Origin of the sequence: Oceanicoccus sp. KOV_DT_Chl, assembly GCF_900120175.1 — a bacterium.
In the GTDB taxonomy this organism is placed as follows: domain Bacteria; phylum Pseudomonadota; class Gammaproteobacteria; order Pseudomonadales; family Dasaniaceae; genus Oceanicoccus.
Window position 1 is genome coordinate 1,786,436 of sequence record NZ_FQLF01000002.1, and the last position, 57,671, is coordinate 1,844,106.

Sequence of the window (57,671 nt, forward strand, 5' to 3'; positions counted from 1 at the left end):
TCAAAACGGAAATCATGATCATTCACATCTTTGTATAAATTAGGATCACCGAAGTTTGCCGCGGCGGTAGGTAAAGCAAAAACAGCATTGAAGTTGATGGCGCCTGCTTCGACTTCTCTATAACCTGCCGTCGCATCAATACTAACCCGATCACTGACATCCCAGATTAAGCGTGCCCGAAAGTTCTGCTCTTCGAGAAAATCCACGCTGCCATCTTTACCGGTGAATTCATTTTTATACTCGCCCTCATCATCGCGGTTGCTAAAGGAGAAGCTACCTTTTAATCCATCAACAATAGGGCCACTGACACTGATTCTGGCTTTCGTTAAATCATTGGAGCCAGCACCTACACTGACCGTGCTTTCAAACTCATCACCCGGCTTTTTAGTAGTAACAATGATTGCACCGGCAACCGCATTGCGACCATAAATGGCTCCTTGTGGCCCTTTCAATACTTCGATTTGTTGAATATCGAATAACTCCTGGTTAAAGCCATTAGGATTAGTCAGCAAGACGCCGTCAACAACATAGGCAAAAGTGCCTTCCGCGTCCCGGGTTGAAGTAATACCGCGAATAGTTACCTGAGTGTCGCCCGCATTAGCGGAATCAACAATCGTGACGTTAGGAGTCAATGCGATAAAGTCCTGGGGCCTCTCAATACCCGCTCGCTCTATCGTTTTTTCAGTGAACGCGGTAATGGCGATCGGCACTTCTTGTAAATTCTCTGCCCGTTTTCGCGCTGTAACGACAACCTCTTCTACCGTTATTTGTTCCGCTGTTGCGACGGAAATGGATGCACTACTTATTAAAGTCGCTCCAATCGCTGAAGCTATTATTGATCGCTTGAACATAGTCTCTCCCTTGCCTTTGATTATTAAGTACTGCTTTTTTATCATGCCCTTCAGCCAATGGCTGGATTACGGCAAGCCTGTTATTTGATCAATATAGAGGAGATTAACTCACTCCACCAGTTGCTAAACGAATCTTTACATCTGGGTAGAGGCTAGTTACTTTTCCTCGCAAAATTGAATTTGTGTGCCCAACGTATCGTTCTGATCAATATCCCAAACCTGCCAATTTTCAAGGCCTTGTCTAGGTATTTCGCTGGTCATTGCACTGCCCTGGGCAACAACATTAGCTGCTGCTTGTTGCAGATCATCCACGGAATAAGAAATCAGGAAGAAGCCTTCTCCATGCTGCTGCAAATGTTTACCTGGAATACCTGTCATATCGACTGGCTGCACCAATACCAACCAACTATCACCAACTTTGGAGCGAGCGGTTTTAACACCTCTGCCTGGCAAGTCATCAATAACAAAATTATCTATACCTAGCAGTTTACGATACCGATCAATCCCGGCACTTAGATCTTCTACGATAAAATTGATGTGGTGGATCTTTGTAACAGACATAAAAAAACCTATAAAAATGAGCGCTGCTCTTTCTATAGGCTTTATTTACAGGTTTGGCAAGACTTACTCTACCGTCACCGACTTAGCCAGATTGCGTGGCTGGTCCACATCAGTACCTTTTAACACAGCCACATGATAAGAAAGTAATTGCAGTGGGATGGTATAGATAATGGGGGCAATAATATCAGCCACGGACGGCACTTTAATTACATTAAGCCCCGAGCTATTTTCAAAGCCTGACGCGGCATCGGCGAACACAAATAACTCACCGCCACGTGCTTGCACTTCTTGCAGATTGGATTTTAATTTTTCCAATAAATCATCATTAGGCGCAACCGCGACTACTGGCATATCTGCATCAACCAGTGCTAACGGTCCATGTTTTAATTCACCTGCAGCATAACTTTCAGCATGGATATACGAAATCTCTTTCAACTTTAATGCGCCCTCCATCGCAATAGGCCACATCGCACCGCGTCCCAAAAACAACGAATGGTGTTTTTCTGCGAAAGATTCTGACATTTGGTGGATAGCTGTATCCAGCGCAAGGGTCTGCTCTAATTTTTCTGGCAGTTGTTTTAGCGCGGCAACTATTTCTGCCTCCTCGTTTGCGGACAATTGATGACGACGTCCCAGTGCCACGGTTAATAAAATTAACGCCACCAACTGTGTGGTAAATGCTTTAGTGGAAGCAACACCAATTTCCGGACCCGCTTCGGTCATTAGTGCCAAATCTGATTCCCGCACCAAAGAGCTCTGTGCGACGTTACAGATTGTCATGGTTGCGGTGTACCCTAAAGTTTTAGCTAAGCGAAGAGCGGCTAATGAATCTGCGGTTTCACCGGATTGGGATATAGTCACTAATAAGGTATTTTCCTGTACTACTAACTTTCGATAGCGAAACTCACTGGCAATTTCCACCCGACAAGGAACACCAGCTATACCTTCTATCCAGTATTTAGCGACCATCGCTGCATGATAACTAGTGCCACAAGCCACGATTTGTACGGCTTTGGTTTTGTCTAATATGGCTTTTGATTCAATACCAAAAGCCTGCTCTAAAATTTGGTTTTTACCTAACCGACCCTGTAGCGTATTTCGTATCACCTTGGGTTGCTCATAAATTTCTTTGAGCATGTAGTGGCGATACTTTCCTTTGTCCGCGGCTTCCGCCGAATCAGTTAACTGTAATTGCTCCCGCTCAACTTCTTGACCGTCTTTATCCCATATCTGATAGCTATCCGGCGTAATTTCAGCAAAATCCCCTTCGTCTAAATATATAAAGCGATCGGTTACCTGGCGCAGCGCTAATTGATCTGAAGCTAAAAAGTTTTCTCCAATACCCAAGCCTAATACTAATGGGCTCCCACTACGGGCACATAAAATTTTCTCTGGTTCGCTCTTATCAATAACGGCTAAACCAAACGCACCTTCCAGTTCTTTTACGGCTATCTTAACCGCTTCTCTCAAATTTAAGCCGGTAATAATTTTTGAGTGGATCAAGTGGACGATAGTTTCGGTATCAGTTTGTGATAAAAACTCATACCCTTGGGCGGTTAATTTTTCACGCAGCTCTTCGTGGTTTTCAATAATACCGTTATGCACTAATGCAATCTGATCTGATGATATATGTGGGTGAGCATTGGCTTCTGAAGGCTGACCGTGCGTTGCCCAACGGGTATGTGCAATACCAGTAGAGCCTGGCAGTGGTGTTTGTTGCAGCGCTTCATCTAATACCGCAACTTTGCCTAAACGTTTATGACAACCTATGGCACCTTTGCTATCAACAATGGCTACACCTGCGGAATCGTAGCCGCGATATTCCAGACGCTTTAACCCTTCTACCAATATAGCTGAAACTTTTCTGCGCGCTGCTGCGCCAACTATGCCACACATAACTTTTCCATTTTCATGCTCTCATTTAGGACGAGCGTATTTATTTTCTTGACAACTATTTTTTACTTGGACGTTTCCAGCCATCAATGTTCCGCTGCTTGCCTCTGGCCACACCTAATTGCTCGTCGGCAACATTGGCTGTAATAATTGATCCTGCAGCTATAGTCGCATTTTTTCCAACACTAACCGGTGCCACCAACGCGGTGTTTGAACCAATAAATGCACCATCGCCAATAGTAGTCACAGATTTATTCACCCCATCATAATTACAAGTAATGGTGCCTGCACCTATGTTGGCACCTTTACCTATATTACTATCACCAATATAGGATAAATGATTCACCTTGCTGCCTTCGCCTATAGTAGCTTTTTTGGTTTCAACAAAATTGCCTATTTTGGCTTTATTACTCAATACTGTGCCAGGACGTAAGCGGGCAAATGGACCAATATCGCACGCTTCTCCAACTATCGCATTTTCTAGCACACTGTTAGCTTTGATCACCGAACCTTGGCCAATGGTTGAATTTTCGATGACACAATTAGGGCCAATAGTCACGTCATCGGCAATACTGACATCACCAACAAACACACAATTTATATCAATAAAAATATCCTGACCTATGGTTAAATTGCCACGAATATCAATGCGCTGTGGATCTGCTAACGTTGCTCCTTCGGACATTAACCGCTGTGCTTGTTGCAGTTGGTAAAAACGCTCTAGTGCTGCCACCTGTTGGCGATTATTCGCGCCCTCAACTTCCATCGTTGTTTCAGGGTGTTGCGCCAACACTTGCATTCCGTCAGCGACAGCTAAAGCAATAATATCTGTTAAATAATACTCACCCTGCGCATTATTCGCTGACAAGGTCGGCAACCATTGTTTTAACTTTTTAGCCGATACCGCCAGAATACCCGTATTCACTTCTGTGATTTCAAGTTGCGCCGCGTTCGCATCTTTTTGTTCAACAATGGCTTTTATCGAGCCCGCTTCACGCACTATGCGCCCATAGCCTGCAGGAATGTCCAAATGTACGGTTAATAAAGATAGGGTGTCATCACTTGCTGCACTGACTAAAGAAGACAATGTTTGATTAGCAACCAGTGGCACATCGCCATAGGCTACTAAAACTACACTATCATCATTGATGGTTGGCAATGCCTGCGCCACAGCATGACCCGTCCCTAACTGTTTCTCTTGTACCACCCAATTAATGTCCGCGTCTTGAATATTGGCCTTAACCTGATCCGCGCCATGCCCGATAACCACATGAATAACATCTGCCCCAATTTGTTTTGCACTTTCAATCACATGTGCAACCATCGGCTTGCCTGCAACTTGATGCAAAACTTTGGGGAGTTTGGAGCGCATGCGAGTGCCCTGTCCCGCAGCGAGAATAACAACCTCTGTTGTCACGTAAGTTCCTTTTGTTGAATTTAAACCGCTATCAATCTGATTATTAGCTAATTAATGAATGCTCAATGCAGTCTTATTATTGTAGAAGCCTAAATAAAAAAGGGTAGCCGAAGCTACCCTTTTATCCGTAAATATTGCCTGCTTAACACTTAGCCAAACTTTTTACGTATTGCCTGTAAAGTCCTTAATTGCGCTGTTGCAGCAGCTAATTGCGCAGAAGCACGGCCATAATCAAAATCGCCGTTTTGATTGGCAATCGCATGCTCAGCTTCTTTCTGTGCTTCCAGTGCTGAAGCCTCATCAATATCGTCTGCACGTAATGCGGTATCCGCCAATACACTAACAGTACCAGGCTGAACTTCTAAATAGCCGCCTGACACATAATAGACTTCTTCTTCGCCATTTTGCTTCTTGATACGAATGGGGCCTGGTTGCAACGAAGTAAGCAATGGTGCGTGACCATAGCCAATACCCAAGTCGCCTAAAGCGCCGCTAGCAACAAGCATTTCAACCAAACCGGAAAAAATTTCCTGCTCAGCACTAACGATGTCACAGTGAATAGTCATAGCCATAAAATAACACGCCTATCAGTTCTTGATAGAAGAGTAAGGAAACGCCAAAGCGCCTACTTACATCTTCTTCGCTTTTTCCAGTACTTCTTCGATACCACCACACATATAGAACGCCTGCTCTGGAATGTGATCGTATTCGCCCGCCAACAGGCCTTTGAAGCTGGCAATAGTTTCTTTCAAAGAAACATACTTACCTGGTGAACCGGTAAATACTTCTGCTACGTGGAATGGTTGTGACAGGAAACGCTCAATTTTACGTGCGCGGTTTACTGTCTGCTTATCTTCTTCAGATAATTCATCCATGCCCAAAATAGCGATGATATCTTTCAATTCTTTATAACGCTGCAGTACCGACTGTACGCCACGAGCAACATTATAGTGCTCCTGACCAATGATCAGCGGATCCAGCTGACGTGAAGTACTGTCCAGTGGATCTACCGCAGGGTAAATACCTTTCGCGGCTATATCACGGCTCAGTACAACGGTTGAATCCAAGTGAGCAAAAGTGGTAGCAGGCGATGGATCGGTCAAGTCATCCGCTGGTACGTATACCGCCTGGATAGAAGTAATCGAACCTGTCTTGGTAGATGTAATACGCTCTTGTAACTCACCCATTTCCTGAGCCAGTGTTGGCTGATAACCAACCGCAGAAGGCATACGGCCTAACAGTGCAGATACCTCGGTACCAGCCAATGTGTAACGGTAGATATTATCAACGAACAACAGTACGTCTTTACCTTCGTCACGGAATTTTTCCGCCATGGTCAAACCGGTCAAGGCTACACGTAGTCTGTTCCCTGGTGGCTCATTCATCTGACCATAAACCATCGCTACTTTGGATTTGTTAAATTCTTTAACGTTAACAACGCCGGCTTCCTGCATCTCGTAGTAGAAATCGTTACCTTCACGAGTACGCTCACCAACACCAGCGAATACGGATAAACCTGAGTGCTCAGTCGCGATGTTATTGATTAACTCCATCATGTTTACAGTTTTACCAACACCGGCACCACCGAACAGACCAACTTTACCACCCTTGGCAAACGGACAAACCAAATCGATAACTTTGATACCCGTTTCCAACAATTCTTCAGAAGCGGCCAACTCGTCATAAGCAGGTGCTTTGCGGTGAATCGCTGAACGTTCTTTTTCGCCGATTGGACCACACTCATCGATTGGGTTACCCAACACATCCATGATCCGGCCCAGTGTTTCAATACCAACTGGTACTGATATGGGCGCCTTGGTATTTTCTACGGATAAACCGCGGCTAATACCTTCTGATGAACCCATTGCAATGGCACGAACAATACCGTCGCCTAATTGCTGTTGCACTTCCAGGGTTAAACCTTTTTCAGTAACCATCAGTGCATCATAAACCTGAGGTACTGCATCGCGTGGAAATTCCACATCGATTACCGCACCAATGATTTGAACGATTTGTCCGCTACTCATTTCCGATTCCTCTTTAGGATTTGGATTTTCCGGATTCACTTCTCTTTTAGAAGCGTCACCATCAAAATTAAATTCTGTTTGCATCTTTGCTCGGGGCCAGGTCTTTAGCGCTGATCCCACTTATCCCATGCAGCATTAATTACTGATTGCTGCTGCACCACTTACAATTTCTGAAAGCTCTTGGGTAATCGCTGCTTGACGCGCTTTGTTGTAAACCAATTGCAGGTTATCGATTAAGTCACCCGCATTATCGGTTGCATTTTTCATCGCCAGCATCCGCGCAGCTTGCTCACAAGCGCCATTTTCAACGACTGCCTGATACACTTGTGACTCAACATAGCGCGTCAATAAGCCTTCCAGCAGCTCCTGCGCATCGGGCTCATAAAGATAATCCCAATGATGCTTTAAACCTTTATCGTCATCTGCTTCCAACGGCAATAACTGTTCTACCGTTGGCGTTTGCGTCATGGTATTAACAAATTGATTACTGACCAGATACAACTTGTCGATTTTACCGTCCGCGTAGGCATCCAACATAACTTTCACGCCGCCAATTAAATCGGCAATCGCTGGGTCTTCACCTAAATCGCGCACTGCAGCAACTACATTACCGCCATAGCTGTTAAAGAATGCCGCTGATTTTGCGCCAACTACACACAAATCAATCTCGGTTTCTTTCGCTGCATAAGCTTGCATGCTTTTAATTGCCGCTTTAAACAAGTTGGTGTTTAAGCCGCCACACAAACCACGGTCGGTTGAAACCACTACAAAGCCAACACGTTTTACTTCGCGCTGCACCATGTACATGTGCTTGTACTCAGGATTAGCGTTAGCAATATGTCCAACTACCGAGCGAATACGCTGTGCATAAGGCTTACCAACCTGCATGCGGTCTTGGGCCTTACGCATTTTACTGGCGGCAACCATTTCCATTGCGCTAGTAATTTTCTGCGTACTTTTAATACTCGATATCTGAGTCCGTATTTCTTTTCCGCTTGCCATTTTCTCTACCTATCAAAGGCTAACTCGGTATTTAGGGGCCAGAGCTAAAGATCTGGCCCCACTATTAATAAGAGGCATTGAACCTCTTATTAATAGGTCTGTGTAGATTTAAATTTCTCTACCAATTCAACAAACTTGGCTTTGTAGTCATCGTTCCAATCACCACTGGCAGCAATAGCACTCATGGTGTCGGCGTATTCGCTTTTGGCAAATGACAATAAAGCCGATTCAAAGTCACCTATTTTTTCTACGGGAACATCAGATAGGTGACCTTCGTTTGCGCAGTAAACCATCAAGCCCATTTCAGCAACACTCTGTGGTGCATACTGCTTTTGCTTCATTAATTCAGTTACACGCTCACCATTATCTAACTGTGCCTTAGTCGCATCATCCAAATCTGAAGCGAACTGGGAGAACGCTGCCAATTCACGATACTGCGCCAAAGAAGTACGAATACCGCCAGACAATTTTTTCATGATTTTGGTTTGAGCCGCACCACCAACACGCGATACCGAAATACCGGCATCCATTGCTGGACGATTACCGGAGTTAAACATGTCAGCTTCAAGGAAGATCTGACCATCGGTAATAGAGATTACGTTAGTTGGTACGAATGCCGATACGTCACCAGCTTGTGTTTCGATAACTGGCAAGGCTGTCAGTGAACCGGTTTTACCTTTCACTTCGCCGTTAGTAAATTTCTCTACGTAATCAGCGTTAACACGAGCTGCACGCTCCAACAAACGCGAGTGCAAATAGAAAACATCACCAGGATATGCTTCACGACCTGGCGGACGACGAAGCAACAAAGAAATCTGACGATAAGCCCACGCTTGCTTGGTCAAATCATCATAAATGATCAAGGCATCTTCACCGCGATCACGGTAATACTCACCCATTGTACAACCAGCAAATGGCGCCAGGAACTGCATCGCAGCTGGATCAGAGGCGGTAGCCGCAACAATAATGGTGTGGTCCATAGCACCGTGTTCTTCTAATTTACGAACAACAGCTGCAATAGATGATGCCTTCTGGCCAATCGCTACGTAGACACACTTAATACCAGAACCTTTCTGGTTAATAATCGCATCAACCGCAATAGCTGTTTTACCAATCTGACGGTCACCGATAATCAACTCACGCTGGCCACGGCCAATTGGCACCATCGCATCAACCGCTTTCAAACCAATTTGCACTGGCTGATCAACCGATTGACGCTCGATAACACCTGGCGCTACTTTTTCGATAAAGTCAGTTTCTTTTGCGTTGATTGGGCCTTTGCCATCTATAGGCATACCCAGTGCATCGACAACACGACCTTGTAATTCAGGACCCACCGGTACTTCAAGTACCCGACCAGTACACTTACAGATCTGGCCTTCCGCAATACCGCGGTAATCACCCAATACAACCGCACCAACAGAATCGCGCTCCAGGTTCAACGCCATACCGTAGACGCCGCCTTCAAACTCAATCATCTCACCATACATAACATTGGTAAGACCGTGGATGCGAATAATACCGTCAGTTACAGAAACGACCGTACCTTCGTTTTGGGCTTCGCTAGACACATCAAGCTGGTCGATGCGGCTTTTGATAATTTCGCTAATCTCAGATGGATTCAGCTGTTGCATTTTCTTTTCCTCGTCTTAGCTTACGCTAGGAATTCATTGCTTCGGCAAGTTTGTTTAAACGACCACGAATACTGCCGTCGATAACCACATCAGCAGCGCGTACAACTACACCACCAATCAGGTCAGAATTTATAACAGTGTGTAAATTTACATCGCGCTCTAACTTACCGCTTAAGGCTTTCGCCAACTTGTCTTGAATAGCTGCGTCCAGCTCGAAGGCTGTCGCGATTTCTACTTCAACAGTTTTTTCACGGTTGGCTTTGAACTCTTCATATAAAGCAGAGATGACTGGTAATAGCGCTAAACGCTTATTATCCGCCAATACTTTAATAAAGTTTTGTGCTTTAGCAGCCAGCTCATCGCCACAAACGGCAATGAATTTTTCGGCCTGTTGCTCTGAGGTCAATGATGGTGAAGTTAATACTTTCACCATATTGTCAGATTGTGCAACAGCAGCGGCTGTCGCTAATTGAGTAGACCATTCAGCTAATTGCTTAACTGATGATGCATGCTCAAACGCTGCTCGCGCATAAGGTCTTGCCAGGGTGCTTAATTCAGCCATGCCAAACTCTCCCTATAGACCCGCTGCCAATTTTTCTACCAGCTCTTTGTGAGCACTTGCATCGATAGTCGCTTCCAGTACCTGTTCCGCACCGGCAAGGGCCAATACCGCAACCTGGCCACGTAAAGCTTCTTTCGCACGATTAACGTCTTGTTCGATCTCAGCCTGTGCTGCTGCTTTGATACGATCGCCTTCTTCGCGAGCGGCCTCTTTCGCTTCTTCCACGATTTGATTAGCACGCTTATTGGCTGCATCAATGATGCTAGCTGCTTGCTCTTTCGATTCGCGTAGATTTTGAGTCGCTTTCTCTTGTGCTAGTTCTAAATCTTTTCCAGCACGATCAGCAGCTTCAAGGCCATCAGCGATCTGCTTTTCACGCTCATCCATTGCAGTGCGAATAGCACCCCATACGAAAGCTTTACAGAACCACACAAAGAACAGGAATGTGATGGACTGGCCAATTAAAGTCAGATTAATGTTCACGCCGACACCTCAGCTTGTTAGTGAATAAGTAAGTGTTATCAGTTAACGCTTAACTTAAGCAGCTAAAGTAGGAACAACAACGAACAATACGTACATGCCGATACCAACACCGATCATTGGAACCGCATCTAACAGACCAGCGATCAGGAACATTTTACCCTGAAGCATAGGAGCCATTTCTGGTTGACGTGCTGAACCTTCCAGCAGTTTTCCGCCCAACAGACCAAAACCAATAGCAGTACCAGCGGCACCCAAACCAATCAAAAGAGAAACGGCGATTAATGCAAGACCCATTTTCTATCTCCACTTATTTAAAAGTTAAAAGTTGAACCGAAGTTCAGTGAGTTAATAAAAAGTAAAACTGTTAAACACTAATTATTAATTAGTGTTCTTCGTCAACATCGTGCGCCATCGCCATATAAACGATAGTTAACACCATGAAAACAAAAGCTTGTAACGCAATAACCAAAATATGGAATATTGCCCAACCCATTTGCAGCACACCAGCAAGCAAACCGAGGAATAAACCGGCGCCAAACATTGCAGCAATCAGGATAAAAATCATTTCGCCAGCATAAAGGTTACCGAACAATCGAAGACCCAAAGAAATCGGCTTGGCAATTAATGATACTGTTTCAAGAATAAAGTTGACTGGTATCAGGAAGATATCCACATACCATTTGCCGGCGTGAAATGGGTGCAGGGTTAATTCTTTAACAAAACCCATAAAGCCTTTTTCTTTCACGCTGTAATAAATCATCATACCAAAAACAGTAAAGGCCATACCGAGTGTGATATTGGGATCAGTAGAGGGGACTACCTTAAAGAAGAAGTGTGGATCACCCGTCACTAACATCATGATTTCCGGAATCCAATCCACTGGGATTAAATCCATCAGGTTCATGAAAAAGATCCAGACAAAAATAGTTAAAGCCAAGGGCGCGACATAGGCATTTTTATAATGAAACGTATCTTTCACTGTGCCATCAATAAACTCGATAGCCATTTCAATAAAATTTTGTAAACCTGTTGGAATGCCAGAGTGAATGCTTTTTGCTACCGAGCGGAAAATCAAAATAAAAATCATGCCCAATGCTATCGACCAAAACATTGAGTCAACATGCACTGCCATAAAACCCATGGCATCAACTTCGTTGTTGCTATGCGCTAACGTCCAGGTACCCGCTTCCAATATTTCGGTAGTACCATCAGTGTGCACCCGCTCAACATTTTCAGTCAACTTACCATAAGTCATATTGGTAAGGTGGTGCTTGATATAGCCTTCAGTGGTAAGAGTGTCACCTGCCATCTGTTAGAAACCTGTAATAGCGATTAAAAGCAATTCCATCAAATTTTTTTGCGCTTACTTTTTGAACGGCTACTAGCGTTTAAAAAAGCGCAGTGCCAATATCCAATTCAGCACCATCATAAATATATAAGCCAGAAAAATAACAACCACATTAATCGGTCTCAACAGAGCAAACGTGCCCGCGAACAATAATGTGGTAAAAACAAACTTTCCTGCTTCGCCCCGATAAAATGACCGGGTTACTTCACTTGCCGCTTTAGCCCCGGAAAAACGAAAGGCCCAGCTGGCAAAATACGCATTAGGCGCTAAACAAATCAACCCACCCACCAATGTTGATAACGCCGCGGTGTGATCTACCAATAATATGCCCGCCGATAACATCAGCAGTACAAACAACTGCAGGGCAAATACTCGCAACAGAGGAGGTTTGTTTAGCTGGGCACCAGTTTGATGGCTGGATGCAGTTATTTTAGGTAACTGCATTGCGACACTCCCACTGATTTTACACCGGCTTAACGCCTATTTAAGCGGGGCGCATTATAGGGATAATAAGGACGGTATTCAACAGAATTGTCCTTATTATCGATTAATATTTGGCTGCTTATTATCTGTAGTTCGTTGCAGAAACCCCGAAATTAACCGCCTTTTTGTTATAAATGGTCTATTTAGTGTCCACGAACTTTTAAACTACTAGATAATGTGTTTCCAATGAGAATAAGGCGGCTGTTATGACCTGATGGTTACTTGATGTGACTAAGGATGCCGTCCAGCTCATTTAAATTGTTATATTTTAAAACCAACTTCCCACTACCTTTAGCGCTGTGCTGGATAGTAATCGGCACCCCGACCTTTTCTGAAAGCTGTTGCTGCAGGTTTTTAATATCAGGATCTATTTGTTTTTGGGCCTTCGCCTTGGGTGAATCCATTTCAGCCAATAACGTTCTGACCAGAGCCTCGGTTTGGCGCACAGAAAAACCCTTGCTAACCACAGTGGATGCCGCTTGAGATTGGTGCTCAGCAGGTAAACCTAGCAAGGCCTTGGCATGCCCCATCTCAAGGTCACCATGCTCCAACATGCGCTGTACATCGTCTCGTAAAGACATTAATCGCAATAAATTAGTCACTGAAGCACGGGATTTACCCACAGCGTCTGCAATTTGCTGATGGGTTAATTCAAATTCTTGCTGCAACCTGGATAGCGCTAACGCTTCTTCCATGGGATTTAAGTCTTCACGCTGGATATTTTCAATCAACGCCATGGCGATTGCAGCTTCGTCAGGCACGTGCCGGATAACCGCCGGAATCATGTCTATACCTGCTAGCTGGGTAGCCCGCCAGCGCCGCTCACCAGCAATAATCTCGTATTTATCGGCACTGATGGGCCGAACTACTATCGGCTGCATAACCCCCTGGGCTTTGATGCTTGCTGCTAATTCTTCCAGGGCTTCAGGGTGCATGTCACGACGTGGTTGATATTTACCCCGCTGAATAATATCGACCGGCAGTTTGCGCAACTCACCATCATTGTTGTCTGCACTCGCCGCTTCAGAAGTATCCTCGGTTGTAGTAGCCGACGCTTTGCCAGCACTTAAAAGTGCATCCAGACCTCGTCCTAAACCGCGTTTTTTTGCCGCCATGGTGATTCCAATCAAATAATTAAATGTTGCTAATTTCGGGTATCTTAACGCTAAGAGACGTTAAAAATATAGTCTGTGGGGAAAGCAGCGATAAATAGAAATAATCTGAGTGAGATAACCTAGTCCGCACGACGCAACATCTCCCCTGCCAATGCCAGGTATGACATAGCTCCTTTGGACTGTTTATCGTAGTGCAACACAGGCAAACCATGACTGGGTGCTTCGGCTAAACGAATATTACGGGGATAACCGTGCGATATACTTTATCGCCAAAATGCTCTGTCAGTTGTTTGGATACATCCATGGTTAAGCTGTTGCGTGGGTCATACATGGTGCGCAGCAAACCTTCTATCTCCAGCTTGGGGTTCAATACCTGCTGTATTTGATTAATGGTATCCAACAGTGCTGACAAACCTTCCAGTGCATAATATTCGCACTGCATTGGAATCATCACCCCGTGGGCTGCTGCCAGTGCATTCACTGTCAACATATTCAGTGAAGGGGGACAATCGATAATAATAAAATCGTATTCAGCCCGCTCTATCGCCAGCGCATCACGTAGACGGAATTCTTTACCTTCAATATTTAATAACTCAACTTCAGCCGCAGTAACATCTGCATTAGAAGGAACAATATCATAACCACAATTTGCAGCATTAACGCTGACTTCCGCAATGGGTACATCATGCACTAAAACATCATATAAGCTGTGTTCAACATTATTTTTATCAATGCCACTTCCCATAGTGGCATTGCCTTGGGGATCCAAATCTATCAATAATACTTTTTTCTTGGTAGCCGCTAATGATGCAGATAAATTGACACAGGTGGTGGTTTTACCCACACCACCTTTTTGATTGGTGACTGCAATGATTCTGCCCAACGATCTAACCCTTTAATGTTATGAAACGTTTGTGATTAGTGGTGATTATGATCTGTTTTGGCTAATCACAAGTAGATGTCGCTCTGCGGTTTCCCCTGGAACGGTTAACGCATGACAAGCCTCGACATTATAGGCTTTTGACAATTCACTCAACTGTTTTAATTCTTGTTCAGGATAAAGGCCCTTCATAGCATAAAACAAACCATCATCGGCTAGTAACTGCTGACTGCCTTGAACCATATCGGCCAATGTGGCAAATGCTCGAGAAATAACCCCATCAAATAACACTTCCGGATGAAACTGTTCTACCCGACAATTATGAATAGTAACATTGGTCAATGATAACTCAGCTTTAACCTGAACTAAAAAACGCGTTTTTTTGCCGTTACTATCCAGTAAATCAAATTCCCTTTGCGGAAAAATAATTGCCAATATAATTCCCGGTAAACCAGCACCGGCACCAACATCTATAAATCGCTGACCATCTAAAAACTTACCAATACTTAAGCTATCTAACAAATGACGTGGAATCATTGCTAATGGATCGCGAACAGCAGTTAAGTTATATGCCTTGTTCCACTTTATTAGTAGTTGATGATAATCTAACAGTTTATCTATGTTGCTATCTGGAATATCCAGTGCTAACTGTTTAATACCATCGACTAATTGCTCGTGATAAGTGTTATCCAAAATATTCTGCTTTAATGTTTCGCTTATTATTAAGCATTAGATACTTTCTTTTCCAATGCGCCGTGCTTTTTTAAAAAAATGAGTAATATCGATATTGCCGCTGGAGTTACCCCTGGTACACGAGCGGCTCTTGCGAGTGTGTCAGGTTTGGCCTCACCTAATTTTTGTTTTACCTCATTAGATAAACCCTCTACCACGCTGTAATTAAAGTCGGTAGGCAAGGTAGTATTTTCATAACGACGCAAGCGCGCTATATCATCTGATTGCCGATCGATATAGCCGGAATATTTAATTTGTATTTCAACCTGATCAGCAACTTGTGGATTATCAGTAGCACTACCTTTTACATTTGCCACGTCACTGTAATTCACACCGGGACGCTTTAATAAATCCAATAAACTGTATTCCCGGGAAATTGGTTTCTCAATCAATGCATCAACAATTTTTGCTTCTGCTGTATTTGGCTGAATCCATGTTGATGAAAGCCGCTGTAATTCTTTTTCTATTCCTTCACGCTTATTAACAAAGCTCTGCCAGCGATCATCATCAACCAAACCAAATTCACGTCCTTTTTCAGTCAGTCGTAAATCAGCGTTATCTTCGCGTAATAATAATCGATACTCTGCCCGGGACGTAAACATACGATAGGGTTCCATCGTTCCCATACTAATTAAATCATCGACCATTACGCCAATATAGGCTTCATCACGGCGGGGACACCAGGATTCTTTTCCTTGCACTTGCAATGCAGCATTGATACCAGCCAACAAGCCCTGTGCTGCTGCCTCTTCATACCCGGTAGTACCATTAATTTGGCCAGCAAAAAATAAACCTTTAATAAATTTTGTTTCCAGCGAGTGTTTTAAATCTCTGGGATCAAAATAATCATATTCAATCGCATAACCAGGGCGGGAAATATGCGCGTTTTCAAATCCCTTTATTGAACGTACTAATGCGAACTGGATATCAAAGGGTAGGCTTGTTGAAATACCGTTGGGGTATAGTTCGTGAGTACGCAAACCTTCGGGCTCAATAAAAACCTGGTGCGAGTTTTTATCGGCAAAGCGATGAATCTTATCCTCAACCGATGGACAGTAACGCGGCCCGGTCCCCTCAATCGTTTTACTCTGTGCATACATAGGTGAACGATCCAAACCACTGCGAATTATATCGTGGGTATGTTCGTTGGTGTGGGTAATCCAGCAACAAACCTGCTCAGGATGTTGTTCAACTGAACCCATAAACGACATCACTGGTTCCGGTTTATCGCCCCACTGTTTTTCCAGCTGACTAAAATCTACCGAGCGGGAATCAATCCGTGGTGGTGTACCCGTTTTTAATCGATCAACTCGAAATGGCAACTCTCGCAAACGATGAGCCAAAGCAATGGATGGCGGATCACCAGCACGTCCACCACTGTGATTATCCATACCGATATGAATTTTTCCGCCTAAAAAGGTCCCGGTTGATAACACCACTGTCGAAGCATAAAACTTCAAACCCATTTGGGTGACAGCACCGATAATTTGATCGTTCTCCACAATCAAATCGTCCACACCTTGCTGAAAAATACTTAGGTTGGGTTGGTTCTCTAAAATATCCCGAATGGCTGCTTTGTAGAGTGCACGATCTGCTTGTGCGCGAGTGGCTCTTACGGCGGGGCCTTTGCGAGCGTTAAGCGTTCGAAATTGGATACCGCCTAAGTCGGTAGCCTTAGCCATAGCACCGCCCAGGGCATCAATTTCTTTAACCAGGTGGCTTTTGCCAATCCCACCAATAGCTGGGTTGCAGGACATCTGTCCCAGAGTTTCAATATTGTGACTCAGCAATAATGTTTTGCAGCCCATACGGGCTGCAGCTAAACAAGCCTCGGTACCGGCATGGCCACCACCAATCACAATGACATCAAAACGCTCTGGATAATCCACAACAACCTCAAATACGGGTAAATACGAAAAGGGCGGCGATTATAAAGCAGTGATGGGCAGGTAGAAAGCGAATGGTGAAAATATAATCAGGAGAGGTAATAGATATTTAATCGAAATTTTCTCTTATTTTTATTTAAATAGATAATTAAGTTATTAAATAATATATATGTATATAGATTAGTTATTGTTATAACTATTGGCATCTTAATTTCTGTGGTTAACTTAAATAAATTCTTATTTATCAACAGTTTAGTTTACTTATAACTACATCGATAACAGCTGTTTTAACTGAGTGGAAGCTTGGGACACACCGTGGATAAATAGCTGCTTTATCCACAAGAAGTTTTGGACGCTGATTAAGGTAGTGTTTTATGCAGGGCCGGCTAAGAGGTTGTCAGGGGCTTATGTTCAGGGTTATCCACAGCTATTTATCGTTCAGGAGCTAGTAGTTATAGTTAATGATCTTTGTGAATAACATGCTGTAAAAGTAGTGGATAAGCTTGTTATAAGGTAGGGGGAATTCGGTATAGCTCGGCTGGAGGTAGAATTGAGTGTGGTTAAGCTTGGTTTTGGGCACTTATTTACCAATACAAAAACTGGAAAAAATTTCTCCTAATAAATCATCAGGGGTGAACTCGCCGGTGATTTCACTTAGTGCATTTTGACATTGACGCAAATCTTCTGCCAATAACTCTCCTGCACCATGAGATTCTAGCTGCTCCTGCCCTGCTGACAGGGCTGACTGAGCTTGTTCCAGTGATACCAAATGCCGACGTCTAGCGGTAAACCCACCTTCGCCTGCGCCGTTAAATCCCATACAATTTTTAAGGTGCTCAGTGAGTATCTCGATACCTTCTCCGGCTTTAGCTGAAAGCTGGATCAATGGGATTTCTGCATTGTGTATCGCAGCTGTCTTGCCAATTAAATCGCATTTATTGTGAATAATAGTAATATTTGAGAGTGTAGAAAGTTGGTTGCTTAGCTCTGAACCTAAATCCAGACTTAATTTAGCAGGGTCTGTTTCCTGACTTTGGCTGCTGTCTACGACAAATAAGATACGATCAGCTTTTTCAATTTCAGTCCAGGCTCGTTTAATTCCCTCCTGTTCAACTATATCCGGGCTCTCGCGTAGACCAGCCGTATCAATAATATGTAAGGGCATACCATCTATTTGTATCTGTTCACGAAGCACGTCGCGGGTAGTACCTTCAACTGCGGTTACTATTGCACTTTCACGCCCTGACAGGGCGTTGAGCAAACTGGATTTACCCGCATTGGGCTTACCGGCAATTACAACCGTCATGCCTTCTTGTAATAATGTACCCTGTTTGGCTTCAACAAAAACCTGCTGCAATTTTTGTATTATAACATTGAGGTCGTTAGCGACTTTGCCATCAGCTAAAAAATCAATTTCTTCTTCTGGAAAATCAATCGCAGCCTCTACATAAACACGCAGTTGAATAACGGCCTCGACTAGACTTGTAATCTTTTTACTGAATTCTCCCTGTAGTGATCTAAATGCATTTCTAGCGGCTTGTTCGGAAACGCTATTAATTAAATCTGATATCGCTTCAGCTTGTGCCAAGTCAATTTTATTATTTAAAAAAGCACGTTCAGAAAATTCACCCGGTCGAGCTAAGCGTGCACCGCACTGAATAACTTCTTTTAAAAGAATATCGAGTAAGACAGGACCACCATGGGCTTGTAGCTCTAAAATATCCTCACCGGTAAACGAGTGTGGGCCAGGAAAAAAGAGACTGATGCCGTTATCAATTGGTGATCTTTCAACAGCGTTAGATGGCGTTTCAATTGGAAGAAAAGAGCCGTATTGAGCGTAGCGAGGTTTTAAATCTTTACCAGTAATAGCTTTAGCAATGGTTTTAACATTGGGCCCTGATACCCGAATAATGCCTACACCGCCCCGTCCTGGCGCGGTAGCTATAGCTGCAATCGTATCGGTATCTAGAACCATTTAGTTTATGACGCCCAACGGCTAGGTTTAGGCAGTTCCCTCAATGCGTTTAGTAATAATATATTGCTGCACAATGGATAAGGTATTGTTTACTACCCAGTACAATACTAAACCTGCAGGGAAGAACAAGAAAAAGAACGTGAACATCACTGGCATCCACTGCATGACTTTTGCCTGCATTGGATCAGGTGGTGGTGGGTTGAGCTTCTGCTGGATAAACATTGAAACCCCCATAATTAACGGCAAGATAAAATAGGGATCCATTACCGATAAATCTTTAATGTAACCAATAAAAGGAGCATGACGTAATTCTACGCTTTCCATTAATACCCAGTAGAGAGAAATAAACACTGGCATTTGAACCAGAATAGGCAAACAACCACCGAGAGGATTGATTTTTTCCTTCTTGTAAAGTGCCATCATTTCTTGTGATTGCTTTTGTTTGTCATCGGCATAGCGTTCACGAATTGAAACAAGCTTTGGTTGCACTTTGCGCATATTAGCCATGGATGTATAAGCTTTGGCATTTAACTGAAAGAATGCCGCTTTGACCAAAACAGTTACCGCAATAATGGCGAAGCCCCAGTTACCTAAATAACCGTTCAATTTTGTCAGCAACCAAAATAGTGGTTGTGCAATCCACCATAAAATTCCGTAATCAACAGTAAGCTCCAATCCTGCTGAAATAGTTTCTAAACGGTATTGATCTTTTGGGCCGGTATACAGCTGCGATGTTATTTCACCGCGGCCACCAGGCTCCACGGTTAGTTGTGGGCTAGTAAACCGTACAATATTCGCCTCATCTTTAGCTTTAAGCATTGAATAACTATGTGTTTGTGAAGCATCAGGAATCCAGGCACTGGTGAAATAATGTTGAACAATAGCTACCCAACCACCTTCGATATTTTGTTTCGGAAATTCTTTGTCAGCAATGTCATCAAAACTTATTTTTTTATAGGGTTCTTCCGGTAAGTGAATAGCTGCACCTAAATAAGGTGCCATACCCATACCGGAAGAGTCCGCAGAAGGGTCTGCAGTATTATCACGCTTTAATTGCCCAAACATTCCGGCAGTCCATGGTTGGCTGCTATTATTTTCAATTAAATACTTCACACCAATAACATATTCACCGCGTTTGAATATAAAACGTTTGGTAATGGTGACATCCTGTTGTTGAAATATTAAATCTACGAATAATTCGTCATCACCGTCTTTTAAATTATATTCTTTGGCATTAGTTGTATATTGTGCCCTGCCTTTACTGGTATCAATGCCATTGGTACCTATTAAGCCGCTCTGGGCAACATAAGTCCGAAGATTGGATTGTTCCAGCATTGTAAAAGGTACATCAGGGTTATCTATTTTGGCATAGTATTTTTTTAATGCCGCAAAAACGATATCACCACCCAGGGTATTTATTTCTACTTCCAGTGCATCAGTATGAATACGAACACTGTTGATGTTAATTTGTGGTTTTTCTTCATTTGAACTTGTAACGCTTTCGATAGTAGGAATATCTGCTGTGCTCGGAATAGAGTCAACTTGATTATTTACCATCATCGCATTTGAGTCTGCAATTTGAGCGCTGGAGTTGTTAGCTGATTGATTAGTTTGTTGCTGATATGCGGCTACAACATCTTGTCCACTTCTATCTTCTTTAAACTGAACCCATTCAGTTAACAACATAAAAGATAAAGCGGCGATAGAACCAATAAGTAAATAGCGTTGGAAATCCATAATTAGTGTGCTGTATGCTCGTGTTGATCTAAGGGTTTTTCCGGTACAGGATCGAAACCACCGGGATGAAACGGGTGGCAGCGCAACAAGCGTGTTGTCGCAAGCCAGCAACCTTTTAAAACGCCATGTTGTTCGATAGCTTGAATAGCATAGCTGGAACAGCTGGGTGGAAGCGGCAGGATTGCGCCATAAATGGGCTAATCAATAACCGGTAACCTTTAATCAAGCTTATGAATAATCGGCGCATGGTTCGCCTTTAAGAGGTTTAAGAAATCAGGATTGAGCTTTTTTAGCTGCTTTCTTTTTTAGTTGTAACCAAAGCTGGTTAAACAATTGGTGTAAATCACTGTTATCCAGTTGATCTAACCCCCGTCGTGCTAATACAACAATATCGACTCCACCGAGTTGGTATTGTTGCAACCTGAAACTTTCTCTAATGATGCGCTTGATTCTGTTACGTTGAGTAGCCAAGCGTACATTTTTTTTTGCTATTACCAAGCCTAATCTAGGTCTGGTACCTGTCTTGTTGAGTCTCGCTAATAATAAAGTATTTTTACTTGAAACTTTTATTTGAGCGTCATCAAAAACAGCTTTATAAGCATTAGCATCTAACAACCTTAATGACTTATTAAACGTTAAGTCTAAAGGAGGATTATCCACAGGAGTCCATGAGTTAGGTGTAATGCTTATAAAAAATTAAGCGGCTAGTTTCTTACGGCCTTTGGCACGGCGGCGATTAATAACAGCGCGACCATTTTTAGTTGCCATACGAGCACGGAAACCGTGAGTGCGAGCACGCTTTAATACGCTGGGTTGAAATGTTCTTTTCATGACAAAACTTCCAATTAAATCTAATAAATCGAGCGGGGCCTGTTATTACTTGAATAGCTGCATTAACACAGTACAAAAGTTGACCCTTTTCAAGGACCGCGCATTCTAGAGAATTTGCGCGTTAATATCAATTTGTTTATGCATTCAAATTGGATGAAATAGGTATATAAATGAAGCAAGAACGCTAAAACCTTATTTTTGAAGTTAAGCACATACTATTCACAGTTTATTGATAAGTTATCCACAGTAATGCATTGTTTTTATCCACAGATTGGTTGGTTTTGCTTAGGAGTAGGTTTTTCCGTATTTTTTATCTGATAAGTTATTGAAATATAATAGTATTTATGGGCTGGGATTATTTGAAACATTGCAGTTATTTTTGTGGATAAGTCCAAAAAGGGGGAGTACAATGCACAGCTCTTTGGGGTAGATGGTATAAGTTATCCACTTTTTCCCCTGAGTAATGTTTTTCAGGCGAGGCACCCAAGTACAACAAAAAGCAGGTTGTTATCGTCCGTACGGCTTAAGTAGATATTTATTCACATTATGTTCTTTCTGGGGAATTTTCTTGCCTGATTCTGTTTGGCAGCAATGTATTCGTTTTTTGCAAGATGAGCTGCCTTCTCAGCAGTTCAATACTTGGATTCGACCGTTACAGGTGGAAATCAATGCCAATCATATCCAGCTGCTTGCGCCGAATCGTTTTGTGCGTGATTGGGTTAATAATAAGTATTTGGAGCGGATTTCTGAAATAGTGGCTGAAACATCCGGGCAATCCTTTGAGGTTAATCTCGAAATCAGCAGTCCTGTTTCTTCTACCCAACAGCGGGTTTTAGAGCCTTCTACCCCGCGTCCTTTTAATCCTATGTCCAATGCTTCGCTGAGACAGCAGGATATTATTATTCCTCCTAGTCAAAAACCATTGCGCTCCGTAGAGGTTGAGGGTGGGATTAAGCACCAGAGTTTTCTGATTGAGAACTATACTTTTGATACTTTTGTAGAGGGTAAGTCTAACCAGCTAGCCAGGGCCGCTTCGATGCAGGTGGCAGAAAATGCCGGCGGCGCTTACAACCCATTATTTTTGTACGGTGGTGTTGGTTTGGGTAAGACTCACTTAATGCATGCTGTTGGTAATGCATTATTGCAAAAGAACCCTAATGCCAAGGTGGTTTATCTGCACTCTGAAAGGTTTGTCGCTGACATGGTGAAAGCTTTACAATTGAACGCAATTAACGAATTTAAGCGCTATTACCGTTCAGTTGACGCCCTATTGATAGATGATATTCAGTTCTTTGCTGGTAAAGAGCGCTCTCAGGAAGAGTTTTTTCATACATTTAATGCGCTGCTGGAAGGTGGCCAGCAAATGATTCTCACATGCGATCGCTATCCTAAAGAAATTAATGGGTTAGAAGAGCGATTAAAATCCCGGTTTGGCTGGGGCTTAACCGTTGCGGTAGAGCCGCCTGAGCTGGAGACGCGTGTAGCTATATTAATGAAAAAGGCGGAGCAGGCTTACATTGACTTACCTGGAGATGCCGCGTTTTTTATTGCCCAGCGTATTCGTTCCAATGTTCGTGAATTGGAGGGTGCATTAAAACGGGTGATAGCAAGTGCTCACTTCACTGGTAGGGCTATTGATATTGAGCTTATTCGTGAATCATTGAAGGATTTATTAGCCCTCCAGGATAAACAAATAAGCCTGGATAATATTCAGCGTACTGTTGCTGAGTACTATAAAATTAAAGTTTCGGATATGATGTCGAAGCGCCGCAGCCGCTCGGTGGCAAGGCCCAGACAGGTTGCCATGGCTTTGGCCAAGGAGCTCACTAATCATAGTTTGCCAGAGATTGGCGATAGCTTTGGTGGTCGCGATCATACGACGGTATTGCATGCATGCCGAAAAATAAAAGAGCTGGAAGAATCCGATGCGGATATCCGCGAGGACTGTAAGAATCTACTTCGTTCATTAACAACGTAGCCGGATTTAACAATAAGATATGCCACCAGCTTGAAGCTGATGGTTGCTAACTAACACAAGATATATCCCTACCGATAAGGATTGAGATCAACATGAAATTTGTGATTTCCCGTGAAGCCCTATTAACCCCATTAAATCTGGTTGCTGGCGTGGTCGAGCGCCGTCAAACCCTGCCTATATTATCTAATGTGATGTTGGAGCTTGAGGGAAATCAGTTATCTATCACTGGGACAGACTTGGAAGTTGAGTTGGTTGGCCGTGTTACCTTGGAGCAAGCTCCTCAATCTGGTGGTGAAATTACCGTTCCCGCGCGCAAGTTGGCGGATATTTGTAAATCTTTGCCCGATGGTTGTGATATAGAATTTAGCTTGGATGACCAGCGCGTTATTGTTCGTTCAGGTCGAAGCCGTTTCACCCTGTCTACACTGTCTGCTAGCGACTTCCCTAATGTTGAGCAAAGCCCCGGGAGTCAGAACTTCTCTGTTAAACAGGGAGACCTTAAGCGCTTAATAGACCGCACTAGTTTTGCCATGGCGCAGCAAGATGTTCGTTACTATCTTAACGGGATGTTATGGGAAGTTCAGTCCGGTCAATTACGGGTTGTCGCCACAGATGGTCACCGTCTGGCGCTTTGTACATTAGCAGCGGATATTACCAGTTCCGAGAGTTTGCAGGTCATTCTTCCTCGTAAAGGGGTTATCGAGTTGGCCCGGTTGATGATGAATGAAAATGATGATGTTCAAATCGTCATAGGCTCTAACCATATTCGTGCAACAACCAATGAATTTACCTTTACCTCAAAGTTGGTTGATGGGAAGTTCCCGGATTATGACCGTGTATTACCGAAGGCCAGTACCAAAACTATTTTTGGTTCAAGAACAGACTTAAGACAGGCCTTTTCACGTACGGCTATCCTCTCTAATGAAAAGTATCGTGGTGTTCGATTACTCTTATCTGACGGCAGTATCCAGATTGTTGCTAATAATCCCGAGCAAGAAGAAGCCGAGGAAATTGTTTCTGTAGAATATCAGGGAGAATCCCTGGAAATTGGTTTTAATGTCAGCTATCTGCTGGATGTTATGGGTGTTCTGAGTGGTGAAAAGGTTAAATTATCTTTAGCGGATGCTAACAGCAGTGCTTTACTAGAAGAATCAGAGGCTGGTGATTCTATGTATGTTGTCATGCCGATGCGTTTATAAGCTTTCCTCTGTTTGATTAACTGATTCTACTTTGTTAATTCGCAGGTTAGAAATTACCGGGGTCCGAAACCTAAGCAGAGCCTGCCTTGAGAACTTATCGCCTATTAATATATTGTTTGGTGATAATGGTGCAGGCAAAACCAGCGTTTTGGAATCTATTTACCTACTCTCTTCAGCCCGCTCTTTTCGGGGCCATAAGCTTAAACCCCTTGTCAATATTGATATGGATAGCTGTGTTAGCTTTGCTGAGATTGATATTGAAGGCCTTGGCTATCAGCCGGTTGGCATTAAGCGTTTTAAAGCCTCTGCTAAGCCTGGTGTTATCAAGGTAGCTGGTCAACATGTTAAATCTGCATCTGTATTAGCTGAGAACCTCCCGCTACAAGTTATTAATGCTGACACATTTCAGTTGCTGGAGGGGTCCCCGTCTGTTCGTCGACAGTTTTTGGACTGGGGTGTGTTCCACGTGGAACATCAGTTTTATAGTGTCTGGAAAAGCGCTCAACGCTGTTTAAAACAACGGAATAGTTTGTTGCGGCATGCTAGAATAGACCAGCCTCAACTGGCTGTATGGACGTCAGAGCTGGTTCAGCATGCAGAGCTTATACATGGTTATCGAGCGGCCTATTTTACACAGTTGGTTCCTGTTTTTGAGAAGGTGTTAGACCGTCTTATAGATCTTGATGGCTTGCAGCTTGCTTATTTTCGAGGTTGGGATAAGGATAGGACATTTACCGAAGTGTTGGCTTCTAATCAGCAAAGAGAGCAGGAACAAGGTTATACATTGTCTGGTCCACACCGGGCAGACTTAAAGTTACGTTATCGTGCGAGTAACGCTGCGGATATATTATCTCGTGGTCAGCAAAAACTTGTTGTTTGCGCGCTAAGGGTCGCCCAAGGGTATTTGCTGTCGCAGTTAACCGGGAAGTCCTGCGTGTTTCTGGTGGATGATTTGCCTGCAGAGCTGGATTTCCGACATAGAAAGGCGCTGTGTGGGCTGTTTGAAGAATTACAGTGCCAGGTTTTTGTAACCTGTGTTGATCATAACGACTTGGTTGGTTGTTGGGGTGATGACACGTCAATATCAATGTTCCACGTGGAACAAGGTAAGATTTCAGAGGTTGTGGCTGGCGGTTTTGCACCGGCTCCATAATGAATGCTGCTAAAGCGGCAAGAATAAGTTTAAACACTAGCAATGGGTTTACTAATGAGCGAAGAACATAGTTACGATTCGTCCAGTATCAAAGTTTTAAAAGGGTTGGACGCGGTGCGTAAACGTCCAGGCATGTATATTGGTGATACCGATGATGGTACCGGTCTACACCATATGGTGTTTGAGGTGGTAGATAACTCAATAGATGAGGCGCTGGCAGGTCATTGCTCCAAAATAAAAGTGGTTATTCACCCTGATGAGTCGGTTAGTGTGTCAGATGATGGCCGTGGAATTCCAACGGAAATGCACGAAGAAGGGGTGTCTGCTGCTGAAGTTATAATGACGGTATTGCACGCAGGCGGTAAGTTCGATGACAACACCTACAAGGTATCCGGTGGTTTGCATGGTGTTGGTGTTTCAGTAGTTAATGCACTGTCGGAAGAATTAAAGCTGACCATCAGGCGCGGCGGTAAAATCTTTGAGCAGATATACAAGCATGGCGTGCCCCAGCAGCCACTGGCTATTGTGGGTGATTCAGCAGTAACGGGTACAGAGATTCGTTTTAAGCCATCATCGGCGACCTTTACCAATATTGAATTTCACTTTGATCAGTTAGCTAAGCGCTTGCGAGAGTTGGCGTTTTTGAACTCTGGTGTCCACATTGAGCTGAAGGATGAGCGTAGTGGAAAGTCTGAAGATTTTATCTATGAAGGTGGGCTCAGTGCATTTATAGAGTACCTAAACACCAATAAGACTATGATTAATAAGCAGTTTCACTTCAATACCATGACTGAAGATGGTGTTGGTGTGGAAGTCGCATTTCAATGGAATGATGGATATCAGGAAAGTATCCATTGTTATACCAATAATATTCCTCAACGTGATGGGGGTACTCACTTAGCCGGTTTCCGTGCATCTTTGACCAGAAGCTTGAATGGCTATATTGAGCGCGAAGGGTTTGCCAAGAAAGCAAAAGTGTCTACCAGTGGTGATGATGCACGTGAAGGCCTAACGGCGGTTATCTCAGTAAAAGTGCCTGATCCCAAGTTTTCTTCACAAACTAAAGATAAGCTGGTTTCCTCTGAAGTTAAAACGGCCGTTGAACAGGCAATGAACCAGGCTTTTGGTGATTATCTGATTGAAAACCCCAATGAAGCTAAATTAGTCGTTACCAAGATGCTGGATGCGGCCAGGGCTCGTGAAGCTGCTCGAAAAGCCCGTGAAATGACGCGCCGAAAAGGCGCCTTGGATATTGCTGGGCTGCCGGGTAAATTGGCTGATTGTCAGGAAAAAGACCCTGCACATAGTGAGGTTTATCTGGTGGAGGGAGACTCTGCTGGTGGTTCGGCTAAACAGGGGCGTGATCGTCGTACGCAGGCCATCCTGCCGCTTAAAGGTAAAATCCTGAATGTAGAAAAAGCACGCTTTGATAAAATGCTTTCGTCGCAAGAAGTTGGCACCATAGTGACGGCGTTAGGTTGCGGTATAGGAAAATCAGAATTCAATATCGATAAGTTGCGATACCACAGCATTATCATTATGACGGATGCGGATGTTGATGGTTCTCACATCCGCACCCTGCTTCTAACGTTTTTCTTTAGGCAGATGCCAGAATTAATTGAGCGCGGTCATATTTTTATTGCGCAACCGCCGCTGTATAAAATCGCTAAAGGAAAGCAGCATCAATATATAAAAGACGAAGAAGGAAAAGACCAATACCTCACGCAGTCTGCTTTAGAAAATGCTAGCTTGCATGTGAATGCCGATGCACCAGGTATTAGTGGCGCATCTTTAGAAGAATTAGTCAGCCATTATCGCAGTGTAATGTCGACAATCGAACGTTTGTCACGCCTCTACCCTAATCATGTAATGAAACAAATGGTGTCCTTACCAGAGCTAACCGTAGAGCAATTGCGCGATCAAGCTGTTGTACAGCAGTGGAGCCAGCAATTGCAAACAAGACTCGGTGCTGGCGGTAATGGACAAGCTACACGGGTGAGCGTAAAGGAAGATCCCGAGCGGCATAATTTTTTGCCTCAGGTTATCGTCACCTCTCACGGTGTTGATACTGAATACTTATTTAATCAGGATTTCTTTTCTTCCAATGACTACAAGGCCATTGTTGGTTTGGGTTTAAAGCTAAATGGATTGTTAGAAGAAGGCGCTTACGTCCAACGCGGCGATAAAGTTGAAGAGGTTAGTGAATTTAAACAGGCATTAACCTGGTTGATGGATCAAGCAGAGAAAGGCCTAAACATCCAGCGCTATAAAGGTCTGGGTGAAATGAATCCAGACCAACTTTGGGAAACCACTATGGACCCTGAAGTCCGCCGGATGTTAGTTGTGACTATAGAAGACGCCATTGCGGCTGATCAAATATTCACTTGTTTAATGGGTGATCAAGTTGAGCCGCGGCGTGAGTTTATTGAAGAAAATGCCCTGAAAGTGGCTAATTTGGATATTTAAAAACGGTCGTTGTGGGTTCTCACGGGAAATGAAAAATTCTCACCTAAAATGAATCAATATTTTTAGGAAAGTAGTAATAAAATCAATGAGTTATTGAAAATAACCATATTTTAATTATGGTTAAATGGTCGGGTAAAAGGATTTATCCGACCAAAAACTACCTATTCGAATGTAGCCATTTCAATAGATTTATTACTAAATTGATCTGTATTTCCATTGGCTATCCAAAAGCTTATGACATCTTCCCCTGTTTTAAGTACTTCGACCTTCAATACTTCATCGGTGGCCTCTTCATCATAAGGGGCTTCTAGCCCGTGAATAGTTGTTGCGTCACCCACCACAGCATAATCAAGCTTCTTAGGCTTGTTTGCTGAAAGCTTCTGCCCAGTAATTTTTATTGTAGAGTCATTTTCAACACCAATACGGTGAATAAACGGCCCAACCACTTCATGATAACCTGGCTGAGCAGGAGGCATATGTCTATAGGTGGGTTGTGTCGCCAGTAAGGTTGAATCTACCCAGTAGGATAAAGACTTGGTTCGCCTGTCTTTCTCTTCCTTTATTCGTCGTTGACGCTTTTCTTCCTCCCACTCAATACGTCGTTGCTCGGCCTCCATCTCTGCTTTTTCATGAAGCTTAGCAAGAGCTATTGGCTGCCATGCCCAAGCCACATTCAGCATGGTGGGATGATTAAAATCGGGTCAACAGTTAGTTATCACAGCTGGCTACATGTTTTGGAATTATAATGATTGGACTTAGTATTAGTGCCAGAGACGTTAGAAGGCGTCTAACAAATGCTGGGTGTAGTCCAGTTTGGATGTGGAAAAGGTGTTTTTAGATAAGTAATAGGTATTAATTAGTACATAGTGTGTGGTGAGTGATCACTAACTACCAAATGTAGGATAATGCTTTCAAAGTATCAAAATTAAACTACAGTTATACATTATAAACCTATGATTATTGTAGAGTTTTTGGCAATATTGGCTCTTACAATAAGTAAATTTACCCTTATACTGTTTTTTTATACAGTCGTGTTACTTTCGCAGCTACACTTAAAAATACAGGTAAAGCATTAACCAGTTTATAACTTATGAAAATATTGCCGTTCATAAGTTTTTGTGTGCGCGTATATTATTAAGGCGTTTAATAATTTAGGGGAGATCGTTCTCAAAAGCTGTTCTTTTAAAAGAGCTTAAATATTTGAGTAAGGATTAATTATGGAAAGTCAGAAAAAAATACTTAATAACGAAAGCGTTTATATTCAAGCTATTATAAAAGATGAATTTTATTCAAAGTTAGTAGCAACTGATGCTTTTCAGCGACTTAGACATATCTCTTTTTTAGGCGCGATAGATTATACAAGCGGCATATATAGTGATGATGAAGGCGTTAGAGCGCAACGGAGTCGCTATAGTCATTCGCTGGGTGTTGCTGCATTAGCTTTATATATTTCAAAAGAAAGAAAATATTCTAGAGAGCTAGAAAAGCACTTAGTTACTGCAGCACTACTTCATGATGTCGGCCACGCCCCACTGTCTCACAGCTTAGAGTCTAAGTTTTCAGAGACATTTAGTCTGTGCCACCATGAAAATGGGAAGTCACTAGTTAATGGTAAATCTAAACTGGGAAAGCCTTTAAATAAAATATTAAAAGACAATGTGGACCCTTCAGAGGTGAACAGCCTGATTGGAGGTGCGTCTTCTTTAGATGGAGAGGATTTGTTTTCTAGCCCAATTAACATTGACACAATTGACGGAATAATAAGAGCATCTAATTATCATTACAGTTATCCGCAGTTGAGTACAATTGATATAGCTAAGGCATCTTTTCTTTCTAATGAAAGAGGTCGCTTTAGTCTGCTTGATACTTTTTGGCAGAGAAAGGGTTTGATATACAGTGCATTTATTCAGAGCGGAGCTGGCTTAGCTGCAGATATTATCAGTCAGAATTATTTTGAAGACAATAAAGAGCTATTTGCGTCTAATGATATAGAGAGTGATGAAGAAAAATGGGCGGAAAAACATCCCATGCTCTTTTTGCAGTTAAAGAATTTCAACCCATTAAATTATTCTAAGCATATTCCCCATGAAGTAGATATTATGGAAAGGGATTATTTTATAAATGAGCAATCAATGGATCCAGAGCGTTTTGTTTGTGATAAAAAGCTATCAAAATATAGTTTTGAAGATTACAGGGAAAGAGTTGTCTACGCATCATAAAAATATACAAATAAATATATAATATTTGTTTTGGGGCTTAATGTGTGAATCGGATTTTGATAGATTTGAATCTATCAAAAAAAGGATTTCTTTTAGTAATAAGAAGTTAGAGATAATAAGAAGCGAGATAGAACAAGCAGTAGAAAACTCAAGTTATTCAGATAATTTTTCTATTATATCCACCGGATCTTACGCGAGAAAAGAAGCGTCAGATGAGTCGGATATAGATCTATTTATAGTTCATGATAACTCTATTTCTCAAACCGATTTAGACTCTGAGAAAGAGAACATTCAGAAGATCATCGAAAAACATATTCCAAATGATACTGGAAGCACAGGAACCTTTGGTTCTGAAGCATGCCAAAGTATAGAAGAGCTGCTTAGCAATATAGGTGGTGAAAACGATGATAATCATCACTTAACTAGAAGAATGCTATTTCTATTGGAAGGTTCTTATATATTTAATGAGAAGAAGTTTGATGAGTATAGGGGATTGTTGCTTGAACGGTATATTAAAGATAATACCCCAAGCCATCAGCTAGCTAAGTTTTTCCTAAACGATATTATTAGATATTATAGGACTATAACAACAGATTTTGAATATAAGGTAACGGAAGATAATAAGAACTGGGGTTTAAGGAATATTAAATTAAGGTTTTCAAGAAAGTTACTGTATTTTAGTGGGATTATGGTTGTTGCAGAAACATGCTATAAACCTAGTGTAGAAAAATTTAAAACTACAACTGAGCTGCTAAAATTAACGCCTCTAGAGAGAATACAAAAATTAAGTCGTATAGAGCCAAAAAAGATATTTGAAATTTATGATACGTTTTTAGAGAAAGTTTCAGATCCATCTATTAGAGAAAAGTTAGTAGGGGTAGAAAAGGAAGATAGAGAAAATATTCCGGAGTTTGCAAGCTTGAAAAACTTGGGACAACATTTTTCATGGGAGCTCTCTACCTGCATGAAAGATTCTTATGATGTAAATCACCCTATACATCACTCTTTAATATTTTAATGGAAAAAAAGATAGTTTTTTTGCGACATGGAAGTACAAAGTATAATGTAGAGAAAAGATGGATGGGGTCTATAGATTTACCTTTAAACAAAATAGGTAAATTAGAGGTTGAGAAAGTAGCGAATAAGTTAGAAAAACTAACTATTGATGTGATTTATTCCAGTCCTTTGATAAGAGCTTTAGAAACAGCAAATATTCTACGTAGTAATTTCCCTAAAAATATAGACCTAGTTGTTTTGGATGGGCTTGCAGAAAGGTCATATGGAGAGCTTGAGGGAAAAGAAAAAAATAAACAGGATAGATCTATTTTAAATGAGATAAGCTCCGTAGAATCAAAAAAAATATTTATGGAGAGAGTGAATTCTTCATTTTTAAAAATAGATAGAGAGAACGCTCTAGTAATATCCCATTCAGCAGTATTTACAGCAATTCAAGAACTGTACCCAAATGAAATAAACTCTGCTCTAGTGAAACCAGATAATGGAGAGTTTGTAACATTATATATTTAGCCCGTTTAAAACCTATTACTGTTGATTTGCGCCCAAAATTGACCCTACAGGGCAATATATTTGTATTGAATGTTGACCCAGGGTCCAACGTTTGAGCTGCTGGATTGTTTGCTCGCATGCTGATACACAGGTTCATATATCTGTGCAAAAGCGGGGTCACTTTTAAATGCAAATCAACAGCCCCATATAATGGCCCTCTATGTGGAGAGCCATGTAGTAGAACCTCTATCTAAAAACCTGCTTCAACCAATTCCAGGCCCTACCAAAGATACTACGAGAGTAGCTATCATTCTCAGAATAGTACGACTTTCTTTTTTCAGACTCATGCTTTCTACCTAGCTCAATTTGCGAATCGGACCATTCGTTAGCCCATAAAATACCACCGTTTTTGATTATGTAGTGGGACTTACATGGTAATTGCCAATTTCCTACCGAAGGGCTGAGAGTAGGACGACCATTAGTAACATTTAGCTGCCACTCAGTAGGCGTTAATGGTGTGCGTACCTTAGAACCGCAGCCACATACGCAAAGGTGTGCGGCGGTACGAAACTCTTCTGACACATAAAGTACACCAGTTGCTAGGTTTTTTGGCATGTAATGCACATACTCAACTTTCATCTTCAATGCCTTCTCTTACCAAATTGGATGAGCGAATATTAAATATCGTGTTAAGGAATTCACCATTAGAACAGTAGAAACCCCGTAACTGCTTAAATCGAAATACCGCAAGACAGGCATTAAGAGCATTTAATTCACCGATCTGAATATTCGACTTGTACATATTTCCAGGGTCTTCAGACTCAGTAGCCCAGCTTTTATTACGAACTTCATCGGATAGTCCTTCAGGGAAAAGAGTGGTTCTGACCATCCCGCTCAAGCCGTCATCTTTGTCGCGTTTTAGCCCCATTCCTACATCAATGAACGGGATATTGAGATTTATTAAAACATCGAAAATTTCCGAACGAGCATCACCGTTATCTACGCAAACAAAGGCAAATGTAACTCCTTCAAGTTCAGATTTAGTAGATTCGTCTATACAAATGCTTTTGATGTTTAAGCCTTTCCGGAAGTTTTCATAACGACCCTGATATACGTCCGCTTTTAACATACCAAGCTCAGACTCATTTAATTGACCTGGAGAGCGGTAAGCATTGTGCACATGATAATGGTCATGATCAAACCCACGTATTTCTTTAGCGGGGTTTTAACCATGAAATCGAGAACATAAGCCCCTGTACCACCTAACCCAATAACAGCAATGACGTCTTCAGTAAACTTTTGGGATAAATCCGTAATATTAGAGCGACTTGTGAGAGTGTCTCTAAACTTAAAAACCGGATCATCCAAAGCCTCTTCAGAAGCATTGTATGTATAAGGCGTTGCATTAAGTTTCTGCATGGCGGGCCCAGAGATGAATGACACATAAGTCTCTATTTTATGAAAATGATCCTTATACTTTCCCGTGGCTTTGGGTTTATTAGAAAAAGAGCGTTGGACTTGGACATCGGTACAAGCATCGCTTAAGGTAATGTTGAATGGACCTCCACCCAAATTGGGTAGAGGTTTTCCATTCAGTCCGTGAGGCATTTCCCCGGCGAAGTAAATTTGGTGGTCTTGTTGGTCAAAGCGAAATTTATCAATAAATTTTAACTTTGAAACAATAGCCCACTTTTTAAATCACCATTCTTGTCTAGATAAGGGATTTCGCGGATAACCATGTGATTCGTTGAATCAATGGCTACCGCATATCCTTTGTCCAGAATTTTACCTAAATCGTCATTATGACTGACCAGTTTCTGAAACATGAAACACCATCCCCTCTTTTACTTTAACGGTTGAACCTGGACATAGAGTGCCTTCGGGCTTATTTCCCTGGCCGCGCTCATAAATCACTGAGTAAGTGGTTTGAGAGTCAGGGGTAAAAGATGGCACCTCTAGTTTTACTATCTCCTCATAAGAGATAGGCCCCTTTGGTACTTCATGCGGTGTTGCTTCAACTATGATCGTTACAAGCTTTTTATCTGGCTTGCCTTTATTTTCTTTGGACATGACGTCCCTCCTACAAATTAAAAAATTTGCTAACTAATTGAATTTGAATGTAAAGCTGGCGAGCAGTTGCTCACCTAGGAGTAGGAAGATGAGTGGTTATTTAGACCTACAATGACTACCCATCTTCTACTCAGGCTATTTGCGTTTACGCTTCTTATTTACCTTGAAGCGAAATGCTTTTAAGCCATAGTTGGCTGCAACCATAAGTTTTCCAGTTGCTTTATGCCGATATGACTTTACATAGATGTATTCATCAGAATCGCTCTTCATGACGACGTCCTCCATATAAGAAGGCAGCTTGTTAACTCGAAGAGCGCAGAGGGGTTAACAGGTTGAATGTGTAGCTGACCTGTCCTACAATGCATGGGTATCCACCTAGATACACCCACTTCAAGAAGCCCGAGTTGTGCCTTATTCAGCTGGGCTTTTTGCGTGTCTAAAGGCGCTGAAATTACCAGTTTCAGCGCCTTTTTTATTTACATAAGCATCTCTCTTACTGTTCCACTTCCTATGAGTTGATTAAAGATACGATAATTATTTCTTTCTTTTCGTAGAGCGCCAGCAAGAATGGCAACACCTTTATTAAATTTCTTAGCTGCACGTTTTAATTCGGCTGCGGTTGTATAGCTCAAGATCTCCTCTTTTTCTTCTGCTGGTAGAAGCCATTTCATAGCGAACTCATCAGCTTCTTCCTCAATTTTATTAACAGCGCTAGAATCTAAATCATCATAAATTGCACGTGTCTCACTATCGAAAAGGTGTAATTTTATGTGCGCCAGCTCATGCATCAAAACAAACCAAAAATTATCCAATCTGTTATGTCTAAGAGTCATAGATATTACTGGAGAGCCGTCGTCTAGTAGAAGAGCGGCTCCATCTAAGTATGTTTTACTGAAGTGCTCATTAAAAACTAAACTAATCCCAAATTTCTCTAGATATTCAACAGCTAGTGAAGGCCCTTCATTCAAAAAACTCAATCCAAGCAAGCTTTCAAAAAAACCATCATCTAGAAACTCTGGATCGAAAATGACTTTATTCGGTTTTTCTTCAGCTTTTTTAAGTGAAAGAACGTGCCATACAGACAGTGCGTAGCCATTCATCTGGCGACCAGATCGAACAGTGGCCCTTAAAAACGCTGGTTTCATAGTCTTAAAGTGAGGGCCAAAAAATCGAATTACCTCTTCTTCGGCGTAATTCTTTACTTCTAATAACGAGGGCTTAGTAAATAATTTACGTGAGAACATTTCCTTAAGTGGAAATTCTAGCCAGTTTATGCCTAAGTCCTCCTCGGCTTTTTGAGGTTCTTCCATTAGTGAGGTGTAAGGAACTCCCAAGCCTTTATGAAGACCTCTTATCATATTTAAACTTAGAGGTCTTTTTCTATTTAGGACTTCAGAAACCTTTCCAACAGAGCCAATATAGGGAGCAAGATCACGATTTTTTAAATTACCTTGTTCCATACGAAATTTGATTGCTTCAATGGGGTCGACGGGGCCGAGGTCAACATTTTCAGATTCATACTTTTCAATTAAAACAGAAAGTACCTCTAAGTCTTCAAACTCTTTAGTGCCTTCGCTCAATTCATTCGACATTAATTGCTCAAGTGCATTTAATGCCTCTTTGTAGTCTGTTTCTGATTTAATAACTTTAATATTCATAATGTTTTCCTCGCCGTTTAAAGCAATTATCTCAAGGCTGCTAGTGCTTTTTATTCTTTTTGTCGTAGATCGCATGGGTGTTGATATCTATAACCATTACAACGCTAGCTTGATATTGAACCTTTACTTCTAAGCGGAATTTATTTCCTCCAATATTAAAAATTACAGTATTTTGGGCTAAGAAACTTGCACTGGCATATCTCTGTTTAATGTCATGAGAGGTTTCCCAGCTTGCAGACTCCACCTCTTCCACCCAAGCCCTTAGCGGGCCCTTGGACGGCGGATGACGAGTAGAAAATTCATCAATCTTTTTCTTTCCAACTAGCTTCATCTTCTTGTTTTTAGTTCCCAATTTGGGATCATTGTAATCAACCCCTTTTGGGGAGTCAATACATTTGATCCCTTTTTGGGATTTTAAGTGTGGGGTAGTCAAGTCTACATGATCGGTCCAGGCCCACCGCCAACAAGAATTTCCTTAGGATACTTTAATCCTAACCACTGGAGCGATAAAACTGTTATAGCTCACTAATTATTTTCTTGGTACAAGGGATATCTGGCCAGCCTGTTACCCTAAGAAGATCGAACCCCAGTAACCAGACAGAGAGGGTCGAGCTATCAGTACAGCACCAGAATCTATGTCTTGTAATTTCAGCGGATTTTAAGTCCCCCGTGTACATCAAAAAATGGGAAGCCCCATTTAAACTTTCAGCTTAATTCTTAAACTCATTAAGAATTGCTAAGAATAGCCGTAAAAGGTAGTCTTCCAATAAGGAAGGGTGAATTTCAGATCCTTTAAATGATGAAATTGGTAACTTTTTGAGGCTTTTATCTTATTGATAATTAACGAAAAGAGCACTTTATGTGGCAACCATTAACAGTGTGGTTAAAGTGATAATGTATGGTGAGGGTCTTAGCTGTTATCGGTAAGAATAAAAAATGCCTGTTTGAGTAGTGCATCTTAATAGTGAGGGCTTTTTTAACTGTAGCTGTGGCAAGGCTTTTTCCATTTCTAGTGAGAAAAGTAGGATTGGTGCATTTTCGGTGAGAAAACGGCCGTTTTTTCTTCTCAGAGAAGCTGGAAAAATCGTTATAAATCAGCCTTAGGAAGAACCACTATGAATGAGAACCCACATCGTTTTGTGTGTTATCACGGAAAATAAAAAATTCTCACCTAAAATGAACCGGCATTTTTTGGCGAGTAGTAAATAATCAATGACTTACAATATATATTCATATAAAAAGGGCGGTTAATTGGTCGGGTAAAGGGTTTATCCGGTTGTGCCGTTCGAGCAAAAAAACTAATAGACCATGTTTCTAGTCTGCTTTATTGACTTGACCTATTAGACTTGTATACTGGTCTATATGTCACAAGGAGCTATGAAATGCTAGAAGAGATCGGTGCTTACGAAGCTAAGACAAAATTACCTGAAATTCTACGCAGGGTTGAAGCCGGTGAAGCCTTCACTATCACCAATAGAGGCAAGCCCATTGCTGATGTCATACCCAGCAGGGCCAGAGACCACTTGAAGGCTGAGGCCGCTATTGCCAACATACTGAAGGCTAAAAAGCACCGAGTGTCAGACGAAGCGCTCAATGAACTCCGGAATAGTGGCCGAAAATGACAGGGTTTGTATTGGATAACTCTGTGGCTATGCGCTGGCACTTAGAAAGCGGTAAAGCCTCTGATCAGAAGTACGCTGAAGCAGTATTACTAAGCTTGGCCGATGCTGATGTCTTGGTACCCAGCCTTTGGCACCTAGAAGCTACCAATGTATTGGTTGGGGCAGAAAAGCGAGGTGACACGACTACTATCGAGGTCGAACGATTTATCGCTCAGTTAGAGGGCTTGCCGATCAATGTTGATCCGTCAACCGCAAATCATGCCTTTAGTCGGACTCTATCTCTATCACGGGCGTACAAATTGAGTAGCTATGATGCAGCATATCTGGAGCTGGCAATCCGCGAGGGATTATCGTTAGCAACTCTAGATAAAAACCTGTTGAAGGCTGCCAAGAAAGCGGATGTACCGATCTATTTAAAGGATAAGTCTTAAAGGAATACAGGCATGAACAAGCCGAGATGGAGATCCTTTAAATTCGCGAGCATGCTTATACGGCTTACCGCCATGAAATCAGCTGATTCTTCATGAATTGCGATGACAAAGGTTTTTCCATTTTGAGTAAGAAAAGTAGGACTGATGCATTTTAGGAGAGAAAAAGGGCAAGTTTTCTCTCATGCAGGTTGGTAAAATTGTTATAAATCAGTGGGAGGGTGAATCACTTTAGGTGATACCCCACAGTTTTCACACATAAAGTGTTACAGAAAGCTCTCTCTTTAGAGGGCTTTTTTATTTAAAATCAATAAGTTGTGTGACTAAAAGTACAGCCACACACATCGACACTAAATGTTTTGCTCCATTTATCTAACCTTTATGGGGTTTCATAATATTTCCCTCGGGTGGTTAACACAGTAAAGCTACCCTAAAGTTGTCTATATAGGTAGAAGTTGATTTCATTTGTCATTGTGATTCACAATCGTGAATGATAGAGGTGGGAGATTGACATGGATACAAGGTTACTAACGCGTCTGGGCACCCTCAGGCAGGTAGAAATATTTTTAAAAGTCGCTGAGAAGAAGAGTATTGCCAGAGCGGCAGATGAGTTGTTTCTTACCCAGCCTAGTGTTTCCAATCAGATTAAAAAATTGAGTGAGGCGTTAAATATTGAGTTGTATGAGGTCATTGGCAAACAAATCTATTTGACTGCTGCTGGCGACCATGTGGTTCAGGCTGGGTTAGAGTTATTTGAGGTAATCAGACGGTTAGATGAAGATATTAATGCTTTAAAAGGCTTTAAATCCGGAACTATAAAAATTGCCGTCGTCACTACTGCGAAATATTTTTTGCCTCATATTCTAGGGCCATATTGTAAAGAATACCCCGATATCGATGTTGAGTTTAAAGTGGGGAATAGAGCTCAAATTATTGAGCGACTGAAGAAAAACCTTGATGATTTTTATATTTTTAGTGACCCACCTGATGATCTTGATATTGTTCGCTATAAGTTTCTACCGAACCCATTAGCTATAATCGCTTCCAAATCCAACCCTTTAAGTAGCCGAAAAAAGTTAACCTGGAACGACTTGAGTGATCAGAAATTTCTATTGCGTGAAGATGGGTCAGGTACGAATAATGCAGTGATGAATCATCTGAAAAAACATAATCTTACTATTAATAAAAAAATGGTTATTGAAAGCAATGAGGCTATCAAACATGCGGTTATCGAGAATATGGGGGTTGCTATTATCTCTGCATACGTGTTGTCAAAAGGTGAAGCTGATGGCTTAAGACAATTAGCGGTTAAAACTTTTCCCATTATGTCTAACTGGTATTTGGTCCACTTAAGAGAGAAAAAACTATCATCGGTTACCGATCATTTTTTAAAATTTGTACTTAATAAACACCAAGATATACTACCGATGAAAAAAATTGAGGCACAGATTAATAAAGCGATCAAAAAGTATTAAGGTTTTGATAGCAAACACCTAAGCCTTAGCAAGTAATTTTTAGCGTGAGAGCAAAGCAATGACAAAAGCAATCGTAGTAGCAAAAAATGGTGATGCATCGGTTTTACAATGGCAGGACATTTCTCTGCCACCTTTAAGCGCAGATGAGGCTAGAGTGGAGCATACCGCTGTAGGTTTCAATATGATTGATACTTATATGCGCAAAGGGCTTTATCCATTGCCATTACCCGCCGTGCTGGGAGTTGAGGGTGTGGGTGTCGTGGCAGAATTGGGTGCCGACGTTAGCGGATTAGCCGTTGGTGATCGTGTGGTGTATTTAACCCGGGAGCCCGGCGCTTACAGTGAGCAGCGTAATGTGCCAGCTGCACGCCTGATAAAACTACCTGATGCCATTAGTGATGACATTGCGGCAGCATCGTATTTGAAAGGCTTAACGGTTTGGGCGTTGTTGACGGAAAGTTATGCAATTAAAGCCGGTGATACGGTTTTAATTTATGCCGCGGCCGGAGGTGTAGGTTCACTGATGTGTCAGTGGGCTACGAGTTTGGGTGCTACAGTAATCGGTGTTGTCGGTAGTGAGGAAAAAATCGAACAAGCCAAACACTACGGCTGTCACCATGTGATAAATCGTCAACAGCAGGATATTCTGACAACAGTGCGAGAGTTGACTAATGGTGAAGGTGTGCAAGTAGTATATGATTCATTAGGTAATAGCACTTTTAATCAGTCATTGGATTGTATTGCACCGCTGGGCACGATGGTTTCTTTCGGTAATGCCACCGGGCCGGTTGAGCCATTTAATATAATGATGCTAGCGGCAAAAGGTTCTTTAAAGTTGGTTCGTCCGCAGGTATTTGCTTATGTGGAAAAACGAGAGGCGTTAGAAAAAGCAAGCGCGGTATTATTTGAAATGATCAGTTCAGGAAAAATAACGGTAGAGATCAGCCAGCGTTTTCATGTGTCAGAAGCGGCGCGAGCGCATGACAGTGTTGAATCTGGTAAAACGACAGGTGCGACTATTTTGACTTTCAAATAGCAGCTAAGGTTTACAATATATAAGCTATGGATCAGGACATAGGGCGATGCTTGAGCAAAAAAAGTTAAAGAAACTGGAGGGCGATTTTTTAATGCGCTACCCCAAAGGCTTTCTTGATCCGGAAATTGAAGCCATTGGTAAAAAGCACCGCATGGGAAAAATGGTGGAGCTGGCGCATGACAGTTTTAGTGAGCAAGCCTGCTCTAACGTACATGTTACCGCTGAAAATATGATTAAAGTGGTGAGCCGCTCTTCGATGGTGTCATTATTTGAAAAGCCAAAGTTCAGGGATTTTGTCCGCAGCATGGATGAAAACGAAAAGGCTTTTTTAGTACAGGCTTTAAGTCAAATGCTTCACGGTAAGCAGCAGCTGGGGTTTGAAGCGATGGTCGATATTCTGAAAACACAGAAACTGGCTAAATGGAGTTTGATTACTATCATTCCCGCTTACTATCGCCCGACTAAGGAAGTCTTTGTTAAGCCCACCACCGCTAAAAATATTTTGCGTCACTTTGACATTGCCGATCCGGTTTATAAGCCAACGCCGAGCTGGGATTTCTACAAAAAATACCGAAAGTTAATCAATGACAGTAAAAAAGCCGTTGATAAAAGCCTCTCCCCCTCTAATGCCGCGTTCTCCGGTTTTCTAATGATGACGGTTTCCTGAAAATAGTTAATGAATTTTTTATGACAGCACTTAAGGTAATTAATTAACTTTGCGGGAAAACTTATTGAAATCCGTAGCGATAAAAATATCCAATTATTTAACAGCCGCTCAATGCAATAAACTGACATATAATTGTAACAAATAGCCTCTACCTTAATGCTAATCGCTTTGATGGTTAGCATCCTGGGAGAGCAACATGCAATATTCAATTCGTGAATGGGATAACGGTAAGGCGTCATTAGTGGCTGAAGATGGTCATGTATTATCGACTTTTGATAATACCGATGATGCTATATTTGCCTGCGTAAAAGATTGTCGGACAGTGCCACTATTTATCGCCAGTCATTACTGCTATTTAGGCAGTTCGCCAATGGACTGGGAGTCGCAATTTCTAGCGGCTTAACAGTGCTGCCGTTTCTGTGGGCAGCAACTTAAAGGAATAAACCAAGCTATAGCGAAGCAACGCTTCGATTTAGGCTTAACTGTGTATTTCCATGGCTGCTGGTAATATCTTTTACTGCTTCAAGGGTGCGCTTATATTTATCGTTGCTTAATGTGCAACCGAATAGTAATTGTTCATCAACCTCTGAAATTTTTTCCAGGGTTTGATAAATAATCATGTTTTCAAGGCTGATGGCGCTGTCCGACACGATTGAAGGTGTGGTGATAGCCAGTTTCATATTCTGACATTCGGCATAGCTAAGTTTGCTAACAACAGAGAATAATAAAAACACCCATAGTTTATTCATGTCTTTGTATCCTGATTGCGAGGGCGATATCTCGCCGTGCAATATTTATTATTAAAGAGATAGGTAACCACCAAAAAAGCGTATTAGTGGGGCAATACGCTCTAGCATGCACCACGATGGTCTCTACTATTTCGAGAAAACATCTTTAAACTGCTATTTTTATACTTTAATCAAAGGTATCTGATTAATTGCAATTTAAATGCCATGTTGTTAGGGGGCAGATCACGGTTTCTTTAAATGTGTACTGTGAGTCGTAGTTCTGTTTTCTGTGACACAAACAAAAAACCCTCGGGTTAACGAGGGTCTAAATAACTTCTTAAAGTTATTAATCCAGTAAATAGGTATTGGGCCGCTCCTAAAACGGAATATCATCATCAAAATTATTCATATTCTGCATTTGATCATAAGCTTCCGGTGGTGGGGTTTGATCATAGGCATCCATACTGACATTGGCAGCTGCCCCACCTTCAATACGCCAGGCTTGTAAGCTGGTAAAGCATTTTTCGCCTTGCCCATTTCCCGCCCATAGCCGCCCAGAAAAGTTGAAGTGGGCGGTGATTTCATCACCAATTTTATAAGCGTCCATCAGCGCGCATTTATCCTTGATTAACTCCAAAGCGATGTAGTTGGGGTAGCGGTCATTTTCACCTTCGCCGGTGAGTTTGATAACGAATTCTCTTTTGGTAAAGCCATTTTGGCCGTATTCAGTGGTGGCGCCGATGGAGTGGATTTGGCCCTGAACTTCAAAGCTTTTTGACATGCTGGTTTGCCCTTGTAGATGGTGTTTGTTGATTTGGATAGCTGGAATTGCTGAGGGGTATAAAGTACAGCAAGTATTAAGTTATTTAAACCCGCTATCTCGGTTAAAACCTGCTTGTTACAATTGCCAGCGGCATTTTAGATCAGTGGGTTCGCCGCTATCCATCGCTTGGGTAGAACCGCTAAGCACTTACCGAAAAAAGAGATAGCTATGCAACTAGCCAAACAACTCAGTAAATTAGGCACTGAAACCGCTTTTGCTGTGTCCGCAGCTGCAGCTGCCTGGGCCGCTAAAGGTAATAAGGTCTATCCCTTTCACTTGGGCGATATCAATATCGCCACGCCTAACAATATTGTAGAGGCGACAATTAAAGCCATTGCCGACGGCTATACCGGTTATTGTCCTGGTGGCGGTGTGATGGCGTTGCGGGATGCGATTGCTCAGGATGTCGGTAGCAAACGCGGGCTGTCTTATAGTGCGGAAAATGTCTCGATTCAGCCCGGTGGTAAGCCGGTAATTGGCAAGTTCATTATGGCGGTAATGAATCCCGGTGATGAAGTGCTCTACCCTAACCCCGGTTACCCCATTTACGAGTCCCAAATCGAATACCATGGCGGTAGCGCTGTGCCATACGGCTATGTCGAAACCGCTGACGGTTTTGCGCTGGATTTGGATGGACTAAAAGCGTCTATCACCCCCAAAACGACCGCGCTTATTTATAACAATTATCAAAACCCCAATGGTGCGCAGTCTAGCCGCGCAGAAATGGAGGTTGTGGCACAACTGGCTTTGGAATATGATCTGTGGGTGTTGGCAGATGATGCCTATTACGAGATTCAGTACAGCGGCACACCCATGACTATTGCTGATATACCCGGCATGAAAGAGCGTACGGTAATTTTATATACCTGTTCCAAGCGTTTTGCGATGACGGGTTGGCGTTTAGGCGCTGCTATTGGCCCGACTAATGTTATCGATGTAATTAATAAGCTCAATACCAATATTGAATCCTGCACCCCGCATTTTATTCAGCGTGCAATGGTGGAAGCGATAGCTGGCGATACCTCAGGGCCGGATCATATTCTGGCAGTGTTGCGTCAGCGCCGTGACGCCTGCGTTGCGGGTTTGAATGCCATTGACGGTATCAATGTAGCAACGCCGAATAGCACGTTTTATATTTTTCCCAATGTCACTAGCATTATGGCGCGCAAAGGTTTTAGTGATGTGAATCAATTGATGAACGAAGCATTAATTGAAACCAGTGTGTCGTTTTGTACTCGTAAACATTTTGGCCGCCCCGTAGCTGGCGAGAAAGATCACTATATTCGCTTTGCTTATTCGGGTATTGAGGTGGCTGATATCAATGAGGGCATGGCGAAGTTAAAAACGTATTTTGAGCGCTAATTTACAGTGTTAACCAGGTAAATTAATTTCGTTTTTCCATCTTCGCTACTTCTGCTTCAATCCACTGCCTGGCTTGCTCAGTAATTTCACGACTGGTAAATCCAGTACTGGAAATTGGTTCGCCAATTTTAACGGTAATGGTGCCAGCAAATTTTAGATAGCGATCCGCTGGCCAATACTCGCCAGCGTTTAAGGCTATCGGTACAACCGGTACCCCGGCAGCCACTGCAATATTGGCACCGCCGGGGCATACTTGGAATCCTGGCCGGGTTTTGTGCGGGTGCCCTCCGGGAATATTAATACCGATATATTATTCGCTAAATGTTTACAGCCTTTATCCAAAGTTTGTTTTAAGGCTTGCTTGGGGTTACCCCGGTCGATGGCAATGGGGTTAGCGAGTCGTAAACCCCAGCCAAAAAAAGGCAGATTGAGTAGTTCGCGTTTTAACACAATGCTGACTGGCGATAGAAAATACTGCAGGAAGTAGGTCTCCCACTGGCTTTGGTGTTTAGACAGTGCGACATAGGGCCCTTTGGGTAAGTTTTCCGCGCCAATAACCTTGACTCGAACACCACAGATCAGCGCTGCCCAAAAAATAATAAAACGGTTCCATAGCAAGATATAACGGCTGCGAATGCGGTAGGGAAAAAAACTAAAAAAAACAATACCAGTGGTACTAAACCAAACAATGGATAATAGATAACCTAGATAAAACAGTACCATTCTTAATGTGAGTAACACAGCATCATCCGTTTTTAATTATTTGTGCAGCCGCATCAGCAAGATTGTTATAGACAGCCAGATTATGAAAATCGGTCTGTTGATCCAGTACAATTTTTTGCAATGTTTTTTGACCTTTACCGGTTTTTACCAGAATAGGAACACAGCCCTTTATTAGCCCGCTTGTAAATCCCGCAGCGAATCGCCGATTACGATAGCGCCATTGGCTGAGGTGTTTAGGTCCTGCTCTATAGCATTAATTAAGCCCGCTTTTGGTTTGCGGCAAGCACAGCCATCGTCAGGGCCGTGCGGGCAGTAAAAAACGCCGGTGATTTTTCCACCGGCTTTTTCTACTAAGGTATGCATTTTTTTATGCATGGCATTCAATGCATCAAGGTCGAACAAACCTCGACCGATGCCGGATTGGTTAGTCGCTACCACGACAGTGAATCCTGCTTTGCAAAGCCTGGCGATCGCTTTAATGCTGCCATCAATAGGAATCCATTCGTCGGCGTTTTTAACAAAGGCATCAGAGTCTTTATTAATAACACCGTCACGGTCAAGTATGACTAATTTCATAACAGCCTATTTAGCGGGAACCAATAGCGAAATATCTGCGACTTCTAAAAATAAACCGCGCAGCTGTTTCAATAAAGCCAAGCGATTATTTTTCAAGGCTTCATCGTCAGCCATCACCATGACATCTTCAAAGAAACTATCGACCGGTTCGCGTAAATCAGCCAGCGCTGCTAATGCTTGTTGGTATTGGCGCTGGGCAAATAACGGTTGTAATTGTTCGGCTTTAGCTTGCACCAATTGCGCTAATGCTTTTTCAGCTGCGTCTACTAGCAAACTATTATCAACCGAACCAATAGTGGATTCGTCCTCTAGCTTCGCCAAAATATTAGATACGCGCTTGTTAGCCGCGGCTAAAGCTTGCGCCTCAGGTAAAGTGTTAAAGTTATTAACGGCTTTGACGCGATGATCAATATCCAATGGCTGCGATAAACCTTTTGCAGACACTGCCATAAATACCTCGGCGGGAATGTTTGCTTCTTCATATCCGGCACGGAACCGTTCGACCATATAGTTCAGTACGGTATCGACCAGACCATCGGCAGCAGGTAAATTGCCGTGCAGTTGCTGTGCTTGGCTAATCAACATGCGCAAATCCAGATCTAATTCTTTTTCGACAATAATACGCAACACACCTAACGTTGCCCGGCGCAAGGCAAAAGGATCTTTGGAGCCGGTGGGGGGTTGTCCAATACCAAAAATACCGACAATGGTGTCCAGCCGATCAGCCAGCGCAACTGCACAACCGGTTAAACTGGCAGGGAGTGCATCACCGGCAAACTTGGGCAGGTATTGATCCTTGATGGCTTCTGCGACTTCTTCGGCTTCGCCATCGGCCAGCGCATAATAGCGACCAGCGATGCCTTGCATTTTGTCGAATTCCAGGACCATGTCGGACACTAAATCTGCTTTACATAGCTCGCCTGCGCGGCCAGCGTACTCAGCGTTACTGCCGATAGATTCAGCAATAGAGGCCGCAAGCGCTTTTACCCGCTGGGCTTTGTCGTAAATAGTGCCGAGCTTGGCCTGAAATACCACAGACTTCAGTTTTTCCAGCCGTGTTTCCAGTTTGATCTTTTTGTCAGTTTCAAAAAAGAACGCAGCATCGGATAAGCGTGGGCGAATAACGCGCTCGTTACCACTAATGACTTGTGCGGGGTCGTTGCTGACAATATTCGCCACGGTAATAAAGTGCGGCATTAACTTACCAGCCTTATCGACAACGTGAAAATATTTTTGGTGTTCGCTCATAGAAGAGATCAACGCTTCGGCAGGGACCTCTAAAAAGCGTTGCTCAAAACTACCGGTCAGTGCGACGGGCCATTCAACCAGGCCGGTCACCTCCTCTAACAGACTTTCTTCAATGACTGCGACGCCGCCCAATTTCTCGCCTTCAGCCATTACCTGTTCACGTATTTGCGTTTTACGTTGTGCGTAACTCGGAACAATGTGGCCACTATTACTTAATAAATCAGCGTAGGCTGCGGGGTTGGCGATCTCTAACGTGGTATCACAATGAAAGCGGTGACCACGGGTGATATTAGCTGTTTTGAAGCCGAGGATTTCACAGTCAATGACCTTGCTCCCCTGCATCATCACGATCCATTTGGCCGGACGCACAAATTCAGTACGACTGGCACCCCAGCGCATGCGCTTGGCAATGGGCAGTTTATCCAGTGCGGTTTGCACGATAGCCGGGAGTAAGTCCGCGGCAGCTTTACCGGCTTCCGTAGAACGGTAAACCAGTTTGTCAGCCTTGCCGTCGTTTTCGGTGGTTAAGTCTTCAAGCTTGATGCCATTTTTTTTGGCAAAGGCAGTGGCGGCCTTCGAGGGATTACCCTCGGCATCAAAAGCGATGGCAGCTGGTGGTCCCCAGTTAACGATCTCTTTGGCTGCGGTCTGTTCGTCCAGCTGGCTAACCACAACGGCTAAGCGGCGTGGTGTTGCAAAGGGTTCTATGTGGGTAAATTCCAAACCTGCGGCACGTATGCCAGCTTCTACTTGCTCCGTAAAACTGTTAGAAAGTTTTAGCAGTGCAGTTGGGGGTAATTCTTCCGTCCCTATTTCGACAAGAAAGTCAGTCATTTATTTGTCCTCCGGGCTGGCGGCGAGTACTTCATCGCGCAGGTGCTGCGGTGCCAGTGGGAAGCCTAATTTTTTACGGGCATCAAAGTAAGCTTGGGCAACGCCACGAGCCAGAGTGCGTACGCGCAAAATAAAGCGTTGCCGTTCTGTCACCGAAATTGCGTGGCGGGCATCCAGTAAATTAAATGCATGGGACGCTTTCATCACCATCTCATAGGCGGGCAGCGGCAGACCCTTGTCGATCAAACGCTGACTTTCGGCTTCACAGTGGTCGAAGGTTTTAAATAGTTGTTCAACATCGGCCTCTTCAAAGTTAAAGGTCGACATTTCGACTTCATTTTGATGGAAAACGTCGCCGTAAGTGACAATCCCTTCCGGTCCTTCGGTCCACACTAGATCGTAGATACTGTCGACACCTTGCAGGTACATGGCAATACGTTCGATACCGTAGGTGATTTCACCGGTGACGGGATAGCATTCCAGTCCGCCGACTTGCTGGAAATAGGTGAATTGGGTCACTTCCATCCCGTTGAGCCACACTTCCCAGCCCAGTCCCCAGGCACCGAGGGTGGGGGATTCCCAGTTATCTTCAACAAATCGAATATCGTGTATCAATGGGTCAATCCCCAATGCCCGTAGCGAATCCAGATACAACTCTTGAATATTGGCGGGGTTGGGTTTCATCACTACCTGAAATTGGTAATAGTGTTGTAAGCGGTTGGGGTTTTCCCCGTAGCGGCCATCGGTGGGGCGGCGGCAGGGTTGCACATACGCTGCATTCCAGGTTTCCGGGCCAATGGCGCGCAGAAAAGTGCCGGGATGAAATGTGCCGGCCCCTACTTCCATATCCAAAGGCTGTAAAATCACGCAGCCTTGCTCGGCCCAGTATTGTTGCAGGGCAAAAATAAGACCCTGAAAAGTTTTAACGTTTGCTTGCGCAGTTGCTTTCGCTGGAATAGCCACTTTATTTTGCTCGTTTTCACTATCATTATAAGTTGGCCAGCATCGGTGCTGACAAAGGCCGCATAGTATACAGGCAGTTGGGGGCGGGATTCTATCGCACAGAGGGGTGAAAAATTGCTTCCGGCGTTTCTGTCAGCAGTTGAACACGGTATGATTTGCCCCCCTTAAGCTAAAAGACCGCTATGAAATCACTGGCCTCCTCATTTGTTGTTTTCTTATTTAAGCTGTTCTCCCTGTTTTCGCTATCGAGTTTGCGTTTACTGGGGCGTGCAATGGGTCGAATGGCGTGGTGGCTTAATGGCGATTCGCGCAGAGTAATAGAAGAAAATTTAGCGCTGTGTTTTCCTGAAAAGAGTGCTGGGGAGCGTGAGCAGTTAACCCAATCACGGCTTCAGCACCTTGGTATGATGGCTTTTGAGCTAGCTTTCGTTTGGCAGCGGCCAGCCGAACAAGTATTGGCGAAGATTATTGCTATTGAAGGAGATGAGTTGGTCCGGGAGCCGTTGGCTAACGGACAAGGGGTGATAGTTTTGGCGCCACATATTGGTAATTGGGAGGTACTTGGTTTTTATCTGGCAGACCAATTTACCGTCACCAATATGTACCAGCCCCCGCCAACCCTGCTTTGGACAAAATGATCTATCAAGCCAGAAGCTGTAATGGCGCTAAGTTGGCGCCCACCAACACCAGTGGGGTGAAGGCGTTGTTGCGTGCGCTGAAAAATGGCGAGACAGTAGGTGTATTGCCCGACCAAACCCCTATAACAAGTGGCGGTGACTTTGCACCCTTTTTTGGTATTCCAGCACTTACCGGCACCTTGAGCTTTAATTTGATTCAGCGCACTGGCGCAAAAGTAGTAGTGGCCTACGCCGAGCGTGTAGGGCCTGGCGCTGGTTTTAAAGTAGTGTTTGAGGCGGTGGCAGACGATATTGCCTCGGCGGATCAATTGGTTTCATTAACAGCCCTTAATAACGCCGTAGAGCAATGTGCGCGTAAAATACCTGAACAATATCAGTGGGAATATAAACGGTTTAAAAAACAGCCGGCCGGGGCAAAAAAATATTACCGCAAAAAAAAATAACGATAGGCAAAATTATGAGTTGGCAAGCCAGTGTATTTAATATGATCTTTCGGTTACAAAAACCGGGATTAAAGAAAAAGAATTTTTCCCAAGCAAAAGAAAGCATGCAAGCGACAATGGCGCGAGCAGAGCAGGCGTTCAAACTACCGGATTACGCTACTCTTAGCCACGAAACGATTAACGGCGTACCTTGTGAGTGGCTAAGTACCGGTGCCAATCAGCGAGGTGTGGTGCTGTATTTTCATGGTGGTGCTTTTATGGTGGGCTCACCGCCTGCCGCGCATCGTGAATTAGCTTGGCGGCTATCGGCTGCGGCGGATATGAAAGTGTTGTTAGTGGATTATCGATTAACACCTGAGCATATTTTCCCCGCAGCGCTGGATGATGGTTTAACCGTTTACCGTTGGCTATTAGATAATGGTTATATCGCAGATCACATTGCATTTGCTGGTGATTCTGCCGGCGGCAATATGACGCTGGCAGTGATGTTGTTGGCACAGCAAAACAATTTACCACTGCCAGCGGCGGGGGTTTGTTTATCGCCCTGGGCAGACCTGACCCATGTGGGTGATTCGATTGTCAGCAATGAGAAGAAAGATCCAATGCTCCCCGTTAATATATTGATTAATGCCGCGCAGGTTTATGCGGGCGATAAGCTTTTGGATGACCCGCTAATCTCACCGGTATTTGCTGATTTCACCGGTTTTCCGCCACTGCAAGTCTTTGCGGGCAGTACCGAAATTTTATTGAGCGATGCGCAACGAATAGCCGAAAACGCCCGCGCAAAAAATGTCGAGGTAGAATTCAAGGCCTGGCATAAACAAGCCCATGCTTTTCCGGTAATGGCACAATTTTTACCGGAGGCTCGACAAGCCATTACCGAAATGGGCAAATTTTTAACGACAAAAATAGGCACACTTTAATGTTCTTTGGCAAATTAATTGGCGGCCTTATTGGTTTTTTCACCTTTGGTATTTTTGGCGCCATCATTGGTGTAATGGCCGGTAGTTTTTTTGATAAAGGTATCGCGCAAGCAATGGGTTTTGATTATGGTGCTGACCGTGTTCGCTTGCAGCGGTTATTCTTTGAAGCGGCATTTAAAATTATGGGGCATTTGGCAAAAGCTGATGGCCGGATAAGCGAAGAAGAAATTGCCCAGGCTGAAGTACTCATTGAGCGCTTGGGACTTACAGCAGAAAATCGCAAAGAAGCGATCAGTTTTTTTAAGCTAGGAGCACAAGCAGATTTTCAGCTAGAACCAACGATAGCCAGCTTTATTAATGAAGGCGGCCGCCAGCATAATTTGCCAATTTTATTACTGGAATTTTTGTTTAGCATGGCACTGGCTGACGGTGAACTACACCCGGCGGAAAAAGCTATCCTGCAACGCTGTGCGGAATATCTGGGTATTGGCGCGCGCCAATTTGAACAATTACTGGCAATGTTAGCCGCCCAGCAAAATTTTCAGGGTGGACAATATCAATATCGTGGTGGTCAGCAAGCTTCCAGTGCAGATGAATTAAAACTGGCTTATCAAGCCTTGGGCGTCAAAGCTACGGACAGTGATAGCACGATAAAAAAAACGTATCGAAAATTAATGAGTCAGCATCACCCGGATAAACTAATTGCACAAGGCGTGCCGGAAGATATGCTTAAAGTTGCCACTGAAAAAGCGCAGGAAATCCAAGGCGCTTATGATTTGATAAAGCAGGCGCGCAAGTAAATAGTGAGTGAGTTACGATGAAATACATAAATCATAAAATTGCCGCGTTGATATTGCTGTTTATTTCAGCGTGTTCCAATGCCGACAAACCGTCCTTGATTGAACAGGCTGAATTGCTTAGTCGTATTGATGATGGCAGTGCCCCACTGATCGTTGATGTGAGAACGATTGCGGAATATGAAAGCGGGCATGTGCCTGGTGCAGTCAATATCCCCTTTGGGAACTATCAGCAGTCGCTGGCAGATTTAGGGCTGGAAAAAAATCGTGAAATTGTGGTTTATTGTGAAACCGGTGGCCGTGCCAAAAAAGTCGAACAGCATTTACGTCATCAAGGGTTTTTTGAAATTCGGCATCTTGATGGTGATATGCGCGCTTGGCGCAAAGCGCAGTTAAAAACTGAATAAAGTCATTCAACTCATCCAGGAAAATGCCATGAGATTTATTTGTTTTGCATTTTTTGCCACATTACTTGCGGCGTGCAGTACTGTTACACCACCATTAGACAAACCTTTTACTGTAGCTGTGCTCCCTGATACTCAAAACGCACTCGACTATAGACATCAAAAGGCAGCAGGCTTTGCCCTTGATAGCAGTGAGCTATTAATACAGCAAATGCAATTTATTGTTGCCAATAGCCAGGCAAACGGCGGAGATATTGCTTTTGTCGCAGCTGTCGGTGATGTTTGGCAGCATCAAACCAAGCGCATGGATGAGCAACATAAAGCGCGAGGTTTTCAAACCATTGAGAATCCTTTTTTTGCCCTTGAGTTGGAAATAACCGATAAAACGTTCACTGTAGAAATCCCCAAAGCGATTGAAGCTTATAGTCTACTGGATCAAGCCAATATCCCTTTTGGTGTTGCACCGGGCAATCATGATTATGATGCGATGTGGAGTGATTCGTCCTTTCCACTAGCACCTATTAAGAACATTCGAGAGTTAACTATAACCCCGGAAGATCTGGGTATGCTGCATATTGGTGGCCTCGATAATTTCCGTTCGGCATTTAGCAGCGATAGCCCATTTTTTATGGATAAGCCCTGGTATATCAGTAGCTTTAACGGTGGCGCCAATAGCGCCCAGCTTTTTAATGGCGGTGGTTATCGATTTTTACATATTGCTGTTGAAATGCAGCCAGCTGATGATGTGATCGAATGGGCGACTAAGGTCATTACCGAGAATCCAGGGCTGCCTACAATTATTTCTACCCATGATTATTTAAATGTCGACGGTGAGCGATTGGCAAATCCCATTGTTGACCTGAACAGAATAGACCCAGATTTTCACAACAGTGCTGAAGAAATGTGGCAAAAATTTATCAGTCGGCATGATCAGATATTTTTAGTATTGTGTGGCCATCAACACGGTCAATCGATGCGGGTTGATAACAATGTCAATGGCTATAAAGTTTATCAAGTGCTGGCGGATTATCAGGATAGAGGGCAAGCAGGCATTGATCACGGTCAGCCTTTGGATCCTCACCGACGTATACCTGTAGGCACAGGTGATGGTTGGTTGCGATTAATGACTTTTGATGTGGCAGCTAAAAATCCCACTATTACCGTCAAAACTTACTCCTCGTATTATCAGGCGTATTCCAGTGAGATAAAAACCTACGCGCAATGGTATAAAAACCATGAGCAACCTGAAATGACCGATAAAGCATTTTATGCTGCGGATGATTTCATTATTGAGTTAGATGATTTTAAGCAGCGATTTCGTCAGTCGCAAAAAACCTATCGTCAATAAGCTCGTGAGGATCGTTATGCTACAACGAAAAGCACAATGTCATTGCGCGGCTCTGACAGTGTTGTGTGAGGGTGATCCCACGTTTGTTGCGATGTGTCATTGTCAGGCGTGCCAGCGAAGAACCGGGTCCGCGTTTAATTTAGGGGCGTGGTATGCTGCGCAACATGTGGTTATTAGCGGTGAGACTCACATCTTTCAGCGTACAGGTGAGGAAGGTATGCAGCTCAGCTATCATTTTTGCCCAGCCTGTGGTGCTAACGTCTATTGGCTAGCTTCATCTATGGAGGGGTTTTATGGTATTGCTGTTGGTGCTTTTGCCGATCCGGACTTTCCTCCACCGACACTTTCTTTATATGAAGAATACCGTGCCAAATGGGTGAAAGTACCGGAAGGTATTCCGTGTAGTATGACCACGCTGTCCGGAATAAATCCTAAACATCATAAATAAGTCAAAGTCATCCTTGGCTTGATTGGGACAAAAGGAAGTGCGTTGAACGCCTGTTTTATTCAAACCACTCTACTCAGCACTTTGTAACCCCCGATTTCCGACCGGGGTCGGGAATGACGAATAAAAAATCGAGTCTTAATTTTAACTCTTCACGATTTGCACTTTGATTGAAGGCTGAAACCTTAAAACTAATAATTTATCCCGGATAATAGCCCTGTAGTATGACGGGTTGCAGTGTCTGGATGCGAGTGCTTAATCTACTAATTCCACTTCCAGACTGTCGAGCAAACGCACGGCTTCTAACCGGCAAAATTTTGCGCCTTTAATTATGTTGTTATAAATATCGATGTCGTAATCCGTCGCTTCAGAAAAATCGGCGCGACTGAGATTCGTTTTATGGAACAAGCTGCCACTAAAGTCGGTATAACTAAAGTTTGCATCGCTGAAATCCCCTTCCCTAAAATCGACATTAATAGCGCGGCATTGTTCGATGACAATTTCAGTCAGGCTTAGGCCATAAAACGACGAGTCATTAATAATACATTGATGAAACTTGATAGGGGCACTGAGGGATAAGCTGGACCAAGCCGCGTTACTCCAGTTTACGCCTATGACTTTACATTCATCAAAAATCACGTCTGAAAATTTACTGTAGGCGATATTAATTACGCTTAAATTACAATGGCTGAATTCGCAGTCAACGAATTTACACTTGTTAAAAGTGGCATCACTGAAATTGCAGCCTTTAAAGGTACAGCCATCAAATTCTTTGCCGCTGAGTTGAACACCGGATAAATCCAGATCGGTAAACGTTTTGGACCAGTATTCGTCTTCAGCAAAGGGGTTTATGGCAGTGGTCATGGTAAATACTCGGGTGAATGTTAAATTAATAGATTTGGCAGGCTAAATCTTTTTACCAATAAAATAACTGCAATCCCTAAGGCCGGAATCAAGCTGACCCGTGCGGCCATCTTCCCGATAAAAATGCAACTGCAATGGGGATAATAAAGTCAGTAATTCATTCGGCGTTAATAAATAGGTGGCGGAACTCGGGCCTGCTGCGGTTGTTTTATTCTGGTTAAAGGTTTGGTAAAACAATAGGCCACCGGGCTTTAGTGCGGCCACTAAGTCAGCCATGATGGGGCGGTATAAAAAATGGCTAACGACGATAACATCAAAGCTATTGGCCGCTGGAGGTTGTTGTTCAATATCACGCTGTAAAGTGGTGACAGCTAGTGACTGTTGCTGGGCAAATTCGGTTAATTTTTCTAACGCAACCGTTGAGATATCCCAGCCATGACTTTGCAGTCCTTGTGCGGCCAGACAAAGAGCATTGGCGCCAAGACCACAGGCCACATCTAAACTCGAACCTGTAGATGGCAGCAAGTGCAGGTTATTGCGAAGTAACCAGCAGGGGTCACCGGCCCGGGTTTTGTGCTGGTAGCGTTGATCCCATTTGTTGGTAATGGCAGATGAATCAGTCACGCTATTGACGCCAGAAGGCGGGGGTGAATAACACAAGTAAGGTGAAAACTTCTAAACGCCCTAGCAGCATAGAGAAACACAGAATCCATTTAGCGGGATCGTTGATGTTGCCATAGTGTGACGCGACATCACCCAAACCCGGGCCCAAATTATTAATGGAGGCAACAACGGCAGAAAATGCAGTGACGTAATCCAAACCTGTTGCCATTAATAAAAATAAAATCACAAAAAAGGCAAAGGTATAGACTGCAAAAAAACTCCACACGGCACTAACGACTTTAGCCTCTACACGACGGTTACCCACTTTCAGTGGGATGATGGCATTGGGATGAATGAGTTGCGACATTTCACGCACACCCTGCTTGGCAATAAGCATGATGCGCACAGCTTTCATACCACCACCGGTAGAACCACCACAACCACCCATAAACGAAAGTGTTAATAATAGAAAGGGTAAAAAGCTGGGCCAGCTGGAGAACTCTGCGGTCGCAAATCCCGCGGTAGTAGCAATGGAGATGGTTTGGAATAGGCCGTGTAGCAAGCCTTCATTGATGCTATAGCTGTTACTTAATATTAAGTAACTGGCCACGATTACAGAAGCGCCAGCTATGGTGTATACGAAAAAACGGGTTTCTGAATCGCGACGATAGTGCTGGTATTTTCGTTGACGGATAGCATGAAAATGCATGGCGAAATTAATGCCGGCAATAATCATGTAGAGGCAGGCAATCAACATGATAGTAGGGCTATTGAAATAACCCATACTGGCATCGTGGGTTGAAAAACCGCCGATGGCAATGGTGGAAAAAGCGTGGCAGATAGCATCAAACAATGTCATGCCTGCTAACCAATAGGCTAAAGCGCAACTGGCGGTAAGCAAGACATAAATAAAGAATAAGGCTTTGGCGGTTTCAGTAATGCGCGGTGTGAGTTTTGAATCTTTTACCGGTCCCGGTGTTTCGGCGCGGTACAGCTGCATACCACCCACGCCTAGCATAGGCAATATAGCAACTGCGATGACGATGATACCGATGCCGCCTAACCATTGCAGTTGTTGGCGATAAAATAAAATGGATTTGGGTAAATAGTCCAGCCCGGTTATAACGGTGGCGCCGGTAGTCGTTAAGCCGGAAAGTGATTCAAATACCGCATCACTGATGCTGAGATCGGGCTCAGAAGTTAGCGCGAATGGCAGTGCACCAAACAGCCCAAGTACTGCCCAGAATAAAGAGGTAATTAAAAAACCGTCGCGGGTTCTAAGGTCCGCTTTCTGTTTGGCTACGGGCATCCACATTACCGCGCCGCTGATCACGGTGATAGCAAAGGATAATAAAAAAGCGGGATAAGCGCCATCACCGTACCATAGCGACACTAAAATCGGGATTAACAGCGTCAAGCTGAAAACCATCAGTAGCATGCCTAATATTCGGAAGATCAGCGCAATGTGCATTAGAAGAAAGCAAACCCGACTTGAAACAAGCGTTCGACTTGTTTGATTTTGGATTTATCGGTGAGGAACACAATCAAATGGTCTTCAGGTTCAACAATTAAGTAGCGGTGAGCAATTAATACTTCATCACCACGCACAATAGCGCCGATGGTTGAGCCTTCGACTTTTTCAATCTCGTCCAGTCTGCGCCCTACTACTTTGGAAGAGCGGGAGTCACCGTGAGCGATAAGTTCTAATGATTCTGCTGCGCCGCGTCGCAATGAGTGCACATTGCTGACATCGCCTTTGCGGACATGGGTCAGCAAGCTACCCATGGTAATTTGCTGCGGCGAGATAGCGATATCGATTTCACCCCCTTGCACCAAATCAACATAGGCGGGATTGGCGATCAGCGTAATAACTTTTCTGGCGCCTAGCCGTTTAGCCAGCATGGAGGACATAATGTTGGCTTCGTCAGAACTGGTCAGCGCACAAAAAACATCAGTATTTTCAATATTTTCTGCGATCAATAAATCTTTATCGGAGGCATTGCCATTCAGCACTATGGAGCGGCGCAGAGTTTCAGATAGCTCACGACAACGGGCATAGCTTTGTTCGATAACCTTAACTTGATATTGTCCTTCAATGGCGTCGGCAAGACGTTCGCCAATATTGCCGCCGCCGGCAATGATGATGCGCTTATAGGGGTTGTCGAGGCGGCGCAGCTCGCTCATCACTGGCAGTATATTTTCTCGGGCAGCAATAAAGAACACTTCATCATCCGCTTCAACCACGGTATCGGCCATGGGCATGATCGCGCGGTCGCGGCGAAAAATAGCAGCGACCCGGGTATCAACGTTAGGCATGTGATTGCGGATTTGGCGTAATTCCTGACCGACAATGGGGCCGCCGTAATAGGCTTTTACTGCGACTAGCTGTACTTTGCCGCCAGCAAAATCCAATACTTGTAAGGCGCCGGGATATTCAATCAAGCGGTGTATGTATTGGGTAACGAGTAATTCTGGGCTGATAATAACGTCGATGGGAATTGCTTCATTACTGAATAAGGTTTTTTTCTCTAAATAGGTACTGGCGCGAATACGCGAAATTTTGGTGGGGGTGCGGAATAAGGTATAGGCAACCTGGCAAGCCACCATATTGATTTCGTCAGAGTTGGTCACCGCAATTAGCATGTCGGCATCTTCTGCCCCTGCTCTTGCTAAGACGCTGGGGTTAGAGGCGCGCCCGGTGACAGTGCCTATATCCAATCGATCTTGCAGTTCCCGCAGGCGGTCGCTGTCGATATCAACTACGGTAATATCGTTTTGTTCATTGGCAAGATGCTCGGCTAGAGAGGAACCCACCTGCCCTGCTCCGAGGATAATTATTTTCATTCGAGCTGTCGCTTACTTCTGAGTGTTTATGGTTAGTCGAATAGTATGCTTTATTGTAAGTGTTAATTGGCTAATGGCCATGTTTTCTGCAATTTTTAGTCGTTAATTATTGGCTTTTCGTAGTAGCGCATAATAGAAGCCGTCATGGCCTTGCGGTTGCGGAAATAATTGTCGGCCATAAGGCTGGACAATTCCCCATGTCGCGTTGATA

At 43.3% G+C, this 57,671-nt stretch carries 58 protein-coding genes and 4 pseudogenes (2 of these 62 running past the window's edge); 21 read left to right on the forward strand and 41 right to left on the reverse strand.

The genetic code is table 11. The features are described 5' to 3' along the window. The 22 genes and pseudogenes from UNITIG_RS12210 to rpmH all read right to left on the reverse strand — a co-directional run. Positions 1-851: the 5' end (the start) of a TonB-dependent receptor gene (locus UNITIG_RS12210; protein WP_200821283.1), read on the reverse strand. 1,798 nt of this gene lie to the left of the window's left edge; only the first 851 of its 2,649 coding nucleotides appear in the window; the start codon lies at positions 849-851; the stop codon falls past the left edge of the window. A 156-nt stretch (positions 852-1,007) separates the two neighbouring features. After that, on the reverse strand, positions 1,008-1,412 hold the full coding sequence (locus tag UNITIG_RS12215) for a VOC family protein (protein WP_200821284.1): 405 nt from the start codon (positions 1,410-1,412) through the stop codon (positions 1,008-1,010). 63 nt (positions 1,413-1,475) lie between these two features. Further along, positions 1,476-3,308, reverse strand: a complete 1,833-nt coding sequence (gene glmS / locus UNITIG_RS12220) for a glutamine--fructose-6-phosphate transaminase (isomerizing) (RefSeq protein ID WP_101758633.1) — start codon at positions 3,306-3,308, stop codon at positions 1,476-1,478. Between the two features lie 55 nt (positions 3,309-3,363). Further along, a complete protein-coding gene (gene glmU / locus UNITIG_RS12225) occupies positions 3,364-4,722 on the reverse strand; it encodes a bifunctional UDP-N-acetylglucosamine diphosphorylase/glucosamine-1-phosphate N-acetyltransferase GlmU (RefSeq protein WP_101758634.1) in 1,359 nt (452 codons plus the stop codon). Between the two features lie 149 nt (positions 4,723-4,871). Next, positions 4,872-5,294, reverse strand: a complete 423-nt coding sequence (locus UNITIG_RS12230; RefSeq protein ID WP_101758635.1) for a F0F1 ATP synthase subunit epsilon — start codon at positions 5,292-5,294, stop codon at positions 4,872-4,874. Positions 5,295-5,351: 57 nt separating this feature from the next. Next, positions 5,352-6,749 (reverse strand): F0F1 ATP synthase subunit beta, encoded by a 1,398-nt coding sequence (gene atpD / locus UNITIG_RS12235; RefSeq protein WP_101759271.1) that lies wholly within the window; start codon positions 6,747-6,749, stop codon positions 5,352-5,354. 135 nt (positions 6,750-6,884) lie between these two features. Beyond that, positions 6,885-7,751, reverse strand: a complete 867-nt coding sequence (gene atpG / locus UNITIG_RS12240; RefSeq protein WP_101758636.1) for a F0F1 ATP synthase subunit gamma — start codon at positions 7,749-7,751, stop codon at positions 6,885-6,887. Positions 7,752-7,840: 89 nt separating this feature from the next. Beyond that, positions 7,841-9,385, reverse strand: a complete 1,545-nt coding sequence (gene atpA / locus UNITIG_RS12245; protein ID WP_101758637.1) for a F0F1 ATP synthase subunit alpha — start codon at positions 9,383-9,385, stop codon at positions 7,841-7,843. Between the two features lie 25 nt (positions 9,386-9,410). After that, positions 9,411-9,947, reverse strand: a complete 537-nt coding sequence (locus UNITIG_RS12250) for a F0F1 ATP synthase subunit delta (protein ID WP_101758638.1) — start codon at positions 9,945-9,947, stop codon at positions 9,411-9,413. Between the two features lie 12 nt (positions 9,948-9,959). Continuing rightward, positions 9,960-10,430 (reverse strand): F0F1 ATP synthase subunit B, encoded by a 471-nt coding sequence (locus tag UNITIG_RS12255; RefSeq protein WP_101758639.1) that lies wholly within the window; start codon positions 10,428-10,430, stop codon positions 9,960-9,962. Positions 10,431-10,484: 54 nt separating this feature from the next. After that, complete coding sequence (gene atpE / locus UNITIG_RS12260) at positions 10,485-10,724, reverse strand: F0F1 ATP synthase subunit C (RefSeq protein WP_085758116.1); 240 nt, start codon at positions 10,722-10,724, stop codon at positions 10,485-10,487. Between the two features lie 88 nt (positions 10,725-10,812). After that, positions 10,813-11,739 carry a F0F1 ATP synthase subunit A gene (atpB, locus tag UNITIG_RS12265; RefSeq protein ID WP_101758640.1) on the reverse strand — a complete coding sequence of 309 codons (927 nt, stop codon included), beginning with the start codon at positions 11,737-11,739 and terminating at the stop codon, positions 10,813-10,815. A gap of 72 nt (positions 11,740-11,811) precedes the next feature. Then, entirely contained in the window at positions 11,812-12,222 is a 411-nt protein-coding gene (locus UNITIG_RS12270) for an ATP synthase subunit I (protein WP_101758641.1), read from the reverse strand. Between the two features lie 257 nt (positions 12,223-12,479). Further along, positions 12,480-13,376, reverse strand: coding sequence for a ParB/RepB/Spo0J family partition protein (locus tag UNITIG_RS12275; protein ID WP_101758642.1), 897 nt, complete (start codon positions 13,374-13,376; stop codon positions 12,480-12,482). A gap of 119 nt (positions 13,377-13,495) precedes the next feature. After that, positions 13,496-14,259 (reverse strand): annotated as a pseudogene (locus UNITIG_RS12280) (ParA family protein). Between the two features lie 45 nt (positions 14,260-14,304). Next, positions 14,305-14,949 carry a 16S rRNA (guanine(527)-N(7))-methyltransferase RsmG gene (gene rsmG, locus UNITIG_RS12285; protein WP_101758643.1) on the reverse strand — a complete coding sequence of 215 codons (645 nt, stop codon included), beginning with the start codon at positions 14,947-14,949 and terminating at the stop codon, positions 14,305-14,307. Positions 14,950-14,978: 29 nt separating this feature from the next. Beyond that, entirely contained in the window at positions 14,979-16,877 is a 1,899-nt protein-coding gene (mnmG, locus tag UNITIG_RS12290) for a tRNA uridine-5-carboxymethylaminomethyl(34) synthesis enzyme MnmG (protein ID WP_101758644.1), read from the reverse strand. A gap of 577 nt (positions 16,878-17,454) precedes the next feature. Then, positions 17,455-18,849 (reverse strand): tRNA uridine-5-carboxymethylaminomethyl(34) synthesis GTPase MnmE, encoded by a 1,395-nt coding sequence (gene mnmE, locus UNITIG_RS12300; protein WP_101758646.1) that lies wholly within the window; start codon positions 18,847-18,849, stop codon positions 17,455-17,457. A gap of 27 nt (positions 18,850-18,876) precedes the next feature. Next, a complete protein-coding gene (gene yidC / locus UNITIG_RS12305) occupies positions 18,877-20,586 on the reverse strand; it encodes a membrane protein insertase YidC (RefSeq protein WP_101758647.1) in 1,710 nt (569 codons plus the stop codon). Between the two features lie 2 nt (positions 20,587-20,588). Next, positions 20,589-20,833, reverse strand: a pseudogene (yidD, locus tag UNITIG_RS12310) (membrane protein insertion efficiency factor YidD). A 26-nt stretch (positions 20,834-20,859) separates the two neighbouring features. Next, positions 20,860-21,246, reverse strand: a complete 387-nt coding sequence (rnpA, locus tag UNITIG_RS12315; RefSeq protein ID WP_101758648.1) for a ribonuclease P protein component — start codon at positions 21,244-21,246, stop codon at positions 20,860-20,862. A 36-nt stretch (positions 21,247-21,282) separates the two neighbouring features. After that, complete coding sequence (gene rpmH / locus UNITIG_RS12320; protein ID WP_101758649.1) at positions 21,283-21,417, reverse strand: 50S ribosomal protein L34; 135 nt, start codon at positions 21,415-21,417, stop codon at positions 21,283-21,285. Positions 21,418-21,985: 568 nt separating this feature from the next. On the opposite strand from rpmH, the gene dnaA reads away from it, so the two are divergent. From dnaA to gyrB, 4 genes are all read left to right on the forward strand, one after another. Beyond that, positions 21,986-23,395 carry a chromosomal replication initiator protein DnaA gene (gene dnaA / locus UNITIG_RS12325; protein ID WP_101758650.1) on the forward strand — a complete coding sequence of 470 codons (1,410 nt, stop codon included), beginning with the start codon at positions 21,986-21,988 and terminating at the stop codon, positions 23,393-23,395. 92 nt (positions 23,396-23,487) lie between these two features. Next, complete coding sequence (dnaN, locus tag UNITIG_RS12330; protein WP_101758651.1) at positions 23,488-24,594, forward strand: DNA polymerase III subunit beta; 1,107 nt, start codon at positions 23,488-23,490, stop codon at positions 24,592-24,594. Between the two features lie 31 nt (positions 24,595-24,625). After that, positions 24,626-25,747, forward strand: coding sequence for a DNA replication/repair protein RecF (gene recF / locus UNITIG_RS12335; RefSeq protein WP_101758652.1), 1,122 nt, complete (start codon positions 24,626-24,628; stop codon positions 25,745-25,747). A gap of 54 nt (positions 25,748-25,801) precedes the next feature. Beyond that, positions 25,802-28,213: a DNA topoisomerase (ATP-hydrolyzing) subunit B gene (gyrB, locus tag UNITIG_RS12340; RefSeq protein ID WP_101759272.1), complete on the forward strand. Its 2,412-nt coding sequence runs from the start codon at positions 25,802-25,804 to the stop codon at positions 28,211-28,213. A 161-nt stretch (positions 28,214-28,374) separates the two neighbouring features. On the opposite strand, the gene UNITIG_RS12345 is transcribed toward gyrB, so the two are convergent. Beyond that, the gene (locus UNITIG_RS12345; RefSeq protein ID WP_101758653.1) at positions 28,375-28,893 is read right to left on the reverse strand and encodes a hypothetical protein; all 519 of its coding nucleotides are present in this window, start codon (positions 28,891-28,893) and stop codon (positions 28,375-28,377) included. A gap of 537 nt (positions 28,894-29,430) precedes the next feature. Here UNITIG_RS12345 and UNITIG_RS12350 point away from each other — a divergent pair. From UNITIG_RS12350 to UNITIG_RS12360, 3 genes are read left to right on the forward strand one after another with little or no spacing between them, the layout of a single operon-like run. After that, a complete protein-coding gene (locus UNITIG_RS12350; protein ID WP_101758654.1) occupies positions 29,431-30,432 on the forward strand; it encodes an HD domain-containing protein in 1,002 nt (333 codons plus the stop codon). Between the two features lie 40 nt (positions 30,433-30,472). Then, positions 30,473-31,450, forward strand: a complete 978-nt coding sequence (locus UNITIG_RS12355; RefSeq protein WP_101758655.1) for a nucleotidyltransferase domain-containing protein — start codon at positions 30,473-30,475, stop codon at positions 31,448-31,450. Next, on the forward strand, positions 31,450-31,959 hold the full coding sequence (locus UNITIG_RS12360; RefSeq protein ID WP_101758656.1) for a histidine phosphatase family protein: 510 nt from the start codon (positions 31,450-31,452) through the stop codon (positions 31,957-31,959). Before UNITIG_RS12355 ends, UNITIG_RS12360 begins: the two co-directional genes overlap by 1 nt. 225 nt (positions 31,960-32,184) lie before the next feature. Here UNITIG_RS12360 and UNITIG_RS25605 read toward each other — a convergent pair whose 3' ends face one another. From UNITIG_RS25605 to UNITIG_RS12390, 6 genes and pseudogenes are all read right to left on the reverse strand, one after another. Beyond that, the gene (locus UNITIG_RS25605; protein WP_101758657.1) at positions 32,185-32,577 is read right to left on the reverse strand and encodes a DUF6527 family protein; all 393 of its coding nucleotides are present in this window, start codon (positions 32,575-32,577) and stop codon (positions 32,185-32,187) included. Beyond that, entirely contained in the window at positions 32,567-33,067 is a 501-nt protein-coding gene (locus tag UNITIG_RS12370; RefSeq protein ID WP_101758658.1) for a hypothetical protein, read from the reverse strand. Before UNITIG_RS12370 ends, UNITIG_RS25605 begins: the two co-directional genes overlap by 11 nt. Positions 33,068-33,084: 17 nt before the next feature. Continuing rightward, positions 33,085-33,764: pseudogene (locus tag UNITIG_RS12375) on the reverse strand (DUF6791 domain-containing protein). Beyond that, entirely contained in the window at positions 33,739-34,008 is a 270-nt protein-coding gene (locus tag UNITIG_RS12380; RefSeq protein ID WP_101758660.1) for a multiubiquitin domain-containing protein, read from the reverse strand. Before UNITIG_RS12380 ends, UNITIG_RS12375 begins: the two are co-directional and overlap by 26 nt. Before the next feature lie 476 nt (positions 34,009-34,484). Then, on the reverse strand, positions 34,485-35,666 hold the full coding sequence (locus UNITIG_RS12385) for an ImmA/IrrE family metallo-endopeptidase (protein WP_159931149.1): 1,182 nt from the start codon (positions 35,664-35,666) through the stop codon (positions 34,485-34,487). A 40-nt stretch (positions 35,667-35,706) separates the two neighbouring features. Beyond that, a complete protein-coding gene (locus UNITIG_RS12390; RefSeq protein WP_235015370.1) occupies positions 35,707-36,099 on the reverse strand; it encodes a type II toxin-antitoxin system HigB family toxin in 393 nt (130 codons plus the stop codon). 949 nt (positions 36,100-37,048) lie between these two features. Here UNITIG_RS12390 and UNITIG_RS12395 point away from each other — a divergent pair. The 6 genes from UNITIG_RS12395 (at position 37,049) to UNITIG_RS12420 (ending at position 41,297) form a co-directional block, all read left to right on the forward strand. After that, positions 37,049-37,288 (forward strand): type II toxin-antitoxin system Phd/YefM family antitoxin, encoded by a 240-nt coding sequence (locus UNITIG_RS12395; protein ID WP_101758662.1) that lies wholly within the window; start codon positions 37,049-37,051, stop codon positions 37,286-37,288. After that, positions 37,285-37,719 (forward strand): type II toxin-antitoxin system VapC family toxin, encoded by a 435-nt coding sequence (locus UNITIG_RS12400; RefSeq protein ID WP_101758663.1) that lies wholly within the window; start codon positions 37,285-37,287, stop codon positions 37,717-37,719. Before UNITIG_RS12395 ends, UNITIG_RS12400 begins: the two co-directional genes overlap by 4 nt. A 509-nt stretch (positions 37,720-38,228) precedes the next feature. Continuing rightward, positions 38,229-39,191 carry a LysR family transcriptional regulator gene (locus tag UNITIG_RS12405; protein ID WP_101758664.1) on the forward strand — a complete coding sequence of 321 codons (963 nt, stop codon included), beginning with the start codon at positions 38,229-38,231 and terminating at the stop codon, positions 39,189-39,191. 58 nt (positions 39,192-39,249) lie between these two features. Next, positions 39,250-40,227, forward strand: a complete 978-nt coding sequence (locus UNITIG_RS12410) for a quinone oxidoreductase (protein ID WP_101758665.1) — start codon at positions 39,250-39,252, stop codon at positions 40,225-40,227. Positions 40,228-40,273: 46 nt separating this feature from the next. Then, the gene (locus UNITIG_RS12415; RefSeq protein ID WP_101758666.1) at positions 40,274-40,894 is read left to right on the forward strand and encodes a hypothetical protein; all 621 of its coding nucleotides are present in this window, start codon (positions 40,274-40,276) and stop codon (positions 40,892-40,894) included. Between the two features lie 196 nt (positions 40,895-41,090). Beyond that, positions 41,091-41,297 (forward strand): hypothetical protein, encoded by a 207-nt coding sequence (locus UNITIG_RS12420; RefSeq protein ID WP_101758667.1) that lies wholly within the window; start codon positions 41,091-41,093, stop codon positions 41,295-41,297. Positions 41,298-41,343: 46 nt separating this feature from the next. Here the strand turns inward: UNITIG_RS12420 and UNITIG_RS12425 are convergent, their stop codons facing one another. Then, on the reverse strand, positions 41,344-41,643 hold the full coding sequence (locus tag UNITIG_RS12425) for a hypothetical protein (protein ID WP_101758668.1): 300 nt from the start codon (positions 41,641-41,643) through the stop codon (positions 41,344-41,346). A gap of 355 nt (positions 41,644-41,998) precedes the next feature. Next, positions 41,999-42,403, reverse strand: a complete 405-nt coding sequence (locus UNITIG_RS12430; RefSeq protein WP_101758669.1) for a DUF3127 domain-containing protein — start codon at positions 42,401-42,403, stop codon at positions 41,999-42,001. A gap of 210 nt (positions 42,404-42,613) precedes the next feature. Between UNITIG_RS12430 and UNITIG_RS12435 the strand changes: the two genes are divergently transcribed. Next, positions 42,614-43,807 carry a pyridoxal phosphate-dependent aminotransferase gene (locus UNITIG_RS12435; protein WP_101758670.1) on the forward strand — a complete coding sequence of 398 codons (1,194 nt, stop codon included), beginning with the start codon at positions 42,614-42,616 and terminating at the stop codon, positions 43,805-43,807. Positions 43,808-43,829: 22 nt separating this feature from the next. Here UNITIG_RS12435 and UNITIG_RS24340 read toward each other — a convergent pair whose 3' ends face one another. The 5 genes from UNITIG_RS24340 to glyQ all read right to left on the reverse strand — a co-directional run bounded on the left by UNITIG_RS24340 (position 43,830) and on the right by glyQ (position 48,145). Continuing rightward, positions 43,830-44,033, reverse strand: a complete 204-nt coding sequence (locus tag UNITIG_RS24340; RefSeq protein WP_235015371.1) for a 1-acyl-sn-glycerol-3-phosphate acyltransferase — start codon at positions 44,031-44,033, stop codon at positions 43,830-43,832. Next, positions 44,003-44,548 carry a 1-acyl-sn-glycerol-3-phosphate acyltransferase gene (locus UNITIG_RS12440; protein ID WP_235015372.1) on the reverse strand — a complete coding sequence of 182 codons (546 nt, stop codon included), beginning with the start codon at positions 44,546-44,548 and terminating at the stop codon, positions 44,003-44,005. The genes UNITIG_RS24340 and UNITIG_RS12440 overlap by 31 nt, the downstream gene beginning before the upstream one ends. Before the next feature lie 153 nt (positions 44,549-44,701). Next, entirely contained in the window at positions 44,702-45,106 is a 405-nt protein-coding gene (gene gmhB / locus UNITIG_RS12445; RefSeq protein WP_235015373.1) for a D-glycero-beta-D-manno-heptose 1,7-bisphosphate 7-phosphatase, read from the reverse strand. A 6-nt stretch (positions 45,107-45,112) separates the two neighbouring features. Then, positions 45,113-47,188 (reverse strand): glycine--tRNA ligase subunit beta, encoded by a 2,076-nt coding sequence (glyS, locus tag UNITIG_RS12450; RefSeq protein ID WP_101758671.1) that lies wholly within the window; start codon positions 47,186-47,188, stop codon positions 45,113-45,115. Then, complete coding sequence (gene glyQ / locus UNITIG_RS12455; RefSeq protein WP_101759274.1) at positions 47,189-48,145, reverse strand: glycine--tRNA ligase subunit alpha; 957 nt, start codon at positions 48,143-48,145, stop codon at positions 47,189-47,191. Positions 48,146-48,333: 188 nt separating this feature from the next. Here glyQ and UNITIG_RS25095 point away from each other — a divergent pair, with 188 nt between their 5' ends. Genes UNITIG_RS25095 through UNITIG_RS12490 form a run of 7 tightly spaced genes read left to right on the forward strand, consistent with a single transcriptional unit; the run spans position 48,334 to position 53,152 of the window. Continuing rightward, complete coding sequence (locus UNITIG_RS25095) at positions 48,334-48,789, forward strand: lysophospholipid acyltransferase family protein (RefSeq protein ID WP_101758672.1); 456 nt, start codon at positions 48,334-48,336, stop codon at positions 48,787-48,789. Then, on the forward strand, positions 48,786-49,232 hold the full coding sequence (locus UNITIG_RS25100) for a lysophospholipid acyltransferase family protein (RefSeq protein ID WP_101758673.1): 447 nt from the start codon (positions 48,786-48,788) through the stop codon (positions 49,230-49,232). Before UNITIG_RS25095 ends, UNITIG_RS25100 begins: the two co-directional genes overlap by 4 nt. Positions 49,233-49,246: 14 nt before the next feature. Next, a complete protein-coding gene (locus UNITIG_RS12470) occupies positions 49,247-50,155 on the forward strand; it encodes an alpha/beta hydrolase (protein WP_101758674.1) in 909 nt (302 codons plus the stop codon). Beyond that, entirely contained in the window at positions 50,155-50,955 is an 801-nt protein-coding gene (djlA, locus tag UNITIG_RS12475; protein WP_101758675.1) for a co-chaperone DjlA, read from the forward strand. Before UNITIG_RS12470 ends, djlA begins: the two co-directional genes overlap by 1 nt. Positions 50,956-50,972: 17 nt before the next feature. After that, entirely contained in the window at positions 50,973-51,359 is a 387-nt protein-coding gene (locus tag UNITIG_RS12480; RefSeq protein ID WP_101758676.1) for a rhodanese-like domain-containing protein, read from the forward strand. Positions 51,360-51,387: 28 nt separating this feature from the next. Continuing rightward, the gene (locus UNITIG_RS12485) at positions 51,388-52,704 is read left to right on the forward strand and encodes a serine/threonine protein phosphatase (RefSeq protein WP_101758677.1); all 1,317 of its coding nucleotides are present in this window, start codon (positions 51,388-51,390) and stop codon (positions 52,702-52,704) included. Between the two features lie 16 nt (positions 52,705-52,720). Continuing rightward, positions 52,721-53,152 (forward strand): GFA family protein, encoded by a 432-nt coding sequence (locus tag UNITIG_RS12490; protein WP_101758678.1) that lies wholly within the window; start codon positions 52,721-52,723, stop codon positions 53,150-53,152. 252 nt (positions 53,153-53,404) lie between these two features. Here the strand turns inward: UNITIG_RS12490 and UNITIG_RS12495 are convergent, their stop codons facing one another. The 5 genes and pseudogenes from UNITIG_RS12495 to UNITIG_RS25610 form a co-directional block, all read right to left on the reverse strand. Beyond that, positions 53,405-54,013 (reverse strand): pentapeptide repeat-containing protein, encoded by a 609-nt coding sequence (locus UNITIG_RS12495; protein WP_101758679.1) that lies wholly within the window; start codon positions 54,011-54,013, stop codon positions 53,405-53,407. 42 nt (positions 54,014-54,055) lie between these two features. Then, the gene (locus UNITIG_RS12500) at positions 54,056-54,637 is read right to left on the reverse strand and encodes a bifunctional 2-polyprenyl-6-hydroxyphenol methylase/3-demethylubiquinol 3-O-methyltransferase UbiG (RefSeq protein WP_101758680.1); all 582 of its coding nucleotides are present in this window, start codon (positions 54,635-54,637) and stop codon (positions 54,056-54,058) included. 1 nt (position 54,638) lies between these two features. Continuing rightward, a complete protein-coding gene (locus UNITIG_RS12505) occupies positions 54,639-56,087 on the reverse strand; it encodes a TrkH family potassium uptake protein (protein ID WP_101758681.1) in 1,449 nt (482 codons plus the stop codon). Further along, a complete protein-coding gene (trkA, locus tag UNITIG_RS12510) occupies positions 56,087-57,460 on the reverse strand; it encodes a Trk system potassium transporter TrkA (RefSeq protein WP_101758682.1) in 1,374 nt (457 codons plus the stop codon). The genes UNITIG_RS12505 and trkA overlap by 1 nt, the downstream gene beginning before the upstream one ends. 102 nt (positions 57,461-57,562) lie before the next feature. Continuing rightward, positions 57,563-57,671: pseudogene (locus tag UNITIG_RS25610) on the reverse strand (hypothetical protein); it runs 442 nt beyond the window's last position.

What these genes read in the sequence shown, in the direction of transcription:
- UNITIG_RS12485 (WP_101758677.1), top strand. Translation starts at nt 51,388, where the DNA reads ATGAGATTTATTTGTTTTGCATTTTTTGCCACATTACTTGCGGCGTGC.
- atpB (WP_101758640.1), bottom strand. Translation starts at nt 11,739, where the DNA reads ATGGCAGGTGACACTCTTACCACTGAAGGCTATATCAAGCACCACCTT.
- UNITIG_RS12270 (WP_101758641.1), bottom strand. Translation starts at nt 12,222, where the DNA reads ATGCAGTTACCTAAAATAACTGCATCCAGCCATCAAACTGGTGCCCAG.
- yidC (WP_101758647.1), bottom strand. Translation starts at nt 20,586, where the DNA reads ATGGATTTCCAACGCTATTTACTTATTGGTTCTATCGCCGCTTTATCT.
- djlA (WP_101758675.1), top strand. Translation starts at nt 50,155, where the DNA reads ATGTTCTTTGGCAAATTAATTGGCGGCCTTATTGGTTTTTTCACCTTT.
- UNITIG_RS12355 (WP_101758655.1), top strand. Translation starts at nt 30,473, where the DNA reads ATGTGTGAATCGGATTTTGATAGATTTGAATCTATCAAAAAAAGGATT.
- gyrB (WP_101759272.1), top strand. Translation starts at nt 25,802, where the DNA reads ATGAGCGAAGAACATAGTTACGATTCGTCCAGTATCAAAGTTTTAAAA.
- UNITIG_RS12400 (WP_101758663.1), top strand. Translation starts at nt 37,285, where the DNA reads ATGACAGGGTTTGTATTGGATAACTCTGTGGCTATGCGCTGGCACTTA.
- UNITIG_RS12470 (WP_101758674.1), top strand. Translation starts at nt 49,247, where the DNA reads ATGAGTTGGCAAGCCAGTGTATTTAATATGATCTTTCGGTTACAAAAA.
- UNITIG_RS12495 (WP_101758679.1), bottom strand. Translation starts at nt 54,013, where the DNA reads ATGACCACTGCCATAAACCCCTTTGCTGAAGACGAATACTGGTCCAAA.
- UNITIG_RS12215 (WP_200821284.1), bottom strand. Translation starts at nt 1,412, where the DNA reads ATGTCTGTTACAAAGATCCACCACATCAATTTTATCGTAGAAGATCTA.
- UNITIG_RS12505 (WP_101758681.1), bottom strand. Translation starts at nt 56,087, where the DNA reads ATGCACATTGCGCTGATCTTCCGAATATTAGGCATGCTACTGATGGTT.
- UNITIG_RS12345 (WP_101758653.1), bottom strand. Translation starts at nt 28,893, where the DNA reads ATGCTGAATGTGGCTTGGGCATGGCAGCCAATAGCTCTTGCTAAGCTT.
- glyS (WP_101758671.1), bottom strand. Translation starts at nt 47,188, where the DNA reads ATGACTGACTTTCTTGTCGAAATAGGGACGGAAGAATTACCCCCAACT.
- UNITIG_RS25100 (WP_101758673.1), top strand. Translation starts at nt 48,786, where the DNA reads ATGATCTATCAAGCCAGAAGCTGTAATGGCGCTAAGTTGGCGCCCACC.
- rpmH (WP_101758649.1), bottom strand. Translation starts at nt 21,417, where the DNA reads ATGAAAAGAACATTTCAACCCAGCGTATTAAAGCGTGCTCGCACTCAC.
- UNITIG_RS12360 (WP_101758656.1), top strand. Translation starts at nt 31,450, where the DNA reads ATGGAAAAAAAGATAGTTTTTTTGCGACATGGAAGTACAAAGTATAAT.
- dnaN (WP_101758651.1), top strand. Translation starts at nt 23,488, where the DNA reads ATGAAATTTGTGATTTCCCGTGAAGCCCTATTAACCCCATTAAATCTG.
- UNITIG_RS12275 (WP_101758642.1), bottom strand. Translation starts at nt 13,376, where the DNA reads ATGGCGGCAAAAAAACGCGGTTTAGGACGAGGTCTGGATGCACTTTTA.
- UNITIG_RS12385 (WP_159931149.1), bottom strand. Translation starts at nt 35,666, where the DNA reads ATGAATATTAAAGTTATTAAATCAGAAACAGACTACAAAGAGGCATTA.
- UNITIG_RS12430 (WP_101758669.1), bottom strand. Translation starts at nt 42,403, where the DNA reads ATGTCAAAAAGCTTTGAAGTTCAGGGCCAAATCCACTCCATCGGCGCC.
- UNITIG_RS12410 (WP_101758665.1), top strand. Translation starts at nt 39,250, where the DNA reads ATGACAAAAGCAATCGTAGTAGCAAAAAATGGTGATGCATCGGTTTTA.
- UNITIG_RS12420 (WP_101758667.1), top strand. Translation starts at nt 41,091, where the DNA reads ATGCAATATTCAATTCGTGAATGGGATAACGGTAAGGCGTCATTAGTG.
- UNITIG_RS12395 (WP_101758662.1), top strand. Translation starts at nt 37,049, where the DNA reads ATGCTAGAAGAGATCGGTGCTTACGAAGCTAAGACAAAATTACCTGAA.
- glmS (WP_101758633.1), bottom strand. Translation starts at nt 3,308, where the DNA reads ATGTGTGGCATAGTTGGCGCAGCAGCGCGCAGAAAAGTTTCAGCTATA.
- UNITIG_RS12490 (WP_101758678.1), top strand. Translation starts at nt 52,721, where the DNA reads ATGCTACAACGAAAAGCACAATGTCATTGCGCGGCTCTGACAGTGTTG.
- trkA (WP_101758682.1), bottom strand. Translation starts at nt 57,460, where the DNA reads ATGAAAATAATTATCCTCGGAGCAGGGCAGGTGGGTTCCTCTCTAGCC.
- UNITIG_RS12425 (WP_101758668.1), bottom strand. Translation starts at nt 41,643, where the DNA reads ATGAATAAACTATGGGTGTTTTTATTATTCTCTGTTGTTAGCAAACTT.
- UNITIG_RS12435 (WP_101758670.1), top strand. Translation starts at nt 42,614, where the DNA reads ATGCAACTAGCCAAACAACTCAGTAAATTAGGCACTGAAACCGCTTTT.
- UNITIG_RS12405 (WP_101758664.1), top strand. Translation starts at nt 38,229, where the DNA reads ATGGATACAAGGTTACTAACGCGTCTGGGCACCCTCAGGCAGGTAGAA.
- UNITIG_RS12370 (WP_101758658.1), bottom strand. Translation starts at nt 33,067, where the DNA reads ATGTTAAAAGCGGACGTATATCAGGGTCGTTATGAAAACTTCCGGAAA.
- atpG (WP_101758636.1), bottom strand. Translation starts at nt 7,751, where the DNA reads ATGGCAAGCGGAAAAGAAATACGGACTCAGATATCGAGTATTAAAAGT.
- UNITIG_RS12380 (WP_101758660.1), bottom strand. Translation starts at nt 34,008, where the DNA reads ATGTCCAAAGAAAATAAAGGCAAGCCAGATAAAAAGCTTGTAACGATC.
- UNITIG_RS12250 (WP_101758638.1), bottom strand. Translation starts at nt 9,947, where the DNA reads ATGGCTGAATTAAGCACCCTGGCAAGACCTTATGCGCGAGCAGCGTTT.
- atpD (WP_101759271.1), bottom strand. Translation starts at nt 6,749, where the DNA reads ATGAGTAGCGGACAAATCGTTCAAATCATTGGTGCGGTAATCGATGTG.
- UNITIG_RS25095 (WP_101758672.1), top strand. Translation starts at nt 48,334, where the DNA reads ATGAAATCACTGGCCTCCTCATTTGTTGTTTTCTTATTTAAGCTGTTC.
- UNITIG_RS25605 (WP_101758657.1), bottom strand. Translation starts at nt 32,577, where the DNA reads ATGAAAGTTGAGTATGTGCATTACATGCCAAAAAACCTAGCAACTGGT.
- atpE (WP_085758116.1), bottom strand. Translation starts at nt 10,724, where the DNA reads ATGGGTCTTGCATTAATCGCCGTTTCTCTTTTGATTGGTTTGGGTGCC.
- UNITIG_RS12230 (WP_101758635.1), bottom strand. Translation starts at nt 5,294, where the DNA reads ATGGCTATGACTATTCACTGTGACATCGTTAGTGCTGAGCAGGAAATT.
- mnmE (WP_101758646.1), bottom strand. Translation starts at nt 18,849, where the DNA reads ATGGTTCTAGATACCGATACGATTGCAGCTATAGCTACCGCGCCAGGA.
- atpA (WP_101758637.1), bottom strand. Translation starts at nt 9,385, where the DNA reads ATGCAACAGCTGAATCCATCTGAGATTAGCGAAATTATCAAAAGCCGC.
- UNITIG_RS12480 (WP_101758676.1), top strand. Translation starts at nt 50,973, where the DNA reads ATGAAATACATAAATCATAAAATTGCCGCGTTGATATTGCTGTTTATT.
- gmhB (WP_235015373.1), bottom strand. Translation starts at nt 45,106, where the DNA reads ATGAAATTAGTCATACTTGACCGTGACGGTGTTATTAATAAAGACTCT.
- UNITIG_RS12350 (WP_101758654.1), top strand. Translation starts at nt 29,431, where the DNA reads ATGGAAAGTCAGAAAAAAATACTTAATAACGAAAGCGTTTATATTCAA.
- UNITIG_RS12415 (WP_101758666.1), top strand. Translation starts at nt 40,274, where the DNA reads ATGCTTGAGCAAAAAAAGTTAAAGAAACTGGAGGGCGATTTTTTAATG.